The organism is Pseudomonas sp. PL-6, from assembly GCF_054110165.1.
In genome coordinates, this window is the sequence record NZ_CM134189.1 from 1,545,350 (window position 1) to 1,600,545 (window position 55,196).

The 55,196-nt window shown below is 66.6% G+C and carries 51 protein-coding genes (2 of these 51 running past the window's edge); 31 read left to right on the top strand and 20 right to left on the bottom strand.

Going from position 1 to position 55,196, the window contains the following annotated elements; all coding sequences use genetic code 11:
• Positions 1 to 888: the 3' portion of an FHA domain-containing protein gene (locus ACW9UL_RS07130; protein WP_457789764.1), read on the top strand. 18 nt of this gene lie to the left of the window's left edge; the window shows 888 of its 906 coding nt (coding positions 19–906); its start codon lies beyond the left edge, outside the window; it ends in the stop codon at positions 886 to 888.
• A gap of 55 nt (positions 889 to 943) precedes the next feature.
• Here the strand turns inward: ACW9UL_RS07130 and ACW9UL_RS07135 are convergent, their stop codons facing one another.
• The 3 genes from ACW9UL_RS07135 to ACW9UL_RS07145 form a co-directional block, all read right to left on the bottom strand.
• Entirely contained in the window at positions 944 to 1,273 is a 330-nt protein-coding gene (locus ACW9UL_RS07135; RefSeq protein WP_457789766.1) for a DUF2025 family protein, read from the bottom strand.
• Positions 1,274 to 1,371: 98 nt separating this feature from the next.
• Entirely contained in the window at positions 1,372 to 1,776 is a 405-nt protein-coding gene (locus tag ACW9UL_RS07140; RefSeq protein ID WP_397496401.1) for an NUDIX hydrolase, read from the bottom strand.
• A gap of 87 nt (positions 1,777 to 1,863) precedes the next feature.
• Positions 1,864 to 2,565 (bottom strand): YebC/PmpR family DNA-binding transcriptional regulator, encoded by a 702-nt coding sequence (locus ACW9UL_RS07145; protein ID WP_021444105.1) that lies wholly within the window; start codon positions 2,563 to 2,565, stop codon positions 1,864 to 1,866.
• 510 nt (positions 2,566 to 3,075) lie between these two features.
• Here ACW9UL_RS07145 and ACW9UL_RS07150 point away from each other — a divergent pair.
• Positions 3,076 to 3,783: an NADPH-dependent F420 reductase gene (locus tag ACW9UL_RS07150; protein WP_457789768.1), complete on the top strand. Its 708-nt coding sequence runs from the start codon at positions 3,076 to 3,078 to the stop codon at positions 3,781 to 3,783.
• A 72-nt stretch (positions 3,784 to 3,855) separates the two neighbouring features.
• Here ACW9UL_RS07150 and ACW9UL_RS07155 read toward each other — a convergent pair whose 3' ends face one another.
• Positions 3,856 to 4,590: a sulfite exporter TauE/SafE family protein gene (locus ACW9UL_RS07155; RefSeq protein WP_457789770.1), complete on the bottom strand. Its 735-nt coding sequence runs from the start codon at positions 4,588 to 4,590 to the stop codon at positions 3,856 to 3,858.
• Positions 4,591 to 4,767: 177 nt separating this feature from the next.
• On the opposite strand from ACW9UL_RS07155, the gene ACW9UL_RS07160 reads away from it, so the two are divergent.
• A complete protein-coding gene (locus ACW9UL_RS07160; protein WP_457789772.1) occupies positions 4,768 to 5,673 on the top strand; it encodes an EamA family transporter in 906 nt (301 codons plus the stop codon).
• 37 nt (positions 5,674 to 5,710) lie between these two features.
• Here ACW9UL_RS07160 and ACW9UL_RS07165 read toward each other — a convergent pair whose 3' ends face one another.
• Positions 5,711 to 5,992: a peptidylprolyl isomerase gene (locus ACW9UL_RS07165; protein ID WP_021445077.1), complete on the bottom strand. Its 282-nt coding sequence runs from the start codon at positions 5,990 to 5,992 to the stop codon at positions 5,711 to 5,713.
• 164 nt (positions 5,993 to 6,156) lie between these two features.
• Here ACW9UL_RS07165 and ACW9UL_RS07170 point away from each other — a divergent pair, with 164 nt between their 5' ends.
• Positions 6,157 to 6,498 (top strand): hypothetical protein, encoded by a 342-nt coding sequence (locus ACW9UL_RS07170; RefSeq protein ID WP_021445078.1) that lies wholly within the window; start codon positions 6,157 to 6,159, stop codon positions 6,496 to 6,498.
• A 48-nt stretch (positions 6,499 to 6,546) separates the two neighbouring features.
• Here the strand turns inward: ACW9UL_RS07170 and ACW9UL_RS07175 are convergent, their stop codons facing one another.
• Positions 6,547 to 6,912 carry a SpoIIAA family protein gene (locus tag ACW9UL_RS07175; RefSeq protein ID WP_021445079.1) on the bottom strand — a complete coding sequence of 122 codons (366 nt, stop codon included), beginning with the start codon at positions 6,910 to 6,912 and terminating at the stop codon, positions 6,547 to 6,549.
• A gap of 155 nt (positions 6,913 to 7,067) precedes the next feature.
• On the opposite strand from ACW9UL_RS07175, the gene ACW9UL_RS07180 reads away from it, so the two are divergent.
• A complete protein-coding gene (locus ACW9UL_RS07180) occupies positions 7,068 to 7,907 on the top strand; it encodes a CAP domain-containing protein (protein ID WP_457789775.1) in 840 nt (279 codons plus the stop codon).
• Between the two features lie 8 nt (positions 7,908 to 7,915).
• Here ACW9UL_RS07180 and mdaB read toward each other — a convergent pair whose 3' ends face one another.
• Complete coding sequence (gene mdaB, locus ACW9UL_RS07185) at positions 7,916 to 8,503, bottom strand: NADPH:quinone oxidoreductase MdaB (RefSeq protein WP_457789777.1); 588 nt, start codon at positions 8,501 to 8,503, stop codon at positions 7,916 to 7,918.
• A gap of 153 nt (positions 8,504 to 8,656) precedes the next feature.
• On the opposite strand from mdaB, the gene ACW9UL_RS07190 reads away from it, so the two are divergent.
• Entirely contained in the window at positions 8,657 to 8,965 is a 309-nt protein-coding gene (locus tag ACW9UL_RS07190) for a putative quinol monooxygenase (protein ID WP_122107446.1), read from the top strand.
• 122 nt (positions 8,966 to 9,087) lie between these two features.
• Here the strand turns inward: ACW9UL_RS07190 and ACW9UL_RS07195 are convergent, their stop codons facing one another.
• The 3 genes from ACW9UL_RS07195 to ACW9UL_RS07205 all read right to left on the bottom strand — a co-directional run bounded on the left by ACW9UL_RS07195 (position 9,088) and on the right by ACW9UL_RS07205 (position 12,399).
• Positions 9,088 to 11,097 carry a peptidase U32 family protein gene (locus ACW9UL_RS07195; RefSeq protein WP_457789779.1) on the bottom strand — a complete coding sequence of 670 codons (2,010 nt, stop codon included), beginning with the start codon at positions 11,095 to 11,097 and terminating at the stop codon, positions 9,088 to 9,090.
• Positions 11,098 to 11,220: 123 nt separating this feature from the next.
• Positions 11,221 to 11,700, bottom strand: a complete 480-nt coding sequence (gene eco / locus ACW9UL_RS07200) for a serine protease inhibitor ecotin (protein WP_457789781.1) — start codon at positions 11,698 to 11,700, stop codon at positions 11,221 to 11,223.
• Positions 11,701 to 11,997: 297 nt separating this feature from the next.
• Positions 11,998 to 12,399, bottom strand: coding sequence for a hypothetical protein (locus ACW9UL_RS07205; RefSeq protein WP_457789783.1), 402 nt, complete (start codon positions 12,397 to 12,399; stop codon positions 11,998 to 12,000).
• Between the two features lie 291 nt (positions 12,400 to 12,690).
• Here ACW9UL_RS07205 and ACW9UL_RS07210 point away from each other — a divergent pair, with 291 nt between their 5' ends.
• The 4 genes from ACW9UL_RS07210 (at position 12,691) to ACW9UL_RS07225 (ending at position 16,901) form a co-directional block, all read left to right on the top strand.
• Positions 12,691 to 13,350 carry a dioxygenase family protein gene (locus ACW9UL_RS07210; protein ID WP_457789785.1) on the top strand — a complete coding sequence of 220 codons (660 nt, stop codon included), beginning with the start codon at positions 12,691 to 12,693 and terminating at the stop codon, positions 13,348 to 13,350.
• A gap of 51 nt (positions 13,351 to 13,401) precedes the next feature.
• Positions 13,402 to 13,722, top strand: coding sequence for a rhodanese-like domain-containing protein (locus ACW9UL_RS07215; protein WP_457789787.1), 321 nt, complete (start codon positions 13,402 to 13,404; stop codon positions 13,720 to 13,722).
• Positions 13,723 to 13,832: 110 nt separating this feature from the next.
• Entirely contained in the window at positions 13,833 to 14,576 is a 744-nt protein-coding gene (locus tag ACW9UL_RS07220; RefSeq protein ID WP_457789789.1) for a class I SAM-dependent DNA methyltransferase, read from the top strand.
• Between the two features lie 126 nt (positions 14,577 to 14,702).
• The gene (locus ACW9UL_RS07225) at positions 14,703 to 16,901 is read left to right on the top strand and encodes an OsmC domain/YcaO domain-containing protein (protein WP_457789791.1); all 2,199 of its coding nucleotides are present in this window, start codon (positions 14,703 to 14,705) and stop codon (positions 16,899 to 16,901) included.
• Positions 16,902 to 17,027: 126 nt separating this feature from the next.
• On the opposite strand, the gene ACW9UL_RS07230 is transcribed toward ACW9UL_RS07225, so the two are convergent.
• From ACW9UL_RS07230 to ACW9UL_RS07240, 3 genes are all read right to left on the bottom strand, one after another.
• Entirely contained in the window at positions 17,028 to 17,558 is a 531-nt protein-coding gene (locus ACW9UL_RS07230; RefSeq protein WP_457789793.1) for an REP-associated tyrosine transposase, read from the bottom strand.
• A gap of 70 nt (positions 17,559 to 17,628) precedes the next feature.
• Positions 17,629 to 17,928, bottom strand: coding sequence for a hypothetical protein (locus ACW9UL_RS07235; protein ID WP_122107439.1), 300 nt, complete (start codon positions 17,926 to 17,928; stop codon positions 17,629 to 17,631).
• Positions 17,929 to 18,078: 150 nt separating this feature from the next.
• The gene (locus ACW9UL_RS07240; RefSeq protein WP_122107438.1) at positions 18,079 to 18,780 is read right to left on the bottom strand and encodes an FMN-dependent NADH-azoreductase; all 702 of its coding nucleotides are present in this window, start codon (positions 18,778 to 18,780) and stop codon (positions 18,079 to 18,081) included.
• Positions 18,781 to 18,900: 120 nt separating this feature from the next.
• Here ACW9UL_RS07240 and ACW9UL_RS07245 point away from each other — a divergent pair, with 120 nt between their 5' ends.
• Positions 18,901 to 19,800, top strand: a complete 900-nt coding sequence (locus ACW9UL_RS07245) for a LysR substrate-binding domain-containing protein (protein ID WP_122107437.1) — start codon at positions 18,901 to 18,903, stop codon at positions 19,798 to 19,800.
• 1,931 nt (positions 19,801 to 21,731) lie between these two features.
• On the opposite strand, the gene ACW9UL_RS07250 is transcribed toward ACW9UL_RS07245, so the two are convergent.
• From ACW9UL_RS07250 to ACW9UL_RS07260, 3 genes are all read right to left on the bottom strand, one after another.
• On the bottom strand, positions 21,732 to 22,646 hold the full coding sequence (locus ACW9UL_RS07250; protein WP_457789795.1) for a hypothetical protein: 915 nt from the start codon (positions 22,644 to 22,646) through the stop codon (positions 21,732 to 21,734).
• A gap of 121 nt (positions 22,647 to 22,767) precedes the next feature.
• Positions 22,768 to 24,018, bottom strand: coding sequence for a ribonucleotide-diphosphate reductase subunit beta (locus tag ACW9UL_RS07255; protein WP_397496461.1), 1,251 nt, complete (start codon positions 24,016 to 24,018; stop codon positions 22,768 to 22,770).
• Positions 24,019 to 24,496: 478 nt separating this feature from the next.
• Entirely contained in the window at positions 24,497 to 27,403 is a 2,907-nt protein-coding gene (locus ACW9UL_RS07260) for a ribonucleoside-diphosphate reductase subunit alpha (RefSeq protein ID WP_457789797.1), read from the bottom strand.
• 729 nt (positions 27,404 to 28,132) lie between these two features.
• Here ACW9UL_RS07260 and ACW9UL_RS07265 point away from each other — a divergent pair.
• On the top strand, positions 28,133 to 28,858 hold the full coding sequence (locus ACW9UL_RS07265) for a response regulator (protein WP_122107433.1): 726 nt from the start codon (positions 28,133 to 28,135) through the stop codon (positions 28,856 to 28,858).
• A complete protein-coding gene (locus tag ACW9UL_RS07270; RefSeq protein ID WP_457789799.1) occupies positions 28,855 to 30,462 on the top strand; it encodes an ATP-binding protein in 1,608 nt (535 codons plus the stop codon). The genes ACW9UL_RS07265 and ACW9UL_RS07270 overlap by 4 nt, the downstream gene beginning before the upstream one ends.
• Before the next feature lie 97 nt (positions 30,463 to 30,559).
• Here ACW9UL_RS07270 and ACW9UL_RS07275 read toward each other — a convergent pair whose 3' ends face one another.
• Positions 30,560 to 31,267, bottom strand: coding sequence for a 4'-phosphopantetheinyl transferase family protein (locus ACW9UL_RS07275; RefSeq protein ID WP_457789801.1), 708 nt, complete (start codon positions 31,265 to 31,267; stop codon positions 30,560 to 30,562).
• Positions 31,268 to 31,740: 473 nt separating this feature from the next.
• On the opposite strand from ACW9UL_RS07275, the gene ACW9UL_RS07280 reads away from it, so the two are divergent.
• Positions 31,741 to 33,615, top strand: coding sequence for an MFS transporter (locus ACW9UL_RS07280; protein WP_457789803.1), 1,875 nt, complete (start codon positions 31,741 to 31,743; stop codon positions 33,613 to 33,615).
• Between the two features lie 167 nt (positions 33,616 to 33,782).
• On the opposite strand, the gene sugE is transcribed toward ACW9UL_RS07280, so the two are convergent.
• Both sugE and ACW9UL_RS07290 read right to left on the bottom strand, forming a co-directional pair.
• Positions 33,783 to 34,097, bottom strand: a complete 315-nt coding sequence (sugE, locus tag ACW9UL_RS07285; protein WP_021442940.1) for a quaternary ammonium compound efflux SMR transporter SugE — start codon at positions 34,095 to 34,097, stop codon at positions 33,783 to 33,785.
• Positions 34,098 to 34,243: 146 nt separating this feature from the next.
• Positions 34,244 to 35,191 (bottom strand): bile acid:sodium symporter family protein, encoded by a 948-nt coding sequence (locus tag ACW9UL_RS07290; protein WP_457789805.1) that lies wholly within the window; start codon positions 35,189 to 35,191, stop codon positions 34,244 to 34,246.
• 190 nt (positions 35,192 to 35,381) lie between these two features.
• Between ACW9UL_RS07290 and ACW9UL_RS07295 the strand changes: the two genes are divergently transcribed.
• The 11 genes from ACW9UL_RS07295 (at position 35,382) to gpmI (ending at position 48,861) form a co-directional block, all read left to right on the top strand.
• Positions 35,382 to 36,635: an ABC transporter substrate-binding protein gene (locus ACW9UL_RS07295; RefSeq protein ID WP_457789807.1), complete on the top strand. Its 1,254-nt coding sequence runs from the start codon at positions 35,382 to 35,384 to the stop codon at positions 36,633 to 36,635.
• 173 nt (positions 36,636 to 36,808) lie between these two features.
• Positions 36,809 to 37,717 (top strand): carbohydrate ABC transporter permease, encoded by a 909-nt coding sequence (locus ACW9UL_RS07300; RefSeq protein WP_457789809.1) that lies wholly within the window; start codon positions 36,809 to 36,811, stop codon positions 37,715 to 37,717.
• Complete coding sequence (locus ACW9UL_RS07305; RefSeq protein ID WP_457789811.1) at positions 37,710 to 38,579, top strand: carbohydrate ABC transporter permease; 870 nt, start codon at positions 37,710 to 37,712, stop codon at positions 38,577 to 38,579. Before ACW9UL_RS07300 ends, ACW9UL_RS07305 begins: the two co-directional genes overlap by 8 nt.
• Before the next feature lie 10 nt (positions 38,580 to 38,589).
• A complete protein-coding gene (locus ACW9UL_RS07310) occupies positions 38,590 to 39,735 on the top strand; it encodes an ABC transporter ATP-binding protein (protein ID WP_457789813.1) in 1,146 nt (381 codons plus the stop codon).
• Between the two features lie 121 nt (positions 39,736 to 39,856).
• A complete protein-coding gene (locus tag ACW9UL_RS07315; protein WP_457789814.1) occupies positions 39,857 to 41,107 on the top strand; it encodes a maltoporin in 1,251 nt (416 codons plus the stop codon).
• Positions 41,101 to 41,985 (top strand): D-hexose-6-phosphate mutarotase, encoded by an 885-nt coding sequence (locus ACW9UL_RS07320; protein ID WP_457789816.1) that lies wholly within the window; start codon positions 41,101 to 41,103, stop codon positions 41,983 to 41,985. The genes ACW9UL_RS07315 and ACW9UL_RS07320 overlap by 7 nt, the downstream gene beginning before the upstream one ends.
• Positions 41,986 to 42,778: 793 nt before the next feature.
• Positions 42,779 to 44,227, top strand: coding sequence for a pyruvate kinase (gene pyk / locus ACW9UL_RS07325; protein ID WP_296233531.1), 1,449 nt, complete (start codon positions 42,779 to 42,781; stop codon positions 44,225 to 44,227).
• Between the two features lie 8 nt (positions 44,228 to 44,235).
• On the top strand, positions 44,236 to 44,403 hold the full coding sequence (locus ACW9UL_RS07330) for a hypothetical protein (protein ID WP_177432040.1): 168 nt from the start codon (positions 44,236 to 44,238) through the stop codon (positions 44,401 to 44,403).
• Positions 44,396 to 45,703 carry a phosphopyruvate hydratase gene (eno, locus tag ACW9UL_RS07335; RefSeq protein WP_457789819.1) on the top strand — a complete coding sequence of 436 codons (1,308 nt, stop codon included), beginning with the start codon at positions 44,396 to 44,398 and terminating at the stop codon, positions 45,701 to 45,703. Before ACW9UL_RS07330 ends, eno begins: the two co-directional genes overlap by 8 nt.
• Entirely contained in the window at positions 45,700 to 47,325 is a 1,626-nt protein-coding gene (locus ACW9UL_RS07340) for an NADP-dependent glyceraldehyde-3-phosphate dehydrogenase (RefSeq protein WP_457789821.1), read from the top strand. Before eno ends, ACW9UL_RS07340 begins: the two co-directional genes overlap by 4 nt.
• A 9-nt stretch (positions 47,326 to 47,334) precedes the next feature.
• Positions 47,335 to 48,861, top strand: coding sequence for a 2,3-bisphosphoglycerate-independent phosphoglycerate mutase (gene gpmI, locus ACW9UL_RS07345; protein ID WP_457789823.1), 1,527 nt, complete (start codon positions 47,335 to 47,337; stop codon positions 48,859 to 48,861).
• Between the two features lie 43 nt (positions 48,862 to 48,904).
• Here gpmI and ACW9UL_RS07350 read toward each other — a convergent pair whose 3' ends face one another.
• The gene (locus tag ACW9UL_RS07350) at positions 48,905 to 49,765 is read right to left on the bottom strand and encodes a MurR/RpiR family transcriptional regulator (RefSeq protein WP_296233618.1); all 861 of its coding nucleotides are present in this window, start codon (positions 49,763 to 49,765) and stop codon (positions 48,905 to 48,907) included.
• A 182-nt stretch (positions 49,766 to 49,947) separates the two neighbouring features.
• On the opposite strand from ACW9UL_RS07350, the gene zwf reads away from it, so the two are divergent.
• The 6 genes from zwf to ACW9UL_RS07380 all read left to right on the top strand — a co-directional run.
• Entirely contained in the window at positions 49,948 to 51,417 is a 1,470-nt protein-coding gene (gene zwf / locus ACW9UL_RS07355) for a glucose-6-phosphate dehydrogenase (RefSeq protein WP_457789824.1), read from the top strand.
• Positions 51,404 to 52,117, top strand: coding sequence for a 6-phosphogluconolactonase (gene pgl / locus ACW9UL_RS07360; protein WP_457789826.1), 714 nt, complete (start codon positions 51,404 to 51,406; stop codon positions 52,115 to 52,117). Before zwf ends, pgl begins: the two co-directional genes overlap by 14 nt.
• Before the next feature lies 1 nt (position 52,118).
• On the top strand, positions 52,119 to 52,790 hold the full coding sequence (locus ACW9UL_RS07365) for a bifunctional 4-hydroxy-2-oxoglutarate aldolase/2-dehydro-3-deoxy-phosphogluconate aldolase (protein WP_457789828.1): 672 nt from the start codon (positions 52,119 to 52,121) through the stop codon (positions 52,788 to 52,790).
• 115 nt (positions 52,791 to 52,905) lie between these two features.
• Complete coding sequence (locus ACW9UL_RS07370; RefSeq protein WP_457789830.1) at positions 52,906 to 53,769, top strand: aldo/keto reductase; 864 nt, start codon at positions 52,906 to 52,908, stop codon at positions 53,767 to 53,769.
• Positions 53,770 to 53,858: 89 nt separating this feature from the next.
• A complete protein-coding gene (locus tag ACW9UL_RS07375) occupies positions 53,859 to 54,935 on the top strand; it encodes an ArsO family NAD(P)H-dependent flavin-containing monooxygenase (protein WP_457789831.1) in 1,077 nt (358 codons plus the stop codon).
• A gap of 66 nt (positions 54,936 to 55,001) precedes the next feature.
• Positions 55,002 to 55,196 carry the 5' portion of a permease gene (locus ACW9UL_RS07380; RefSeq protein WP_457789833.1) on the top strand. 1,158 nt of this gene lie beyond the right edge of the window, so the window shows 195 of its 1,353 coding nt (coding positions 1–195); the start codon lies at positions 55,002 to 55,004; the stop codon falls past the right edge of the window.

Sequence of the window (55,196 nt, forward strand, 5' to 3'; positions counted from 1 at the left end):
CTGGATAACCGCCAAGCGCCGGTCTGGCTGACCGAAGAACGCCTGACCATCGGCCAGGACAGCCGTAACCAGCTGGTGCTCGGCGATGCCGGGATCGCCAGCTTTCATGCCGAGATTCGCCAGGATCACGGTTACTACTACCTCAGCGATGCCAGCCAGGGCGCGACCTACGTCAACGACCAGCGCATCGGCACGCGCTTTCAGCTGCGCGACGGCGACCGCGTGCGTTTGGGCGGCGTCGAGCTGCTGCTGGTCGACCCGGCGAAGAGCGCGGCGCGTCCCGAGGCCGCCGCGGCGCGCTGGTTCCTCCAGGTGATCCAGGGCGAGCACCAGGGGCGCAAGTTCCATATCCACGGCTCGATGACCTTCGGCCGCTCGAGCAAGTGCGAGCTGTGCTTCGGCGACCCGGAGCTGTCGCGCCGGCACTGCGAGTTCTTCCTCAAGGACGACGTGCTGGAGGTCAAGGACCTGGCTTCGGCCAACGGTGTGACGGTCAACCAGCAGAAGGTCAGAACCGCCGTGCTGCAGCCGGGCGACCAGTTGAAGATGGGCTCGGTGAGCCTCTTGGTGATCGGGCCGAAGGTCAGCCTGAGCGAGACGCCGGACGAGGATGCCACCCAGTTCATGCGCGTGGCCGACCTGCCGCCGGCATTGGCCGCCAAGGCTGCTGGCGGTGCCACGCAGATCGCGCCGGTACCGCAGGTGCCGCGCGCCAGCGCCAAGGCCGCGCCGGCGGCGGCGGCCAATCCGCTGCGCGCCGCTCAGGCCAGGACGGCGCCCGCCACCGCGGCGCCAGCGGCCAGCGCCGGCAGGCTATGGCTGGGTGGCGCCTTGTTGCTGCTGATCGGCGCCGGCCTCGGCGCCGCGTCGATGCAGCTGCTGGGCTGAGCCGGAGGGGTACCCTTGGTATCGGAGATACGCCGCCCGGGGTGGCGCGCGTGCCTCAGGCCGGCGCCAGGCGCCGCCGTTCGGCGCGGATCTCCGGCAGGTCGCTGCGCCGCAGGTAGAGGCGCAGCGCCTCGCCGAGGTTGACCCGCTCGTCGATGCGCTGCTCCTGCAGCCAGGCCAGGCGCTGGCGATCCAGGCGCATCAGGCCGTCTGCCTCGGCGTGCCAGACGTATTCGCAGGTCGGGGTGATGGTCTCGGCCGGCACGTCGAGGCCGAAGCTGTCCTCGGAGAAACGCAGCAGGTACTGGCCGGTCTTGGCGTTGAAACCGACGAAGCCCTGCAGCTGGTCGGCGGACTGGCAGATCTGGGCGGAGCTGATACTCATGGCAAACCTCGGGTTGCTGTGGGTTTGCACGCAAAACTAAGGGTTCTGGTTATCGGCGCAGCCTAGCGCGTGGCCGCGTGGCTGCGCGTTGCCGTGGATCAATAAAGGCGCGCGGCCAGGGCGGGCAGCACCTGCTCGCGCAGCAGCGGCGCCAGCTCGCCGTCGAAGGGCTGGCCGGCGGCGTACCAGCGCAGTTCCTCCAGCTCGGCCGCCGGATGTACGGCGTGGGGCAGGGCGGCGTGGAAGATCTCCGCCTGCAGCCAGGTATCGGCCTCGTTGGCGGCGCTTGCCTGGAATCGGCCGAGCGGGTGCAGCGCCGCGTCGTCCAGCTGCAGTTCCAACTCTTCATGCAGTTCGCGGCGCAGGGCGGCCAGGGCATCCTCGCCGGCTTCGCGCTTGCCGCCGGGCAGCATGAAGAACCGGGTGTTGCGCTTGCGCACCAGCAACAGGCGGCCCCGTTGGTCGAACAGGCAGGCGGCGGCGATGTGCAGGGTGGTGTTCATGGCAGGTGTCGCGAGTGTCGAGCAGGTGAGACCTCTGTCCCCTCGCCCATCAGTGGGTGAGGGGGCAAAGTGCTTTAGCGAGCGGAATCAGCCGGCCAGGCCGACGTAGACATTCTGCACGTCGTCGTGGCCGTCGATGGCTTCGAGGAAGGCTTCGACTTCTTCCAGCTGCTCCGGCGTCAGGCTGCTCACCGGGTTCTTCGGGCGGTAGCCGAGCTTGGCCGAGTTGACGGTGAAGCCCTGCTCCGGCAGCGCCTTGCACACGGCGTCGAGGTCGGTCGGCTCGGTGATGAACAGGGTCGCGCCCTCGTCATCGGGGACGAAGTCCTGGGCGCCGGCTTCGATGGCGGCCAGTTCCGGGTCGGCGCCTTCGTCGGTGCTGGCCTCGATCAGGCCGACGTGGTCGAAGTCCCAGCTGACCGAGCCGGAGGCGCCGAGCTGGCCCTTGCGAAACAGCACGCGGATCTCGGCCACGGTGCGGTTGACGTTGTCGGTCAGGCACTCGACGATCAGCGGCACCTGATGCGGGGCGAAGCCTTCGTAGAGGGTGCGCTCGTAGTTGATCACCTCGCCGGACAGGCCGGCGCCTTTCTTGATCGCGCGCTCCAGGGTGTCCTTGGGCATCGAGGCCTTCTTCGCCTGATGCACGGCCAGGCGCAGCTTGGCGTTGGTGTCCGGGTCGGCGCCGTTACGCGCGGCGATCATGATTTCCTTCACCAGCTTGCCGAAGATCTTGCCTCGGGCATTGGCGGCGGCTTCTTTGGGTTTGGCTTTCCACTGGGCGCCCATCTGGGGTCTCCTGGCCGATAGGTGAGACGGCGTCGCGGCGCGGGGCGGCCGGACGATCGGTTAGGCTGCGGATTCTAGTGCCTTGCGGCGTCGGCGGCACGCGCAATTTCCCGGATGGCGTTGGCGGCGGGGGAAGCGCCGGCGCAGCGGTTCTGCGCCGGCAGGCTGGGGCTCAGGCGTTGGGCGAGTGGCTGCCGAGCAGGGTCTGGCCGTGTTTCTTCTCGCGTTTGGCCATGCGTTTCTCGTGTGCCGTTTTCAGCGGCTTCTTCTTGCCTTCTTTGTGGGAATCCATGCTCTTGCTCATGGTCGTGTCTCCGGGAAGTTGGTCATTGACTGGGTACATGCATTCGGGTCACTACCACCTCCTCGGCCCCTGCAGCCGGCTGTCATGCGTTATCGCCTTTCAAGCATAGCTGGCGGGCAACACCCTGTTGCGAATCGGCGACGGTCGTCGCGTGCGGCTTCTCTATGCTTGGCCTGTGTCGCCGTGACGCGTTCGAGGAGGTCGCCATGTCCCCTTTCCTGCATCGTTTCGCCACCGCGCTGGGCCTGCTGGTGCTGCTGGGCGGCGCCCCGGCGCTGGCGCACGCGGACGCCTTGCGCATCGGCATCATCGGCACCGGCAATATCGGCGGCGCGCTGGCGCGGCTGTGGGTCGAGGCGGGGCACGAGGTGATGATGTCCTCGCGTCATCCCGAGCGTCTGCAGCCGCTGGCCCTGGAGTTGGGCGAGCGCGCCCGGGTTGGCACCCCGCGCGAGGCGGCCGAGTTCGGCCAGGTGATACTGCTGGCGGTGCCCTACGCCGCCACGCCGCAGATCGGCCGCGACCTTGCCGGCGAGCTGGCCGACAAGGTGCTGCTGGATGCCGGCAATCCGCGCCCGGAACGCGACGGGCCGATGGCCGAGGAGGCCCGCGAGCTGGGTGCCGGCCTGGCCTCGCAGCGCTTTCTGCCCGGCGTGCGCCTGGTGCGCGCGTTCAACGCCATTTCCGCCCACAACCTGCGCAGTCAGGCCCATCGCAGCGGCGAGAAACTGGCCATCCCGCTGGCCGGCGATGACGAGGCGGCGCTGGAGGTGGCGGCGCGCCTGGTGACCGATGCCGGTTTCGATCCGGTGATAGTCGGGCCGCTGGCCACGGCCAAGCGCTTCGACTTCGCCAGCGGCATCTCGGCGCGGATGCCGACGGCGCGCGAGTTGCGCGAGATCCTCGGGCTGTAGCTCCTGCGGACCGAATCCCCCGCAGCACTGCCAGCGTCGCGGCTGAGGCCGTTCCTGCAGGGGCGATGAGGGCTACAGATTGCGCCAGATCAGCTGCACGCCGGCCAGCAGGATGCCCAACCGGGCGATGCGGTAGAACCACTGGTGGTTGACCCGCGACTGCAGCCACAGGCCGCTCCACACGCCGAGCGGTACTATGGGCGCGAGCATCAGGCTCAGCAGCAGGTTGTCCCGGCTGAACTGGCCCAGGGCGGCGTAGGGCAGCAGCTTGGCCGCGTTGGTCAGCAGGAAGAACAGGTTGATGGTGGCGACGAAACGCAGCTTGTCCAGCTGTTGCGGCAGTAGGTGCATCATCACCGGCGGCCCGCCGGCATGGGCGACGAAGCTGGTGAAGCCGGCCAGGCTCGACAGCAGGATGCCGCGGCCCTTGTGCAGCGGCCGCGGCGCCTGGTTGCCGGCGAGCAGGCCGAGGGCGACGAAGCTCACTGCGATCACCCCGATCAGCAGGCCGATGCTGCGCTCGTCGAACAGCTCGAAGGTCAGCGCACCGATGACGATGCCGATCAGCGCGCCGGGCAGCATCACCCTGAGGTTGGCCGCGTCCCACTTGCCCCAGTAGGCCTTCAGCCCCACCACGTCGGCCAGGCAGAGGATCGGCAGCATGATCGCCACCGCCTGCTTGGGCGAGGTGGCCAGCGCCAGCAGCGGCACGGCGATGCCGCCCAGGGCGCCGCCGAAGCCGCCCTTGGACAGCCCGGTGAGGAAGATCGCCGGCAGGGCGAACAGGAGGAAGTCGGACAGGCTCATGGCAGCGGCCGCGGCGAAGGAGGGCGCAGGGTAGCAAAGGGCGCGGCGCGGCAGAACGGCCAGCGGCACAGGACGGGCGATCAGCGCACTGTGTGGCGTTTTTCCGCGCTCACTGTGTCTGCCGCGCAGGCTATGTGCTTGCTCTAATGGCCGCTCCCTGACCGCGAGGATTGCCCCATGTCGCCCAAAGATCTGCTGCTGGCGCTGCTGGTGATTGTCGTCTGGGGCCTGAACTTCGTGGTGATCAAGCTCGGCCTGCACGAGATGCCGCCGATGCTGCTCGGCGCGCTGCGTTTCCTGCTCGCGGCCTTTCCCGCGATTCTCTTCGTGCGCCGGCCACAGGTGCCGCTGCGCTGGCTGCTGGCCTACGGCCTGACCATCTCGCTGGGCCAGTTCGCCTGCCTGTTCTACGCCATGCATGTGGGCATGCCGGCCGGGCTGGCCTCGCTGGTGCTGCAATCGCAGGCCTTCTTTACCCTGTTCTTCGCCGCGCTGCTGCTGGGCGAGCGCCTGCGCGCGAGCAACCTGCTGGGCCTGCTGGTGGCAGCCGCCGGGCTGGCGTTGATCGGCCTGCAGGGCGGCCAGGCGATGACCCTGGCAGGCTTCGCCCTGACCATTGGCGCCGCGGCGATGTGGGCGCTGGGCAATATCGTCACGCGCAAGCTGGGCCGGGTGAACCTGGTCGGTCTGGTGGTCTGGGGCAGCCTGGTGCCGCCGCTGCCGTTTCTGGGGCTGTCGCTGTGGCTGGAAGGGCCGGCGGCGATCGAAAGCGCGCTGCGCGGCTTCGGGGTGGAGGCGCTACTGGTGCTGGCCTACCTGGCGTTCGCCGCGACCATTCTCGGCTATGGCCTGTGGAGTCGCCTGCTGTCGCGCTACCCGGCCAGCCAGGTGGCGCCGTTCTCGTTGCTGGTGCCGGTGGTGGGCATCGGTTGCGCGGCGCTGCTGCTGGGCGAACGCCTGGGCGCGCTGCAACTGGTCGGCGCGGCGCTGGTGATGGGCGGGCTGCTGATCAATGTGTGGGGCGGCAAGCTGCTGGATCGGCTGCGCCTGTGGCGGGCGCAGGGGGCGGCGGGGCTGGAGTGACGGCGTCGGCCGGGCGCCGACGCCAGCGCCGCACGGATCAGTCCTGGCGGCTGGTGACTTCCAGCAGGTGGTAGCCGAACTGGGTCTTCACCGGGCCCTGGACCACGCCGACCGGCGCGCTGAACACCACGGTGTCGAATTCCTTGACCATCTGGCCCGGGCCGAAGGAGCCCAGGTCGCCGCCGTTGCGGCCGGACGGGCAGGTGGAGTTGTCCTTCGCCAGCTGGGCGAAGTCGGCGCCGCCTTCGATGGCGGTTTTCAGTTCGTTGCACTTGTCTTCGCTGGCAACCAGGATGTGACGGGCAGTGGCGCGGGCCATGGGAATACCTCCGTTTGATTGAGGGGCAGAGCCTAACCGAATCGACCGGCCAAGCAAACGCCGCTGCCGCCTGTCCTGTGTCTGCAGCCTGTCGACTAAACTGTTGTCCAATGGCCTAGCCGCGGGCGGCGGGCTTGTGGCACCCACTTTCAGGAGGTCCGGATATGAATACCTTGACCATCGAAGGCTGGCGTAAGGGCAACGGTGAGCAGAAATCCACGCCCATCGGCACCTTTCACTTCCGCGTCAGCGAGGCCGATCACCTACGCCTGGAACGCGCCGAGGAAGAGCTGCAGAAGAGCGGCGGCAAGGACATGATGGTCGATGCCGACATGGCGGCGATGGAGCTGGTCACCCCGGCCGAATGCGGCCCGCTGTCCGATTGCCAGTGGCGGGTCTACCTCAGTGGCGAAGACCGTCGCGGCCAGTTCCACCTGGTCGGCCACCGCGCCAGCGACGGCAGCCTGGTCTACAGCAACGCGGTGATGGTCGACCAGCTCGGCTGATGCCGCCGCGGCCCGCGCTGCCGGATCGCCTCCGGCAGCGCGACGCCTTCACTGCTGCAGCCAGGCCTCGGCTTCCGCCTCGCGGATCGAGTCGAATGCCTTGATCGTCAGGCCGGGAATCAGCGCGCCTTCCATTTGGCTGGCGGTACGCAGCCACTGCTGATCGGCCACCACCGCCACGCGGTCGAACTGGCGGATAAAGCGCAGCAGCTGCGGGATGCGCGCCAGCTCGACGCCCACCGCGCCCAGGGTCGGCCACTCGAAGTTGCCGATGCGATAGAGCATGCGCCCGTGCTCGATGCCTTCGGCGGCCTGGGTCAGCTCGTCGAGGGCGGCGCGCATGGCGTCGCTGTCCAGTTTGCCGGCGAAGTCCACATCGAGGCGCTGGTCGCCGTTGCGGGTTACCTTGAACATGGCGGTTCCTCCGTGAGGGATGGGACTATCACCATACGCCCCCTGGCGGCGCAGGGTAATGGGGCGGCCGATAAGCGCGCTGCGCCGCCGGGGGGTAGGCCTGGACGGCGGTAATCGCGCATCATCTGTGCCGTCGGCTTGTTAAGGAGAGTTCCATGCGCTTGTCCCTTTCTGCACTGGTTCTGGCACTGGGCCTGCTCGCCGCGGCGGCGCAGGCGGCCGAGGAGGGGGCGCTGGTCGAGGCGATCAACGCCTATCGCGGCGAGGTGCAGCGCTGCGGCGTGCACGCCTCCGAGCCGTTGCCGCCGCTGGCCAGCGATGCGCGTCTGCTGCTGCCGGCGGCCGGCACCGGTGATCTGCAGCAGGCCTTGAGTGCGGCGGGCTATCCGCTGGTCAACGTGCAGGCCATCAGCCTGTCCGGCCCGCGCGATGCGCAGGCGGCGATGCAGGCGCTGGCGGAAAGTTTCTGCCGGGTGCTGCTCGACCCGCAGTTCGTCGATATCGGCGTCAGCCGCGCCGAGCGCGACTGGCGCATCGTCCTGGCACGCCCGCTGCTCAGCGGCCGCCTGGGCGACTGGCAGGCGGAGGGGCAGAAATTGCTGGAGCAGATCAACGCCGCCCGCGCCCAGGCGCGCCAGTGCGGCGGCCAGAGCTTCGTCGCCGCCGCGCCGCTGGCCTGGAACGCCGAGCTGGGCAGCGCCGCCGAAGCGCACAGCCGGGCCATGGCCAACGGCAACTTCTTCGCCCACCAGGGCCGCGATGGCCGCACCCCCGGCGACCGCGCCGAACTGGCCGGTTATGCCGGCGGCCAGATTGGCGAGAACATCGCCGCGGCGCTGGATACGCCGGCCAAGGTGGTCGAGGGCTGGCTCGCCAGCCCCGGGCACTGCGCCAACCTGATGCACCCGCAGTACCAGGACCTCGGCGCGGCCTACGCCAGCGATCCGCAGAGCGACGCGGGGATCTACTGGACGGCGCTGTTCGGCGGGCGCTGAGCCGGGGCTCAGTGGACGCCGAACACCTCGGCCAGGTGTTGCTGGTAGCGGGCCACGTCGCGCTCGATATCCGGTTGCTTCATCACGTCGGTGCTGAGGAAGGTGGGCAGGGCAGTCATGCCGAGGAACTGGTTGGCCTTGTGGAAGGGGAAGTACACCGCGTCCACGCCCTTGCCTTCGAAGAAGTCGCTGGGGTCGTCGAAGGCCTGCTGCGGGGCGTTCCAGGTCAGCGACAGCAGGTACTGCTTGCCCTGCACCAGGCCGCCGCTGCCGTACTTCTGCGAGGCGTCGGAGCGGGTGCGGCCGTCGTTGGCGTAGAGGCTGCCGTGGCCGGCGGTGAACACCTCGTCGAGGTACTTCTTCACCGTCCAGGGCGCGCCCATCCACCAGCCGGGCATCTGGTAGATCACCACGTCGGCCCAGAGGAATTTCTCCACCTCTTGCGCGATGTCGTAGCCGCCATCGATGAAGGTGGTCTTGATATCGAACCCGGCGCGGTCGAGGAAGGCCGCGGCGGCCTCGTGTAGGGTGGCGTTGTACTGGCCGTTGGAGTGGGCGAACTGCTTGCCGCCGTCGAGCAGAAGGATGTTTTTCATGGCTGTCTCCGCAAAAGAATGGCGGCAGGTTAGCGGCGCACCCGCGCGGGAAACAGAGTGGGTCAGGCAAATGATTGTTGAGTGAAAGGCACGAATGTCCGGATTTATCCTGCGTTAGAGTGCGGCAAACAACGCTTTTGCAGGAGGTCTTGCATGCACGCCTTTATCCTTCACGCCCACACCAGACCCGAGCAGGCCGAGGCCTTCGAGCGCCTGTTCCGCGCCCATGTCGAGCCCAGCCGCGCCGAGCCCGGCTGCATCGAGTACCACATGCTGCGCGACGCGCAGGACCCCACGCTGTTTATCTTCTACGAGGTCTGGGCGTCGCCGGAGGCGTTCGCCGAGCACACGGCGCTGCCGCATATGCGCGCATTCCACGAGAAGCGCATGGACTACCTGCGTCGCGATTTCGAGGTTCGCCAGATCGAGATGCTTAGCCCGGCGGGTGCAGCGCGCGCCTAGTTCGCGATCTGCAGGAGCCAGCTTGCTAGCGATTGTTGTGGTAGCCCGGAGGCAATCCGGGACATACAGGCGCATTCCCCCCGGATTGCATCGGGGTTATCGGGGAACAGGCGAGGCCGGGCTCAGTGGCTATAGCCCGGCTTTTGGCGGATGGTCTTGAGCAGGTCGTCCGGGCTGATCTGGCCGACCACCTGGGTGGCGGCGCTGCCAGGCTGCGGCAGGCCGAGGATGTGCCCCTTCATCTTGCCGACCACGTGCATCTCGCACGGTTTGCAGTCGAACTTCAGGGTCAGCACCTCATCGCCGTGGATCAGCTGCATCGGCGCTACGCGGGTTTTCACGCCGGTGACGCCCTTGGCCTGCTTGGGGCAGAGGTTGAAGGAGAAGCGCAGGCAGTGCTTGGTGATCATCACCGGCACCTCGCCGGGCTCCTCGTGGGCCTCGTAGGCCGCGTCGATCAGCTGCACGCCGTGACGATGGTAGAAGTCGCGGGCCTTCTGGTTGTAGACGTTGTAGAGGAAGCTCAAATGCGCCTCCGGATAGACCGGCGCAGGAATGGCTTCGGCCTTGCGACTGCCGCGTGGATGGGCGGCGACGCGTGCTGCGGTCAGCGCCTCGATGGCCTCGCGGCGCAGCGCCTTGAGTTGCGAGTTGGGCACGAAGAAGGCCTGCGGGGCATCCAGGGTCACGCCCTGGGCATGGTAGATGGTGGTGCCGAGCTGGGTGAGCAGGTCGCGCAGGCCATCGAGCGCCTGTTCCGGCTTGTTGGCCGGGCCGAAGGGGCCGGGCAGGGCGACGTCTACGCTGACGCCTTCTTCGCTGGTGGCAGTGAGCTTGAGTGCATCTTCGCGCAGCTCGGCCTTCCAGCTGACGCCGATACGGCGTTCGGCGCTGGTACGTTGCAGCGCCTGCTGCCAGTTGTGGTCGAGGTTGCGCGACAGCGGGTGATTCGGGCGCAGGCGGAAAAGCCCCTCGGGCATCTCGTTGGGCTCGACGCGGTAGCGGTAGCGCTTCTCGCCTTCCTCCTCGAACTCGCCTTTTAGTTCGGCGATATTGGCGCGAAAACCCACCACCTCGCGCTTGACCAGCACGTTGAGGCCGTCGCCGTTGGACAGTGGCTCATGGGTGACGGCGATCAGGTCGCGCTTGCCCACCTTCTCGACATGACCAACGGAGAGCCCGGTGAAGGTCGGCGAGTCGAAGGCGCCGATGTCCACCTTGCGCTCGGTGACGAAATAGTCGGTGCTGCCGCGGTGGAAGGTCTTGTCCGGATCGGGCAGGAAGAAGTGCGCGGTGCGGCCGCTGGAGGCGCGGGCCAGGTCCGGGCGATCCTCGAGGATGGCGTCGAGTTCCTTGCGGTAATGGGCGGTGATGTTCTTCACGTAGCCCATGTCCTTGTAGCGCCCCTCGATCTTGAACGAGCGCACGCCGGCCTCGACCAGGGCGCGCAGGTTGGCGCTCTGATTGTTGTCCTTCATCGACAGCAGGTGCTTCTCGTAGGCGATCACCCCGCCTTTTTCATCCTTGAGGGTGTAGGGCAGGCGGCAGGCCTGCGAGCAGTCGCCACGGTTGGCGCTGCGCCCGGTCTGCGCGTGGGAGATGTTGCACTGGCCGGAGAAGGCCACGCACAGCGCGCCGTGGATGAAGAACTCGATGGCCGCGTCGGTGGCCTCGGCAATAGTGCGGATTTCCTGCAGGTTCAGCTCGCGCGCCAGCACCAGCTGGGAGAAGCCGGCCTGATCGAGGAACTTGGCCCGCTCCAGGGTGCGGATATCGGTCTGGGTGCTGGCATGCAGCTCGATGGGCGGAATATCCAGCTCCATCACCCCCATGTCCTGCACGATCAGTGCATCCACGCCGGCGTCGTAGAGCTGGTGGATCAGCTTGCGCGCCGGCTCCAGCTCGTCGTCGTGGAGGATGGTGTTGATCGTGGTGAACACCCGCGCGTGGTAGCGGCGGGCGAACTCCACCAGCCCGGCGATATCGCTCACTTCGTTGCAGGCATTGTGCCGCGCGCCGAAGCTCGGGCCGCCGATATAGACGGCGTCGGCGCCATGCAGAATGGCCTCGCGGGCGATGGCCACATCGCGGGCAGGGCTGAGCAGTTCCAGGTGGTGTTTGGGCAGGGACATGGCGTTTTCTTTTATCCGGCGGCACGGGCAAGGCGCGCATTGTAGCCGCCTGCCGGGCGCAGGGCACGCCGAGCTGCCGGGTGGTGGAGCCCGCCGTGGCGACGGGCTCTGAAACCTGGGGCCTTACTGGCGCGGAGCGGGGCTGGTGGCGGCTGCGGCCGACCAGACGCGGTTGCGCACCTCAACATCTGCCGGGGCGTAGATCACCAGCGGCAGCTTGCTGTTGTAGCGCACCAGCATGGGCTCGCCACCGACCTGGACGAAGGCCGGCTTGCGGCTGCCGTCGGGGCAGGCCATCAGGGTGCTGACCGCCGGGCCGACCTGGCCCAGCTGGTAGTAGTTGTAGCCCCAGCCTTCGACCGTCTTCTCCTGCCACTGGCCGCCGAGGCGCTGCTGGTTGCAGTCCACCTCCAGGGTCTTGCCGGCGATCAGTTCCACCTTGTGCTCGGCCTCGTTGGCCTGCGCCGGCAGCTCGATGACATGGCGGGCGTAGCCGTCGGCGGCGGCCGGGTAGGGCTTGAGTGCCTCGGGCGTGGCGGCGCAGGCGGCCAGCGGCAGGGCGCAGGCGAGGAGGGCGATCAGCGGCAGTGGGTTCGCGTTCATAAGAGTCCTTGCTTCACAGGCCTTGTGGGCCGTCCGTTGAGGGAAAACCGCCGGGGCGGCGGCGCAGCACAGACCCTTCTGGATAGGCGAAGTTCCGGAGCTTGGCAAGACGGCTGGTCAATCGCACAGGGTTTTCCGCCGCGCAGTGCAATGGGCGCCTCGTGCGGCCTGGCGCGCCTCGTGAGCGTGGCCGCCGGCCGGCGGCGGATAAAAAAAGACCGGCTGATTGGGCCGGTCTTTTTCTGGCTGCAGTGGCGTTGTCGTCATGCGCGGGTCTCGATCATTAGGGGCGCTGGATCAGGCCGCGCGGCTTTGGATCAGGCGATCCGAGCCACCCTCGGCGACGCGGTTCTCGATCAGGCGGTCCGAGCCACCTTCGGCGACGCGGTTCTCGATCAGGCGATCCGAGCCACCCTCGGCGACGCGGTTCTCGATCAGGCGATCCGAGCCACCCTCGGCGACGCGGTTCTCGATCAGGCGGTCCGAGCCACCTTCGGCGATGCGGCTTTCGATCAGGCGGTCCGAGCCACCCTCGGCGATGCGGTTCTCGATCAGACGGTCCGAGCCACCCTCGGCGATGCGGCTTTCGATCAGGCGATCGGCACCGCCCTCGGCGACAACAGGTTGGGCGGAAGAAGCGGCGAATACGTTGGCTGCCAGTACGGAGAAAGCGAAGCTGAGGATGAGTTGGCTTTTCATGGTGGTGTGCTCCGGGGTGGTTGCTGCTTGGGTATGGAGCAGATGGTACGCAGGTGAATTTTTAAGAGAACTTCATTGACCTGATGGTAACTATCGATGCCGGCAATGGTCGGTGACACATCCCTGGCGCCGGCCTGCCAAGGCATCCTCGGCCCCGTCGCCGGCGGGCCTCGCCTGGACAAGCGGCGCTCGGTGCCAGCGTCACGCCCCGGACGGCGAGCTAGACTGACTGCATTCGGGCTCGGGCTGCCGTGCTCGGCATGCCGGGGCGCTCCCGGCCAGGAGGCGGCGGTGGATAAACGGCAAAGGCCTGGCGCCGGCCTTACACGGCGTCACTTTCTCTATGGCGGCGCCGTGCTCGGCGGTGGCCTGCTGGCCGCGCCGGCCCTGGCGCAGCAGCTCTGTCGGCCCACGGCCGGCGATATCCTCGGCCCCTATTACCGCTTCGGCGCGCCATTTCTGGCGCAGCTGGCCGGGCCGGAAGAGGCGGGCGAGCGGCTGGTGGTCAGCGGCACGGTGCTCAGCGCGGACTGCCGCACGCCGATCGCCAACGCCCTGGTCGAAGTCTGGCAGGCCAACGGCGCCGGCCTGTACGACACCCAGACCCCGGGCAACTACACCGACAAGGGCCGCTTTCACCTGCGCGGCATGCTCTACACCGACGCCCAGGGCCGCTACCGCATCGAGACGGTGATGCCCGGGCGCTACCCGGTGCCGCCGAACCTGCCGGGGCTGGAGCAGTACGGCGGGATCACCCGGCCGGCGCACATCCACTTCCGGGTGATGGAGGCGCTGCACGTGCCGGTGACCCTGCAACTGTACTTCGCCGGCGACCCCCATATCGCCGAGGACCCCTGGGCCAGCCAGCACCCGGACAACGTCATCGCCCTGGAGGCGGATGGCCAGGGCCGGCGCGGGACGTTCGATATCGTGCTGGCCAGGGGGTTCTAGACCGCGCAGCGCCGCAGGCGGTGCACCTGTCAGCCAACTCGGAGGTGTGGCATGGGCCGGATCAGCAGTTGCGAATTGCTCGAGTGGCAAGCGGCGGGGCGCAGTTTCACCCTGCTGGATGTGCGCCGCGAGGCGGCACGGCTGGCGGATGCGGCCGCCATCCCCGATGCGCACTGGCATGCGCCCGAGACGCTGCTCGCCTGGAAGGATTCGGTGCCGCGGGATAGGCCGGTGGTGCTCTATTGCGCCCATGGCCGCGAAATCAGCCAGGGCATCGCCGCCACCCTCGAAGCGATGGGGCTCGATGCCCGCTACCTGATCGACGGCTTCGCCGGCTGGCGCGATGCCGGTCGGCCCACCGCGGCCCTGTAGCGCTCGGGCTTGCAGCCAGCGCTACCGCTCGCCGCCCTGCCGGTGCTTCCGGTGGCCGGCTTGGGCTATGATGCGCGCCCTCGAATCACCCGGTCCAACCCCAGGTCAGCATGTCCGGCAACGCCCTCTATACCGACCTGTCGGGTTACTACGATCTGCTCTGCGCCGATATCGACTACCAGGCGCAGAGCCACTGCGTGCATCGCCTGCAGCAGCTGTTCGGCAACGGCGGCACGCGTCACCTCGACCTGGCCTGCGGCACCGGCCCGCACGTGCGGCATTTTCTCGATGCCGGCTATGCGAGCGGCGGCCTCGACATCAATCAGCCGATGCTCGATAGAGCCGCCCTGCGCTGCCCGGAGGCACGCTTTGCCCGGCAGGACATGTGCGGCTTCAGCGCGGACGAGCCGCTGGACCTGATCACCTGCTTTCTCTACTCCATCCACTACAGCGCCAGCATCGAGCGGCTGCAGGCCTGCATCGCCAGCGTGCATGGCGCCCTGGCCGTCGGCGGGCTGTTCTGCTTCAACGCGGTGGACAAGCACAAGATCGACAACGCCTCGTTCGTCTGCCACAGCGCCGAGCATGCCGACGGCCAACTGCGCTTCGGCTCCGGCTGGCACTACCAGGGCGAGGGCGAGCGGCAGACGCTGAGGTTGCGTATCGAACGAACGGTGGCCGACGCGACCCAGGTCTGGCACGACGAACACCCCATGGTGGCGGTGAGCTTCGCCGAGCTGCAGACGCTGCTGGCGCCGTACTTTGAGGTGCAGGTGCTGGAGCACGACTACCAGAAGCTGCTGCCCTGGGACGGCGCCTCCGGCAATGCGCTGTTCGCCTGCGTCAAGCGCTGAGGCCGCGCAGCGTTTTCCACCGGCGTGCCCACTGCGCCGATCCCCGCGCGGCGGCAAGACGAGACTTCCCGCGCAAAAGCCGGATAATGGCGGCCATTTCGTCTCGCTGCTGTCTGGTACCCCCGCATGGAAATCAAGGTCAACTTTCTCGACAACCTCCGTCTCGAAGCCAAGTTCGATGACTTCACGGTGATTGCCGACCAGCCCATCCGCTACAAGGGCGATGGCTCGGCGCCGGGGCCGTTCGACTATTTCCTGGCCTCCTCGGCGCTGTGCGCGGCCTATTTCGTCAAGCTGTACTGCCAGACCCGTGACATCCCCACCGACAATATCCGCCTGTCGCAGAACAACATCGTCGACCCGGAAAACCGCTACCAGCAGATCTTCAAGATCCAGGTCGAGCTGCCGGCGGACATCTCCGAGAAGGATCGCCTAGGCATCCTGCGTTCCATCGACCGCTGCACGGTGAAGAAGGTGGTGCAGGCCGGCCCCGAGTTCGTCATCGAGGAGGTGGCCAACCTGGACGCCGATGCCCAGGCCCTGCTGATGCCGGCGCTGACCGCAGGCCCGGGCACGCGCATCCTCGGCAAGGACCTGCCGCTGGAGCAGACCATCGCCAATATGTCGGGCATCCTCGCCGAACTGGGGATGAAGATCGAGATCGCCTCCTGGCGCAACATCGTCCCCAACGTCTGGTCGCTGCATATCCGCGACGCCCAGTCGCCGCTGTGCTTCACCAACGGCAAGGGCGCCAGCAAGGAGAGCGCGCTGGCCTCGGCGCTGGGCGAGTTCATCGAGCGGCTGAACTGCAACTTCTTCTACAACGACCAGTTCTGGGGCGAGGAAATCGCCAATGCGCCCTTCGTGCACTACCCCAACGAGCGCTGGTTCAAGCCGGGGCCGAAGGACGCGCTGCCGGAAGAGATCCTCGACGCGCATTGCCTGGCCATCTACAACCCGGACGGCGAGCTGCGCGGCTCGCACCTGTACGACACCAACTCCGGCAACAAGGCGCGCGGCATCTGCTCGCTGCCCTTCGTGCGCCAGTCCGACGGCGAGACGGTGTACTTCCCCAGCAACCTGATCGAGAACCTGTACCTCAGTAACGGCATGAGCGCCGGCAACACCCTGGTCGAGGCGCAGGTGCAGTGCCTGTCGGAAATCTTCGAGCGCGCGGTCAAGCGCGAGATTCTGGAGAACGAGCTGGCCCTGCCGGACGTGCCGCAGGAGGTGCTGGCCAAGTACCCGGCCATCCTCGCCGGTATCCAGGGGCTGGAGGAGCAGGGCTTTCCCGTGCTGGTCAAGGACGCCTCGCTCGGCGGCGAATTCCCGGTGATGTGCGTGACCCTGATGAACCCGCGCACCGGCGGCGTGTTCGCCTCCTTCGGCGCGCACCCGAGCTTCGAGGTGGCGCTGGAGCGCAGCCTCACCGAACTGCTCCAGGGCCGCAGCTTCGAGGGCCTCAACGACCTGCCGCAGCCGACCTTCGAGAGCCAGGCGCTGACCGAGCCGAACAACTTCGTCGAGCACTTCATCGACTCCAGCGGCGTGGTGTCCTGGCGCTTCTTCAGCGCCAGGGCCGACTACGAGTTCGTCGAGTGGGATTTCTCCGGCCACGGCGAGGACTCCAACGCCCAGGAGGCCGCGACCCTGTTCGGCATCCTCGAAGACATGGGCAAGGAGGTGTACATGGCGGTGTACGACGACCTCGGCGCCAACGCCTGCCGCATCCTGGTGCCGGGCTACTCGGAAATCTACCCGGTCGAGGACCTGATCTGGGACAACACCAACAAGGCGCTGCTGTTCCGCTCCGACATCCTCAACCTGCACAGCTTGAGCGACATGCGCCTGAGGAGCCTGCTCAAGAGCCTGGAGCAGTGCGAGGTCGACGACTACACCGACATCACCACCCTGATCGGCGTCGAGTTCGACGACAACACGGTATGGGGTCAGCTGACCATCCTCGAGCTCAAGCTGCTGATCTACCTGGCGCTGAACAAGTTCGACGAGGCCAAGGAGCTGACCGAGGCCTTCCTCCAGTACAACGACAACACGGTCGAGCGCGGCCTGTTCTACCAGGCGCTCAACGTGGTGCTGGAAGTGCAGCTGGACGACGAGCTGGACATGGCCGACTTTGAGCCCAACTTCCGCCGCATGTTCGGTAACGAGCGGATGGACGCGGCCATCGGTTCGGTCAATGGCAGCGTGCGGTTTTATGGCCTGACCCCGACCAGCCTGCAGCTCGAAGGCCTCGACAAGCACCTGCGCCTGATCGACAGCTACAAGAAGCTGCACGCGGCGCGGGCCAGGGCGGCGGGTCTGTAGCGCCGGGTAGGGTGGATGACGCTCTTTTCATCCACCAACCGGGGGCCAAGCTTATCCGGGGCGTTCACTAGAAAGGCTCGCCCAACGCAGGGTGGAAAACCGCGCGGCGTTTTCCACCACAGCCCTTCATTCCCCAAAGCCCTGGTCCTCAGGCGAGGGGCCTACGCACCAGTCCCTGTCGTAAATCCCCATTGCCACCGCCCGGTGAAAGCTCGAATAGGGCCAGTCCGCCAGGCGCTCGACGTGGCCGTGTTTCAGCGGGTTGTAGTGGATGTAATCGAAGTGGCGCTGGTAGTCCCGTTCGTCCCGGATCAGATGTTCCCAATAGCGCCGCTGCCAGATGCCTCGTTCCCCGCGTCTGCGCTGCGTCGCAGTGGTGGGTTCGGTGGCCGGCAAGCGTTTGGCGAAGGCGAACTTGATCACCTTCCAGCGCAGGGCAAAGTCGGCATCGTCGGGTGGCAGCGTCCACAGGCAGTGCATATGCTCGGGCAGCACCACCCAGGCGTCGATATGGAAGGGATGACGTGCCCGAGTAGCGCGCACCGTCTCGCGCAACAGGTCGATTTCGCGAATCAGCAGATCGCTGCTGCGATCGCGCAGGTTGACGGTGAAGAAGTAGGTGGCGCCGGGAGCGAGGGCGCGGCGGTAGTCGGGCATGGCGGCTCATCCTTGAGCGGTGGGATGCTTGAACCATGGTGGACAAGCTTCGCGTTGTCCACCCTGCGAACTACTTGACGCTGTCCAGGCGTTTGTCGGTGAACACGCAGACCACCCCGGCGCGGTTGTGCATCACCTCGTGGTTGAAGTCGCAGTAAGCGGCAGCAACGCTGAGCGCCGCTTGCTCGCTGATCAGCTGGTCGTTGTCCGGGCGGAACCAGGCCATCTGCCCGGCCTTGCAGCGCTCGGCCTGCGGATCGGTGTTGTAGATGCACAGCTTGTTGGTGACATCTTCCTGTTCCTTGTCGAAGCAGGCCGTCAGGGAAAGAGCGGCAGCGCTGAGCAGGCAGAGGCGGGTGAGGGTATGCATGTGGGGCTTCTCCGCAGTGATTAGGTCGTGCGGCTTAGGGGAGCAAAGGTGCAGAAGGTTCCCTAGGCCGATTGCGCCGAGTGTGCGGGTGAGAATCCCGTCGTTGTTCGAGCCGGCGCCGAGTGTTGCCCGGCGCCGTTGTCTGGAGTCTCAAGCCGGTTCCGCGACCCGCTCAGTCTGCAACTCCCGCTGCAGTTCCACCACCAGCGCATCGACCCGACTCAGCGCCTGCGCCACCGAGGTGGCCAGCAGCTCGCCGCCCACTTCCTGGCCCTCGATGGCGATCTGGTGCACGCGGGTGATGCCGATAAAGCCGAGGGCGGTGATCAGGCTCGACTCCAGGTGGTTCATGTGCGCCATCGCACCGCCGGCGTCGAAGCCGACCCCGCCGCGGGCGCTGAGGATCACGGCGTGCCGCGGCCGGTCGGACAGCAGCGGTACATAGGGATCGAGCGGCTTGCTGGCGTCGAAGGCCACGGTTCTGTCGGTGCGCACTATCTGGTCGATCCAGGCCTTGAGCGCGGCCGGCATGCTGAAGTTGTACAGCGGCGCGCCGATCACCAGCACGTCCGCAGCGATCAGCTCGTCGATCAGCCGGTCGCTCTCCGCCAGGGTGTCGCGCATCCACGGCTCGCGCTGCGGCTCCGCGGTGAAGGCGGCGGCGATCCAGTCGTGGTCGATGAAAGGTGGCGGGTTCTGGCCGATGTCGCGGTAGGTGAGGCTGTCCTGTGGGCGGCGGGCCCGCCACTGGCCGACGAAGTGCTGGCTGAGGTGGCGGCTGTGCGAGCCGTGCAGGTCCTTGCCGGCGAGGCCGGGGCGGGCGCTGGCGTCCAGGTGCAGGATATGGGGCATGTCGCATCTCCTTTACGAAGTTGAACTCATCTGTGTTTCGCAGCAGACTCAGGCTAAGTTGCAGCCTGTATGGGCGACAAACGACGATTATTTTCCGTTATGGATGAGAGAGATTCATGTATGGCGCAGCGCTGGTTACCTTCGCTATCGGCCCTGCGGGCCTTCGAGGCGGCCGCGCGCCACGAGAGCGCCAAGCGCGCCGCCGAAGAGCTCTCGGTGACCGCCACGGCGATCAGCCACCAGATCCGCGCACTGGAGGAATCGCTCGGCGTCGCGCTGTTTCTGCGCAAGCCCAGGCAGCTCGAACTGACCGCCCAGGGCCGCGAGCTGCGGCAGACACTGGAAACCGCCTTCGACAGCATCAGCGCCACGGTCGAACGGCTCAGCGCGGTGCCCAGTCGCCAGGCCATCACCCTCAGCACCACGCCCGCGGTAGCGATGCGTTGGCTGCTGTCCTGGGTCTGCCTGCTGCGCGAGGCCCACCCGACCATCGACCTGCGCATCCACGCCTCGCACGAGCCGGTGGCGCTGGATGGCGTCACCGCGGACATCGCCATCCGCTACGGCGACGGCCGCTGGCCGGGGCTGGTGGCGGAGAAGCTGTTCGACAACAGCTTCATCCCCACCTGCAGCCCGCTGCTCGGCCTGCACGATGCCGCCGAGCTGCCCAGGCATTCGCTGATCCACTTTCGCAACCAGGCCGCGGTTTCCTCGCCGCTGGACTGGGCCCTGTGGCAGAAGCAGGCCCAGGTGCCGGGGCTGGACGTCAACGCCGGGCTGGTCTTCTCCGACGAGACCCACGCCGTCTCGGCCGCCATCGGCGCCCAGGGCGTGGCGCTGATGAGCCGTCAGCTGATCGAGGACGAGCTGAGGGAAGGGCGCCTGGTGCAGCCCTTCGGCCCGGAAATTGAGGGCAAGCCGTTCTTTCTGGTGTACCCGGAAAGCCGCAGGAACGATCCGACCATACGGGCGGTGAGGGATTGGGTGATGGCGGTGCCGGGTGGGTTGTGTACCTTGTAGGCTGCTGAGTTAGGGACGCTCCGAAATAGTCGTCATTGCCGCGCAGGCGGGACAGCGGCTTTATCGCTGAACAGCGCTTGCGCTGGCCCGAAGGGGAATAATCCAGAACTTCCGGAGTACCTGGGCTCCCGCCTTCGCGGGAGTGACGGTATATCGCCTTTCCAGAACTTCCCTAGAGGTGACTTTGGTAGTGCAAGGGGGGATGACGCTTTTTCATCCGCCATCTGGGGGATGGCTATCCCTTTACGCCTTTCGCCGTATCCCCGCGTTCGGGCGTCTGGATCGTAGCGTGGATGACGCTTTTTTCATCCACCATCAGCGGTTATCCGGGCTACTCGCTCCCGGTGTACATACGCCACTTCTTTATCGTCTGGACTAACGGTTCCGCCCTTACGGCGGGTTACTTCTGGCAGACGCCCCAGAAGTAACCAAGAGGTCTTGCCCCTTGCATCCGGCCCGACTTCGTCGGGTTCCCTCGCTCCATCGCTGCTCCAGAGGCCCGCCGCGAAGGGCCATCCCTGGCCCATCGCGGCTCTCGCGGCATCCATGCCGCTCAACCCCTTACACAACGATTCCACTCGGCCTCCTGATGGGGCGTTTGGTGTCGTCTGCGAGATCGTGGATGGAACAGCAAAAGCCGAATGCGACAGTTATTGCCGGAGGTGGTTTGGTTATCACGGTGGACAAGCTTCGCGTTGTCCACCCTACAGGACCGCAACCCCGCGTTCGGGCGTCCAGACCGTAGGGTGGATGACGCTTTTTTCATCCACCATCAGCGGTTATCTGGGCTACTCGCTCCCGGTGTACATACGCCGCTTCTTTATTGTCTGGACTAACGGTTCCGCCCTTACGGCGGGTCACTTTTGGCATCGCCCGGATGGCCGGCCCCGCCAAAAGTAACCAAAAGGTCTAGCCCCGCCATTCGGGTCTGGCTGCGCCAGACTTGACTCGCTTTGCTCGCCCTGCGGGCCAGCCTGCGGCTGTTACTCCGCTGCGCTCCGTTTCCTCGCTCCATCGTTACTCCGGGGTCGGCGTACAAGGGCCGTCCCTGGCCCTTTACGCCTTTCGCCGCATCCATGCGGCTCACCCCCTGCACAACGATTCCGCTCGGCCTCCTGAAGGGGCGCTTGGCGTCGTCTGCGAGATTGCGGATGGAACAGCAAAAGCCGAATGCGACAGTTATTGCCGGAGGTGGTTTGGTTATCACGGTGGACAAGCTTCGCGTTGTCCACCCTACAGGACCGCAACCCCGCGTTCGGGCGTCCAGACCGTAGGGTGGATGACGATTTTTTCATCCACCATCAGCGGTTATCCGGGCTACTCGCTCCCGGCGTACATACGCCGCTTCTTTATCGTCTGGACTAACGGTTCCGCCCTTACGGCGGGTCACTTTTGGCATCGCCCCAAAAGTAACCAAAAGGTCTAGCCCCGCCATTCGGGTCTGGCTGCGCCAGACTTCCCTCGCTCCATCGTTACTCCGGGGTCGGCGTACAAGGGCCGTCCCTGGCCCTTTACGCCTTTCGCCGCATCCATGCGGCTCACCCCCTGCACAACGATTCCGCTCGGCCTCCTGAAGGGGCGCTTGGCGTCGTCTGCGAGATTGTGGATGGAACAGCAAAAGCCGAATGCGACAGTTATTGCCGGAGGTGGTTTGGTTATCACGGTGGACAAGCTTCGCGTTGTCCACCCTACAGGACCGCCGTCCTGCGTTCGAGAGCCCAGATCGTAGGGTGGATGACGCTTTTTTCATCCACCATCAGCAGTTATCCGGGCTACTCGCTTTCTCTTTCGCGCGAGCAAAGAGAAAGTGACTCGCCGTAAGGGCGAAACCAGTAGTAGAGGGCGACTTGGAAAATAAATCTGTCCCCATTTTGCATCCGATTTATGCTCAGTGGGCGAAGAATGCGTTCCTATGCGGAGCTTTGGAACGATCAAGTAATATTTTGATTGCTGATAAGTGGGATAAACTTGTTAATTGTTTCTATGTGTTCGTGTTTTTTTGTAAATCTTAAGAATGTTGCGCCCCTTATTATTGCATGAGTGTGTGGCGATTCGGTTATAAGGACTTGGTTGGAGGATTCGTAAAATATTCCAGATGTTTCGGCAGGGAATTTGATGCTTCGCTCATCTATTTTTCTTGCGAAAGAGTGTATGTGTGATTCATGGATTGTTTTTGCAGTTTGGATATCTTTCGCGGTTAGTAGTTGGTCGCTTGATATTAAAATTGGCGTTATGTTTGCTGCAATGAAGCCGAAATTTTTCTTGGATATCGTGCTTTTGCTTCTTTTTGAGATTTGATCTCTTGCTTCTTTTAGGCGCTTTTCGATCTGCTTTTCAGATTTTATTCTTTTGCATTCAATAAATATAACCCTGTGGTCAATGATTGCGACTAAGTCTGCTAGCTGGTTTAGATCGACTTCGAAACCTGCTCGAATAAAGCGGCCAGCTATAGAGAGCTCAAAGGCGAAATCTCTTGATGGGTCGTTTGCGCTGTTTTCTATAAATGGCTTTCCGCTGGTGATTTTCTTTAGTTTTGAGATAAATGACTCTGCGTCAATTTCCTTGAGTGATGTGTGGATTCTTATTATTTCGGATATTTCTCCTAGGGTTTTTTGAAGTTCGAGGAACTTTGTTATTCCTCTCTTCTCGTCATCTTCCTTTAGTAGCTCCTCGATTGTTTTAGGTAATCCCGCTAAGGAGTTATTGTAAAAGTCTAGTCTAGTGTTTTTTGTTGGGATGCCTAGAGATTGAATCCATTCTAGAGCCTCTTTGTAATTTGATTCGAGCTCTTCTGATTCTTTTGGGTATGCAGTGGTTAAGTAGTTGGTATATCGATATTCCTTCATTTTTTGTTCCTAATAAAAAAGCCCCACACTAGGCGGGGCTTTTAGTTTCTCTCGCTACCCCGAACATCCGTACTCAGGTAAAGCGCTTTCTTAATCTATCCTAACGGTCTCGACCCAGGAATCAATCCCAGCTCAACGCCCCACCAGTCTGATACTCGATCACGCGGGTCTCGAAGAAGTTCTTCTCCTTCTTCAGGTCCATGATCTCGCTCATCCACGGGAAGGGGTTGGTGGTGCCTGGGTATTCTTCCTTCAGGCCGATCTGGGTCAGGCGGCGGTTGGCGATGAACTTGAGGTAGTCCTCCATCATCGCGGCGTTCATGCCCAGTACGCCGCGCGGCATGGTGTCGCGGGCGTATTCGATCTCGAGCTGGGTGCCCTGCAGGATCATCTGGGTCGCTTCGTCCTTCATCTGCGCGTCCCACAGATGCGGGTTCTCGATCTTGATCTGGTTGATCACGTCGATGCCGAAGTTCAGGTGCATGGACTCGTCGCGCAGGATGTACTGGAACTGCTCGGCGACGCCGGTCATCTTGTTGCGGCGGCCCATGGAGAGGATCTGGGTGAAGCCGCAGTAGAAGAAGATGCCTTCCAGCACGCAGTAGTAGGCGATCAGGTTGCGCAGCAGTTCCTTGTCGGTCTCCACGGTGCCGGTGTTGAACTGCGGGTCGGAGATGGCGCGGGTGTACTTCAGGCCCCAGCTGGCCTTCTTCGCCACGCTCGGGATCTCGTGGTACATGTTGAAGATCTCGCCTTCGTCCATGCCGAGCGATTCGATGCAGTACTGGTAGGCGTGGGTGTGGATCGCCTCTTCGAAGGCCTGGCGCAGGATGTACTGGCGGCATTCGGGGTTGGTGATCAGGCGGTACACGGCCAGGGCCAGGTTGTTGGCCACCAGGGAGTCGGCGGTGGAGAAGAAGCCGAGGTTGCGCATGACGATGCGGCGCTCGTCCTCGGTGAGGCCGTCGGCGCTCTTCCACAGGGCGATGTCGGCGTTCATGTTGACCTCTTGCGGCATCCAGTGGTTGGCGCAGCCGTCGAGGTATTTCTGCCAGGCCCAGTCGTACTTGAAGGGCACCAGCTGGTTGAGGTCGGCGCGGGCGTTGATCATGCGCTTCTGGTCGACCTGCACGCGGGCGGCGGAGCCTTCCAGTTCGTCCAGGCCTTCCTGGATGTCGAGCTGGTCGAGCGCGGCCTTGGCGCGGGCGACCGCGGCGCTGTCGTCGGCGGCGACGGCGCGGGCTTCGTGGGCGGCGGCGTCGCCGGCCTGGTCGAGCTTGTCGAGGCTCATGTCCGCGACCTGCGGGTTGTGCTTGCTTGCGGCGGCTGCTTCGGCGCCGTCTTCCTTGTCGAATTCATCCCAGCTCAGCATGGCTTGGCTCCTGCGTGAGGGCCGGTGAAAGGCCGGCCTGTATGGATATACAGATGTTTTGATTATGTTCCGTTGCGTACAGCGCGCAAGGGCAAAACGGGTACCGCTGGTCAGGGCGGCGGCGGGTGGCCTGCCGCTCTGGCCGGTGCCCCTCGACCCGGTGGGGAGGAGGGGCGGGAATGCTTGGGGAGGGGCTGTTCTGGTTGCTGTAGCAGCGGGTCGTTCCGCGAGATGCGCGGCTGAAGCCGCTCCTACAGGGCGCAATAGAACAGCTTTTTCCCTCTCCCTAACCCTCTCCTGCAAGCGGGAGAGGTGTGTTGCTTTGGATCTGTGCTTTGGGCTCGACGGTCGAGCGCGTAGCTGAGCGAGTGAGCGCTAGGCGCCTGGTAGGTCGGAGCCCCTGAGCGTACGACTGTACGTGATGGGGCCGACCTGCCAGGCAACGACGCGGGCGCCGCTCAGATCCGCGCGTCTGCCATCACTGACAAGCTTCGCAGTCTGGCTCGTCGATGGCGCACGCCTTGGGTACCGGGGCCGGCGCCGGGGCGGCTTGCTCCGGGGCCTTGGCCGGTGCGGCGCTAAGGCCGCTGTCGCCACCGCTGGACACCGCGTTGAGCTTGCCGGTGTTGATGGTGGACTTCTCGGTGCTGGTGGCGGCCAGGGCACGGAGGTAGTAGGTGGTCTTCAGGCCACGGTACCAGGCCATGCGGTAGGTCACGTCCAGCTTCTTGCCGCTGGCGCCGGCGATGTACAGGTTCAGCGACTGGGCCTGGTCGATCCACTTCTGGCGGCGGCTGGCGGCGTCGACGATCCACTTGGTCTCCACTTCGAAGGCGGTGGCGTAGAGGTCCTTGAGGTCCTGCGGGATGCGCTCGATCTGCTGCACGGAGCCGTCGTAGTACTTCAGGTCGTTGACCATGACGCTGTCCCACAGGCCGCGGTTCTTCAGGTCGCGCACCAGGTAGGGGTTGATCACGGTGAACTCGCCGGAGAGGTTCGACTTCACGTAGAGGTTCTGGTAGGTCGGCTCGATCGACTGCGACACGCCGGTGATGTTGGCGATGGTCGCGGTCGGCGCGATGGCCATGATGTTGGAGTTGCGGATGCCTTTCTGCACGCGCTCGCGCACCGGCGCCCAGTCCAACGACTCGGTCAGGTCGACGTCGATGTACTTCTGGCCGCGGGCCTCGATCAGGATCTGCTGCGAGTCGAGCGGCAGGATGCCCTTGCTCCACAGCGAACCCTCGAAGGTGGAGTAGGCGCCGCGCTCGTCGGCCAGGTCGCAGGAGGCCTGGATGGCGTAGTAGCTGACCGCTTCCATGGACTTGTCGGCGAACTCGACGGCGGCATCGGAGCCGTAGGGGATGTGCTGCAGGTACAGCGCGTCCTGGAAGCCCATGATGCCCAGGCCGACCGGGCGGTGCTTGAAGTTGGAGTTCTGCGCCTGCGGCACGCTGTAGTAGTTGATGTCGATGACGTTATCGAGCATGCGTACAGCGGTCTTGACGGTCTTCTCCAGCTTGGCGGTGTCCAGCTTGCCGTCGACGATGTGGTTGACCAGGTTCACCGAACCCAGGTTGCACACGGCGATCTCGTCCTTGTTGGTGTTCAGGGTGATCTCGGTGCACAGGTTGGAGCTGTGCACCACGCCCACGTGCTGCTGCGGGCTGCGCAGGTTGCACGGATCCTTGAAGGTCAGCCAGGGGTGGCCGGTCTCGAACAGCATCGAGAGCATCTTGCGCCACAGGTCCTTGGCGGCGATGGTCTTGAACAGCTTGATCTTGCCGTACTCGCAGAGGGCTTCGTAGTACTCGTAGCGCTCCTCGAAGGCCTTGCCGGTGAGGTCGTGCAGGTCCGGCACTTCGCTCGGGCTGAACAGGGTCCAGGGGCCGTCGTCGAACACGCGCTTCATGAACAGGTCGGGAATCCAGTTGGCGGTGTTCATGTCGTGGGTGCGGCGGCGGTCGTCGCCGGTGTTCTTGCGCAGCTCGAGGAATTCCTCGATGTCCATGTGCCAGGTTTCCAGGTAGGCGCACACCGCGCCCTTGCGCTTGCCGCCCTGGTTGACCGCCACGGCGGTGTCGTTGACCACCTTGAGGAAGGGCACGACGCCCTGGGATTTGCCGTTGGTGCCCTTGATGTAGGAGCCCAGCGCGCGTACCGGGGTCCAGTCGTTGCCCAGGCCGCCGGCGAATTTGCTCAGCATGGCGTTGTCGTGGATGGCGCTGTAGATGCCCGACAGGTCGTCCGGCACGGTGGTCAGGTAGCAGGACGACAGTTGCGGACGCAGGGTGCCGGCGTTGAACAGGGTCGGGGTGGACGCCATGTAGTCGAACGAGGACAGCAGATTGTAGAACTCGATGGCGCGGTCTTCGCGGTTCTTCGGCTCTTCGATGGCCAGGCCCATGGCCACGCGCATAAAGAAGATCTGCGGCAGTTCGAAACGCACGCCGTCCTTGTGGATGAAGTAGCGGTCGTACAGGGTCTGCAGGCCCAGGTAGGTGAACTGCTGGTCGCGCTCGTGGTTGATCGCAGCGCCCAGCTTGGCCAGGTCGTAGCCCTTGAGCTTGGCGTCGATCAGCTCGAACTCCACGCCCTTTTCCACGTAGGCGGGCAGCGCCTTGGCGTACAGCTCGGCCATTTCGTGGTGGGTGGCGCTGGCGGCCACGCCGAGGAAGCTCAGGCCTTCGGCGCGGATGTTGTCCATCAGCAGGCGGGCGGTGACGTAGCTGTAGTTCGGTTCGCGCTCGACCAGGGTACGGGCGGTCATCACCAGGGCGGTGTTGACGTCCTTCTCATTGACCCCGTCGTAGAGGTTCTTCAGGGTTTCGCGCTCGATCAGCGCGCCGTCGACTTCGGCCAGGCCTTCGCAGGCTTCGCTGATGATGGTCTGCAGGCGGCCCATGTCCAGCGGCTGCAGGCTGCCGTCGGCGGCGGTGATGCGGATGCTCGGGTGCGGCTGGGCGATTTCGCCGGCGCTGGCGTTCTTGCGCTTGGCGGCCTGGGCTTCGCGGTAGATCACGTAGTCGCGGGCGACCTTCTGCTCGCCGGCGCGCATCAGGGCCAGTTCGACCTGGTCCTGGATCTCTTCGATATGGATGGTGCCGCCGGACGGCATGCGGCGCTTGAAGGTGGCGGTGACCTGCTCGGTCAGGCGCGCGACGGTGTCATGGATACGCGACGAGGCGGCGGCGGTGCCGCCTTCCACTGCGAGGAACGCCTTGGTGATGGCCACGGTGATCTTGTCGTCGGTGTAGGGGACGACGGTGCCGTTACGCTTGATCACGCGCAGCTGGCCGGGCGCGGTGGCGGCCAGATCCGGGGTGGAATCGGCGCCCTGCGGCACGCTGGCCGGCGAGTTCTCGCGAGAAGTGTCGGTATGCATGGGGATCTCCGTGTTCTGTCATTTGTTTGTTGGACGCCACAGCAGTAGATGCCGTGCCATGTCCACCGTTCATTCCATTTCAACAACTGCACCGCATGCGGCACGGGGCCGGAGGCGGGCGACTTGCAAAGCGGTCAGGATGGGCACGATTTGGAGTGCCGTCCTGGCGCAAAAGTCTCGGTGGGGCAGTGCTGCACCCCGCCTACTAGATATAGTGGTCGGCTTGCGGCGTTGGCCGCGGCCTGACCGGCACGCAGAGGCACCGGGGTGCGGCTCTGCGGCTGCGCCCCGGCACCGCCGGGACGCGCGTATAAACAGCTGGTCGACACACCGGGACAAGCCTGGGAAAAGGGCTTGCGCGAGTCGTTCTTCTTGTGTTCGGTGGCCCGTGTTAACCCAACATCTGGTGGGTGCTGAGCGATGGGGATACAAGATAGTGCGCTGTTTGCGGCAATGCAAGGAGGCTGGGCAAGAACATCCTGTGGATAACTTGTGGGTGTTTTGTGGGTGAATCGCGCGGTATCCGGGCGAGCCCCCATGCTGCCTGGCTCTGACCGTTCGTCGTTGCCGGCGAGGGCGTCTCGCGGGTTTTGCGAGGGTGCCGAAGGGGTCGCAGGTTAACACTACATCTAGTGTTATTGCAGCTTGATGGCATGAGCTGTGCAGTGCCTGGGCGGTTGTTACAATGCCGGCATTTTCCGGTCGCGGCAGTCGAGAGAGGATGAGGGCGTGGAGCAAGAAGCGTGGCAGATCCTGATTGTCGAGGACGACCAGCGCCTGGCGCAGTTGACCCGTGAATACCTCGAAGGCAACGGCCTGCGCGTGGCCATCGAGGCCGACGGCGCCCTGGCGGCGGCGCGGATCCTGGCCGAGCAGCCGGACCTGGTGATCCTCGACCTGATGCTGCCCGGCGAGGACGGCCTGAGCATCTGCCGCAAGGTGCGCGCCGGCTACCCGGGGCCGATCCTGATGCTCACCGCGCGCACCGACGACATGGACCAGGTGCTGGGCCTGGAGATGGGCGCCGACGACTACGTGTGCAAGCCGGTGCGCCCGCGCGTGCTGCTGGCGCGCATCCGCGCCCTGCTGCGGCGTCGCGAGGGCGTCGAGGCCGAGCGCGACGAGGGCGAGCCGCGGCGCTTGCAGTTCGGCCCGCTGGCCATCGACAACGCCATGCGCGAGGCCTGGCTGGGCGAGCAGGGCATCGAGCTGACCAGCGCCGAGTTCGACCTGCTCTGGCTGCTGGCGGTCAACGCCGGACGCATCCTCTCGCGCGAGGAAATCTTCACCGCCCTGCGCGGCATCGAGTACGACGGCCAGGACCGCTCCATCGACGTGCGCATCTCGCGCATCCGGCCGAAGATCGGCGACGACCCGATGCACCCGCGGCTGATCAAGACGGTACGCAGCAAGGGCTACCTGTTCGTCGCCGAGGCGGCGCAGGCCATGGCATGAACTCCATCTTCCTGCGCATCTACGGCGGCATGCTGGCCGCCCTGGTGCTGGTGGCGCTGCTCGGCGTCGGCACCCTGCACCTGGTCAACGAGGTGCGCGCCGACCAGTACCGCGAGGGCCTGGCGCGCGGCACCTTCCGCCTGATGGCGGACAACCTGGCGCCGATGAACGAGGTGGAGCGCAAGCGCGCGCTGGCGGTGTGGTCGCGCCTGCTCGGCATCCCGCTCAGCCTGCAGAGCCTGGATCAGGCGCAGCTCGACAGCAGCGCGCGCAACCGCCTGCAGCGCGGGCAGATCCTGGTGCAGCAGACCGGGCCGCACTCGGCCAAGGTCCACGGCCTGCTCAGCGAGCACGAGCCGCTGCTGCTGACCGGCGAGATCCAGCAGATCAGCGAGCAGCTGGCGCGCGCCACCAACTACCTGCTGATCGACGAGCTGATCCGCCACCCGGTGGATGAGCAGCCCAGGCGTCTGGCCGAGCTGAAGGCGGCCAAGCAGTTCGGCTTCGACCTGCGCCTGGTGCGCCTGCAGGACGCCGGCCTCGACCTCGACCAGCGTCGCCGCATCGACGAGGGCGACACGGTGATGGCCCTCGGCAAGGGCGGCGACTCCATCCATGTGTTCTCCGGCATAGTCGATACGCCCTGGGTGCTGGAGATCGGCCCGCTGTACCAGATGAACCCCTACCCGCCGCAGCTGCTGGTGCTGATCGGCGCCCTCGGCCTGAGCCTGATCGGCCTGATCGTCTACCTCCTGGTGCGCTCGCTGGAGCAGCGCCTGCGCGGCCTGGAAGGCGCCGCCACGCGCATCGCCAGCGGCCGCCTGGACGCCCGCGTGCCGGCCCGCGGCGCCGACTCGGTGGGGCGCCTGGCGAGCAGTTTCAACGCCATGGCCGAGCACCTGCAGAGCTCGCTGAGCATCCAGCGCGAGCTGGTGCGCGCGGTGTCCCACGAGCTGCGCACGCCGGTGGCGCGCCTGCGCTTCGGCCTGGAGATGATCGCCGATGCGGGCAGCGAGACGGCGCGGCGCAAGTACATGGATGGCATGGACAGCGATATCCAGGACCTCGACAAGCTGGTCGACGAGATGCTCACCTACGCGCGCCTGGAACAGGGCTCGCCGGCGCTGAACTTCCAGCAGGTCGAACTGCAGGCGCTGATCGACCAGGTGATCGAGGAGCTGGCGCCGCTGCGCGCCAGCGTGCGGGTCGAGCGCGGGGCGACCCTCAGCGTGCAGGAAGACGGCACCTGCTGGGTCGAAGCCGAGCCGCGCTACCTGCACCGGGCGCTGCAGAACCTGGTGAGCAACGCCATGCGCTACGCCGAGTCGCGCGTGCTGATCAGCTGCCAGGTGGGCCACAAGCGCTGCCGCATCGACGTCGAGGACGACGGCCCGGGCGTGCCGGAGGAGGCCTGGGAACGGCTGTTCAGCCCCTTCCTGCGCCTGGACGACAGCCGCACCCGCGCCTCCGGCGGGCATGGCCTGGGGCTGTCCATCGTGCGACGGATCATCTACTGGCACGGCGGCCGCGCGCAGATCGGTTGCAGCGCCAGCCTCGGCGGCGCGCGTTTCAGCCTGGTGTGGCCGCGGCGTCAGGGCGAGTAGGGCGGCGGCCGGCGCTGGGCCTGTTGCGCAGGGCGCACCCTACGGACGGCGGGCGGCTTGTAGGGCGTCGCGGGGCCGCCCAGGCCGCGCGCACCGCTTATAAGGCAGGTACGGCCACCAGGCTCAAGACCTTGCCCTCGAACAGCACGAACTGGCCGTCCAGCTCGGCGCCGGCGCGCCAGTCGGGGCTGAGGTCGAGCAGCAGGCGCAGGCGCGCGCCGTCCTGATCCAGGTCGAGCACTTCGGCATCCTGGAAATAGAAGCGGGTCAGGGTCAGCGGGTAGAGCGCCTTGAACAGGCTTTCCTTGAGCGAGAAGCTCAGGCCGATGCGCTGGGCGCGGGCCGCGTCGTCCAGACCGTCGAGGCGCTCCAGCTCTGCTGGGGTGAGGATCTCGCCCTGCAGGCGCAGGGCGCGCTCGACGGGCAGCAATTGCTCCACGTCCAGGCCGATGGCGCGCCACTGCCGGGCATGGCCGGCCAGCGCCGCGGCCCAGCCGTCGCCGTGGGTGATGGAGCCGGTTACGCCGCCCGGCCACTGCGGCGCGCGGTCGGCGCCGACGGCCGGCACGCAGGCCACCCCGGTCAGCCGTCGCAGCGCCTCGCGGGCGCACAGGCGGCCGGCCAGGTATTCGCTCTGGCGCTTGGCCACGCCGCGCACCGGGGCGATATCGCAGCGGGCGAAGTCGTCCGCGGCCAGTCGCGCCGGGTCGAAGCGGGTGCTGATCAGCCGCGTGCCGGGCAGCGGGCGAGGCAGCGGGTCGTGGTCGTCGAGGGGGCTGCAGCAGGCGGGGTGGTAGGCGTTCATGGCGCGATTGTGCCGCGGCGCGGACCGCCCAGTCATCCGCCGTTTACATTTCTTTGCAGGCAGGTAACAAAGCTAAACGGACGCTGCCCGGGGCTTTTGTCAGACTGGCCAGGCATTCCCCAGGGAGTGCAGGTGAGGTTGTAGTCAGTGCCTGGCACTGACGTTTTCTCCGAGTTCGAGAACGGTAGCCCGATTGGGCTGCCGTTTTTTTTGGGCGCTGCGTAGGGTGGATCACGCTTCACCGATCCACCGCTCTGGTGGATGTAAAAAGCGACATCCACCCTACGGCACGTGGCGTGGGAGGCGCTTTAGCGGCGAGCGTTCCATAGCTGCCGTCGCGGCTAAAGCCCCTCCCACCTATGTCATGTGGTCGTACGGTCGCCAAGTCGTTCGCATCTGCCCTGTGGCTTTCGCCGGGGCAATTGCAGTCAAATGCCTGTGCGGGCAATCCGGCCCCGCGAGGACCATGGACGATGACCCAACAATCGCAATTCGCCCTGCTCGGCAAGAAGCGCTTCTTGCCGTTCTTCCTGACCCAACTGCTTGGCGCCTTCAACGACAACATCTTCAAGCAGTCGCTGATTCTCGCCATCCTGTTCAAGCTCAACACCGGCGCCGACCGCGATCTGCTGGTCAACCTCTGCGCGCTGCTGTTCATCCTGCCGTTCTTCCTGTTCTCCGCCCTCGGCGGCCAGTTCGGCGAGAAGTTCGCCAAGGACGCCCTGATCCGCAAGATCAAGCTGGCCGAGGTGTTCATCATGCTCGCCGGCGCCGCCGGGGTGCTGCTCGACAGCCTGCCCTTGATGCTCACCGTGCTGTTCGCCATGGGCACCCAGTCGGCGCTGTTCGGCCCGGTGAAGTATTCGATCCTGCCGCAGCACCTGAAGGAAGAGGAGCTGGTGGGCGGCAACGCCCTGGTGGAGATGGGCACCTTCCTGGCCATTCTCGCCGGCACCATCGGCGCCGGGGTGATGATGGCCAGCAGCAGCTACGCGGCCATAGTCGCCGGTTCGGTGGTCGGCGTGGCGCTGCTCGGCTACCTGGCCAGCCTCGGCATCCCGCGCGCGGCGGCGGCGATGCCCAGCTTGCCGCTGGACTGGAACATCCTGCGCCAGTCCTGGCTGATCATGAAGCTCGGCCTCGGCCAGCGCCCGGCGGTGTCGCGCTCGCTGGTGGGCAACTCCTGGTTCTGGTTCCTCGGCGCCATCTACCTGACGCAGATTCCGGCCTACGCCAAGCAGTGGCTGCACGGCGACGAGAGCGTGGTGACGCTGATCCTCACCGTGTTCTCGCTCGGCATCGGCCTGGGCTCGATGCTCTGCGAGCGCATGAGTGGGCACAAGGTGGAGATCGGCCTGGTGCCGTTCGGCTCCATCGGCCTGACCCTGTTCGGCATGCTGCTGTGGTGGTTCTCCGGCGGTTTTCCCCAGGGCGCCGCGCCGCACGACTGGCTGGCGCTGCTGGGCCATGGCCAGGCCTGGTGGATTCTCGGCTGCATTCTCGGTATCGGCCTGTTCGGCGGCTTCTATATCGTGCCGCTGTACGCGCTGATCCAGTCGCGCACCGCCGAGCACGAGCGGGCACGGGTGATCGCCGCCAACAACATCCTCAACGCGCTGTTCATGGTGGCCTCGGCCATAGTCGCGATCCTTTTTCTCAGCGTCGCCGGGCTGTCGATTCCGCAGCTGTTTCTGGTGGTGTCGCTGATGAACGTGGCGGTTAACAGCTACATCTTCAAGATCGTCCCCGAGTTCAGCATGCGCTTCCTCATCTGGCTGCTGGGCCATTCGATGTACCGGGTCGAGCACAAGGGGCTCGACGCCATCCCCGACGAAGGCCCGGCGTTGCTGGTGTGCAACCACGTGTCCTTCGTCGATGCGCTGCTGATCGGCGGCGCGGTACGGCGGCCGGTGCGCTTCGTCATGTACTACAAGATCTACGACCTGCCGCTGCTCAACTTCATCTTCCGCACCGCCGGCACCGTGCCCATCGCCGGGCGCAACGAGGACCTGCTGATCTACGACGCGGCGTTCAAGAAGATCGCCGAGTACCTGCGCAATGGCGAGCTGGTGTGCATCTTCCCCGAGGGCAAGCTGACCGGCGATGGCGAACTCAACGAGTTCAAGGCCGGCATCGAGCGCATCCTCGAGGAGAACCCGGTGCCGGTGATTCCCATGGCGTTGCGCGGGCTGTGGGGCAGCTTCTTCAGCCGCGACCCGCGCAAGGGCCCGTTCAAGCGCCTGTGGTCGCGGGTGTGCCTGGTAGCCGGCGCGCCGCTGGCGCCGGAGCTGGCGCGGCGCGAGGCGTTGCAGGCACAGGTGGCGGAGTTGCGTGGCGATTGGCGGTAGCGAACGCTCGTGTGGGAGGGGCTTTCGGCTCGGGCATCCTGCTTCGCAATCCACAGGGATGTGGTGAATGCCGCAGCCCGTAGGGAACGGGCGCGGCGCTACCTCCTGCATCCATGCAGTCGCAGCCGCGATTCGCCGCCAAAGCGCCTCTCACGGAGCGGGCGTCCTCAATGGCTCAGCTTGAGCCCGACCAGGCCGCAGAGAATCAGCGCCACGCTGGCCAGGCGCAGTAGCGCCATCGATTCGCCGAACAGGACGATGCCGGCGATCACCGTGCCCACTGCGCCGACACCGGTCCAGATGGCGTAGGCGGTGCCCAGCGGCAATTCCTTCATGGCCAGGCCGAGCAGGCCGAGGCTGATGACGATGGCGGCGACGGTGAGCAGGCTGGGCAGGGGACGGGTGAAGCCGTCGGTGTATTTCAGGCCGACGGCCCAGCCGACTTCGAATAGGCCGGCGAGCAGCAGAATGATCCAGGACATGATGACCTCCAGTGGGGACTGAAGGGGCCGTCCCCGGGGTGGTTCATCGCCGTTGCGGCAATGCGGAGGTCGTCCTCGCGTCGTGCAGTATTCTGCACATCTTCGAGGCCGGGGCAAGCTGCCCCGGATCAACGGAAGTTTTTGATTCAGCTGGCGCTTTTATCGGAATCCTGACTCATCCGACGATAAACCGTGGCCAGCAGCGGGCCGGACAGGTTGTGCCAGACGCTGAACAGCGCGCTGGGCACCGCCGCCAGCGGGCTGAAGTGGGCGCTGGCCAGCGCCGCGCCGAGGCCGGAGTTCTGCATGCCGACCTCGATCGACAGGGTCTTGCGCTGCGCCAGCGGCATGCCGAACAGGCGCCCGGCCAGGTAGCCGAGACCCAGGCCGATGCCGTTGTGCAGCATCACCACCGCCATGATCAGCAGGCCGGATTCGGCGATCTTGCCCTGGCTGGCGGCCACCACCGCGGCGACGATGGCGACGATGCACACCACCGAGATCAGCGGCAGCACCTCCACCGCGGTCTTCACCCGCTCGCCGAGCAGGCGCTGGGCGATCAGGCCGAGGACGATGGGCAGCAGCACCATCTTGAGGATCGAGACGAACATGGCGCCGAACGACACCGGCAGCCATTCCGAGGCCAGCAGCCAGATCAGCGCCGGGGTGACGAGCGGGGCGAGCAGGGTGGTCACCGCGGTGATCGACACCGACAGCGCCAGGTCGCCGCGGGCGAACCAGGTGATGACGTTGGAGGCGGTGCCGCCGGGGCAGCAGCCGACCAGGATCACCCCGACGGCGATTTCCGCCGGCAGGCCGAAGGTCTGGCACAGCACCCAGGCCACCGCCGGCATGATGCTGAACTGCGCCAGTACGCCGAGCAGTACCGCCAGCGGGCGCCGCGCCACTTCCCTGAAGTCCGCACCCTTGAGCGTCAGGCCCATGCCGAACATGATCAGCCCGAGCAGCGGTACTATCCACGCCGTCACCGGCAGGAACCAGCTCGGCTGGAAGAACGCCAGCACGGCGAACAGCAGCACCCAGAGGGCGAAACTGTTGCCGATAAAGCGGCTGAGGGCGATCAGTGTATGCATGGAAGTGCTCCCCGGCAGTGGTGCAAAGCCGGCAAGCCTACCAGCCCGCGGGGCGGCCCGCTTATGTAACCATTCGGTGACCTTTCTTCATCCCTTCGTTACCCGCCGTGGCCAAGGCCGTGGTTAGACTCGATTCCAGCGCAAGCACCACGACTTGCCCGCGAATAACAACAACAAGGTGTCTCTTCCCATGAAAGCGATCTCTCGCCTGACCACCGCCATTTCCCTCGCTGCCCTGTTGCCCCTGTCCGCCTCCGCCGGCGAAGTCGAAGTGCTGCACTGGTGGACCTCCGGCGGCGAAAAGCGCGCCGCCGATACCCTGCAGAAACTGGTCGAAGCCCAGGGCCACAGCTGGAAGGACTTCGCCGTGGCCGGCGGCGGTGGCGAAGCGGCCATGACCGTGCTGAAGACCCGCGCGGTGTCCGGCAACCCGCCCGCCGCCGCACAGATCAAGGGCCCGGACATCCAGGAGTGGGGCGAGCTGGGCCTGCTCGCCGATCTCAACGGCGTCGCCACCGAGCAGAACTGGGACGGCCTGCTGCCGCCGCAGGTGGTCGAGGTGATGAAGTACCAGGGCGACTACGTGGCGGTGCCGGTCAATGTGCACCGGGTCAACTGGCTGTGGATCAACCCACAAGTGTTCGAGAAGGCTGGCGCCACGCCGCCGACCACCCTCGACGAATTCTTCGCCGCCGCCGACCAGCTCAAGGCGGCCGGCTTTATCGCCATCGCCCACGGCGGCCAGCCTTGGCAGGACGGCACCGTGTTCGAAGACCTGGCCTTCAGCATTCTCGGCGCCGAGGGCTTTCGCCAGGCCTTCGTCGACCAGGACCGCGCCACCCTGACCGGGGCCAAGATGGTCGAGGTGTTCGCCGCCCTGCAGAAGCTGCGCGGCTACATCGACGCCGATGCCGCCGGGCGCGACTGGAACAGCGCCACCGGCCTGGTGATCGACGGCAAGGCCGGCATGCAGATCATGGGCGACTGGGCCAAGAGCGAATGGACCGCCGCCGGCAAGGTCGCCGGCAAGGACTACCAGTGCCTGGCCTTCCCCGGCACCCAGGGCAGCTTCGCCTTCAACATCGACTCGCTGGCCATGTTCAAGCTGAGCGACGCCGACAACCGCAAGGCCCAGGAAGACCTGGCGCGCACGGTGATGGGCACCGAGTTCCAGGAGTTCTTCAACCAGAACAAGGGCTCGATCCCGGTGCGCATGGACCAGGACATGAGCAGCTTCGACGCCTGCGCGCAGAAGTCCATGGCCGACTTCAAGGAAGCCGCCGGCGGCGGCGGTCTGCAGCCGAGCCTGGCCCACGGCATGGCCGCCTCCAGCTACGTGCAGGGCGCGGTGTTCGACGTGGTGACCAACTTCTTCAACGACCCCAAGGCCGACCCGAAACGTGCCGCCCAGCAGCTGGCGGCGGCGATCCAGGCGGTGCAGTGAGCGCTCGGGCCGCCTGGGCGGCCCTTCCCCCAGGGCGGGTGTAACCCGCCGGTTTCAAGCCTGTGATCCCAGGCGCATGCCCTCAGGCCTGCGCCACGGGATCGGCCGCGCCGCGTTTCCCTCTCTCAGGGGCAATGGGGCCGACCGCGCAACCTGCAACAACGGAGTGACCCATGAGTTCAAACGCAGTCTTCGCCAAAGCCTCACCGCTGGATGCCCTGCAGCGCTGGCTGCCCAAGCTGGTGCTGGCGCCGAGCATGCTCATCGTGCTGGTGGGCTTCTACGGCTATATCGGCTGGACCTTCCTGCTGTCGTTCACCAACTCGCGCTTCATGCCCAGCTACAACTTCGTCGGGCTGCAGCAATACGCGCGGTTGTGGGACAACGACCGCTGGTGGGTGGCGAGCCAGAACCTGCTGCTGTTCGGCGGTCTGTTCATCGCCATCAGCCTGGCCATCGGCGTGCTGCTGGCGGTGCTGCTGGATCAGCGCATCCGCCGCGAAGGCTTTATCCGCACCATCTTTCTCTACCCCATGGCGCTGTCGATGATCGTCACCGGCACCGCCTGGAAGTGGCTGCTCAACCCCGGCCTGGGCCTGGACAAACTGTTGCGCGACTGGGGCTGGGAAGGCTTTCGCTTCGACTGGCTGGTGGACCCGGATCGCGTCGTCTACTGCCTGGTGATGGCTGCCGTGTGGCAGTCCTCGGGCTTCGTCATGGCGCTGTTTCTCGCCGGGTTGCGTGGGGTGGATCAGTCGATCATCCGCGCCGCCCAGGTCGATGGCGCCAGCCTGCCGAGCATCTACCTGCGCATCGTGCTGCCGAGCCTGGGCCCGGTGTTCTTCAGCGCGCTGATGATCCTCGCCCATATCGCCATCAAGAGCTTCGACCTGGTCGCCTCGATGACCGCCGGTGGCCCCGGCTACGCCTCCGACCTGCCGGCGATGTTCATGTATGCCCACACCTTCACCCGCGGCCAGATGGGCCTCGGTGCCGCCAGCGCGATGCTGATGCTCGGCGCGGTGCTGGCGATCCTGGTGCCCTACCTGTATTCCGAACTGCGAGGCAAACGCCATGACTAGTCATGCCATTAACACGCAAGTCGCGCCGCGCCGGATAAGGGCTGTGAGCTTAAGCCGCCTGGCCATCCACGCCACCCTGATCCTGGCCTGCGCGGTATACCTGGTGCCGCTGCTGGTGATGCTGCTGACCAGCTTCAAGACCCCGGACGACATCCGCAGCGGCAACCTGCTGTCGATTCCGGACGTGTTCACCCTGATCGGCTGGGTCAAGGCCTGGGACGGCGTCGGCGGCTACTTCTGGAACTCGGTGAAGATCACCATCCCGGCGGTGCTGATCTCCACCCTGCTCGGCGCGCTGAACGGCTACGTGCTGGCCATGTGGCGCTTTCGCGGCTCGCAGCTGTTCTTCGGCCTGCTGCTGTTCGGCTGCTTCCTGCCGTTCCAGGTGATCCTGCTGCCGGCGTCCTTCACCCTCGGCCAGCTCGGCCTGGCCAACACCACCGAAGGCCTGGTGCTGGTGCACGTGGTCTACGGCCTGGCCTTCACCACGCTGTTCTTCCGCAACTTCTACGTGAGCATTCCCGAGGCGCTGGTGCGCGCCGCGCGCCTCGACGGCGCGGGGTTCTTCACCATCTTCGCGCGCATCCTGCTGCCGATGTCGGTGCCGACCATCATGGTCTGCCTGATCTGGCAGTTCACCCAGATCTGGAACGACTTCCTGTTCGGTGTGGTGTTCGCCAGCGGCGACACCCAGCCGATCACCGTGGCGCTGAACAACCTGGTCAACACCAGCACCGGGGCCAAGGAATACAACGTCGACATGGCCGCGGCGATGATCGCCGGGCTGCCCACCCTGCTGGTCTACATCCTGGCCGGTAAGTACTTCCTGCGCGGCCTGACGGCCGGCGCCGTCAAAGGTTGAGGTAATAACCATGGCTACCCTCGAACTGCGCAACGTCAACAAGTCCTACGGCAGCGGCCTGGCGGACACCCTGAAGAACATCGAACTGGCCATCGACTCCGGCGAGTTCCTGATCCTGGTCGGCCCCTCCGGCTGCGGCAAATCCACCCTGATGAACTGCATCGCCGGCCTGGAGAACATCAGCGGCGGGGCGATCCTGGTGGACGGCGCCGACATCAGCGGCATGAGCCCGAAGGATCGCGACATCGCCATGGTGTTCCAGTCCTACGCGCTGTACCCGACCATGACGGTGAAGGACAACATCGCCTTCGGCCTGAAGATTCGCAAGCTGCCGCCGGCCGAGATCGACGCCGAGGTGGCGCGCGTGGCCAAGCTGCTGCAGATCGAGCATCTGCTGGGCCGCAAGCCCGGCCAGCTCTCCGGCGGCCAGCAGCAGCGCGTGGCCATGGGCCGGGCGCTGGCGCGGCGGCCGAAGATCTACCTGTTCGACGAACCGCTGTCGAACCTCGACGCCAAGCTGCGGGTGGAGATGCGCACCGAGATCAAGCTGATGCACCAGCGCCTGAAGACCACCACGGTGTACGTCACCCACGACCAGATCGAAGCCATGACCCTGGGCGACAAGGTGGCGGTGATGAAGGACGGCATCATCCAGCAGTTCGGCACCCCGCAGGAGATCTACAACGACCCGGCCAACCAGTTCGTCGCCAGTTTCATCGGTTCGCCGCCGATGAACTTCATCCCGCTGCGCCTGCAGCTGCGCGACGGCCAGTGTTTCGCCGTGCTTGAATCCGGGCAGGCGCGCTGCGAGCTGGCCCTGGGCGCGGCGGCGGAGCTGGAAGGGCGCGAGCTGATCCTCGGCGTGCGCCCCGAGCAGATCCAGCTGGCCGGCGCCGGCTCGACGCTGCCGAGCCTGCGCGCCGAGGTCGAGGTGGTCGAGCCGACCGGCCCGGACACCCTGGTATTCGTCAGCCTCAACCAGACCAAGGTGTGTTGCCGCCTGGCGCCGGACGCCGCGCCGCAGGCCGGCGCCAGCCTCGATCTGCAGTTCGATCCGGCCCGCGTGCTGCTGTTCGACGCCGGCAGCGGCGAGCGCCTGCGTCCGGGAAAGCGTCAGGCCGCTGAGGGCAAGGTGGCGCAGTTGAAGAGAGGTTGAGCCACGCCGCGGTATCGGCGCGCCTTATCCCGTAGGGTGCGCACCCAGGCAATGGAAAAAGCCGACGCTGCGGCGGCTATTCCGCAGCATCCGTAAAAAATAAAAACAATCAGGAGCAACGATGAAGACCACACAGCAAGCTGCCTTCCACTCGCTCGGCCTGGGCGGCCCCGCGACACCCTTTCTACTGGCCTTGGCATTGGCCGCGCCACAGGTGCAGGCCCTGGAGTTCAGCGGCTATATGCGCAGCGGCGCCGGCGGCTCGGAGAACGGCGGCACCCAGTCCTGCTTCCAGCTGCCCGGCGCGCAGTCCAAGTACCGCCTCGGCAACGAGTGCGAGCAGTACATCGAGCTGGACCTGCGCCAGGACCTGCTGACCCTCGACGACGGCTCGGTGCTGAGCGTCGAGGGCATGGCCCAGCTGTACAACCAGTACGGCCACACCCCGGAGTTCACCGGCGAGCATGGCTTCGCGCGGATGAACCAGATGTACGCCGAATGGAGCAAGGTGCCGGCGCTGAACGGCGGTTCGCTGTGGGCCGGACGCCGCTTCTACAAGCGTAACGACATCCATATCAGCGACTTCTACTACTGGAACCAGAGCGCCACCGGCGCCGGCATCGAGGACTTCGAGTACGGCGGGCTGAAGTACAGCTACGCCTTCTCGCGCAAGGACAGCTATTTTCAGGAGCCCTACATCAACCGCCACGACTTCAACGTCGGCGGCTTCAAGGTCAACCCGGGCGGCGAACTGGAGTTCGGCGTCAGCTATATCGACAAGCCCGACAGCACCGGCGCCAACAGCGGCTGGGCGGTCACCGCGCAGCACAAGCAGAGCGATTTCCTCGGCGGCACCAACACCTTCGCCCTGCAGTACGGCCGCGGCCCCGGCACCGGCCTGGGCTATACCGGCGACGTCACCCTGGATCGCGACAACAAGAGCTGGCGCCTGGTGGAGTTCTTCGACTGGCAGTCCACGCCGCGTCTCGGCGGCCAGGTGCAGTTCGTCTACCAGAAGGACACCCGGCCCGACGGCGACGACCAGGACTGGCTGTCGGTGGGCGGGCGCACCAGCTACGCCTTCACCGAGCAGTTCAAGCTGGTCGGTGAGCTGGGCCACGATCAGGTCGATGCCACAGATGGCACGCGCAAGCTGACCAAGTTCACCATCGCCCCCACCTGGTCGCCGGCCGGCCCCGGTTTCTGGGCGCGCCCGGAGTTTCGCCTGTACTACACCTACGCCAGCTGGAACCGCGCGGCGCAGCAGGCGGCCAGCCAGTTGGCGGCCGGCTCGGCGCTGTCCGACAGCGGCGCCTTCGACACCGCGCGCCATGGCTACAACTTCGGCGTGCAGGTAGAGCACTGGTGGTAAGCGCCTCGCGCCCGCTCGGGGCCGCCGAACTGCATCCCCTGGCCGGGCTGTTCGCCGAGCCCGGCCAGGCGCGTCAGCGCTGGACGGTGCGCCAGGGGCGCGAGCTGCTGTTGCTGGAACACCGCCTGTTCCAGGCGGCGTTCAGCCGTCAGGGCGCGCAGCTGCTGCATTTCCAGCCGCGCGCTCAGCGGCCCTGGCTGTGGTGCGCCGGGCACTGGCCGCAGGGTGCGGCGATTCGCGGCGGCGTGCCGATCTGCTGGCCCTGGTTCGGTCGCCATCCCAGCGAGAGCGGCTGGCCGTCGCATGGCTGGGCCCGGTTGAGCGAGGACTGGCAGCTGCAGGCCTGCGACTGGAGCGAGCAGGGCGTGCGCCTGCTCTGGCAGCTCGAGCTGTGCGACTGGACGCTGCGTCTCGAGGCCGAGCTGGGCGAGACCCTGGCGCTGCGCCTGGTGACCCGCCATCAGGACAGCGAGCCGTGCCGGCTCAGCCATGCGCTGCATGCCTACTGGCGCATCAGCGACGTCTCGCGGGTGACGCTGCTCGGCCTGGATGGCGCCAGCGGCCATGACCTGCTGGCGCGCGCCGACTGCCGCCAGCACGGCGAGCTGCGCATCGAGGACGGCTGCCACCGCATCTTCCGCCACACCGGCGTGCTGCAGCTGCAGGATCTGCCCTGGCAGCGGCGCCTGGCCATCGACACCCGCGGCGGCGCCAACAGCGTGGTCTGGCACCCGGGCAGTCGCCCGCTGACCGATGTCGGCTGGAACGAGAGCCTGGGCTTTCTCTGCGTCGAGGCCGCCAGCTGCGGGCCAGACAGCCTCTGCCTGCGGCCGGGGGAGGAGGGAGTGTTGAGCTTGCGCGCGGGGTTGGCCGGCTAGCGACCGCCTAGCTGGCTAGCGGCGGTGCGCGCGTATGCAAAAGGTTTATCGCCGAAGCTCGTATAGGTGTCGCGGGGCCGCCTGGGGTGTGCGCACCAGGCACTCGATTATCGGCGCGGCGCCGCGAACCGGTGCGTCATGCGCACCGGCCCATCACTGCCGAATCGTTGGATCGGCTCCTCATCCGCCGGATAGCGGCTGGCGGTCAGGCTTTCCTTGAACTGGCGCAGGCGGGTGCCGCCCGGCGGTCCCACCGTGAGCGGCACATTGTGCGTGTCGCGTCGCTGGTTCGTTCGCGGCAAGGCGTCTGACGACCGCAGCGCCGCCGGCTCTTCGCGCCCCCCGACGCTCGGGTCGATAGCGCCCCCCAGAGGACGCCCGCTACCGGCTGACGGCGCCTGTGATCTGCCGTTCGCGGGTTGCCGGCAAAGGCGCGACTGAGGTCATGGCAGCGTCGCGCTCGCGCAGCGCGCGCTGGGGCGCCGCCATTTCACCCTTTGCCGGTGCCGCCGACGATGGGGGCGAGTGGATGTTTATGTTGTTTTTATTACTACATTTTTTCTTGATTGCTCTGAATTTTAGGAGTATCAATTGAAAATATTCTTAAGTTAACCACTTTTCTGTCCGCTGCAGCTTGCCTGGGGTTCGATCTGGCGGGTGGCGCGCGGGCTCGGCGGGTGGTGGTCATGCGGGGCTGGCGGGCACTTGTGTCGGCTGCCGCGCGAACGGCTTGTGCCTAGGCCGATTCCGGTCCCTGTCCTGTATGCAAGCAGGTCTTTATGAGGGTTGAACTGTGCAACGAAGAACGAAAATAGTGGCCACCCTGGGCCCGGCCACCGAGAGCCCCGAGGCGATCGAGGGGCTGGTGCTGGCCGGTGTCGACGTGGTGCGCCTGAACTTCTCCCACGGTAGCGCCGCCGAGCACATCGCCCGGGCCGCCCTGGTGCGCGAGATGGCGCGCAAGCACGGGCGCTTCGTCGCCGTGCTGGGCGATCTGCAAGGGCCGAAGATCCGCATCGCCCGCTTTGCCGCCGGCAAGGTGCGGTTGTCCAAGGGCCAGGTCTTCGCCCTCGATGCAGCACTGGACAAGCAGTCCGGCGACGAGCAGGCGGTGGGGATCGACTACGAGGCGCTGATCGGCGACAGCCGCCCCGGCGACATCCTGCTGCTGGACGACGGCCGCATCGAGCTGGAGGTCAAGCGCGTCGAGGCCAGCCGGCTGCTCTGCGAGGTGCTGGTCGGCGGGCCGCTGTCGAACAACAAGGGCATCAACCGCAAGGGCGGCGGTCTGTCGGCGGCGGCACTGACCGACAAGGACCGCGAGGACATCCTCACCGCCGCCGAGATGCAGGTCGACTACCTGGCGGTGTCCTTCCCGCGAGACGCCGCCGATATCCAGCTGGCGCGCCGGCTGCTGCGCGAGGCGGGCGGCGAGGCCGGGATGATCGCCAAGATCGAACGCGCCGAGACGGTCGCCGAGCTGCAGGTGCTGGATGCGATCATCGAAGCCTCCGACGGGGTGATGGTGGCGCGCGGCGACCTCGGCGTGGAGATCGGCGATGCCGAGCTGGTAGCGGTGCAGAAGCTGATCATCGAGCGCGCCCGCAGCCTCAATCGGGTGGTGATCACTGCGACGCAGATGATGGAGTCGATGATCAGCCAGCCGCTGCCGACCCGTGCCGAGGTGTTCGACGTCGCCAACGCCGTGCTCGACGGCACCGATGCGGTAATGCTCTCGGCCGAGACCGCGGCCGGTGCCTATCCGATCGAGACGGTCGAGGCCATGCGCCGGGTCATAGTCGGGGCGGAGCGGCACCCGCTGGCGCATCGCTCGCGCCATCGCATGGATGAGGTCTTCCACAAGATCGACGAGTCGATCGCCATGGCGGCCATGTACGCGGCCAACCACCTGCACGGGGTCAAGGCGATCATCTGCATGACCGAGAGCGGCGACACGCCGCGGCTGATGTCGCGGATCCGCTCGCACCTGCCGATCTACGCCTTCTCGCGCAATCCGCGCACCCAGAACCGGGTCGCCTTGTTCCGCGGGGTGCAGACCATCCCGTTCGACAGCGAGCGCCTGCCGCTGGCCGAGATCAACGCCCGCGCGGTCGACGAGCTGCTGCGCCGCGGCGTGGTGGCCGACGGCGATCATGTGCTGATTTCGCGCGGCGACCATGCCAATGCCCAGGGTGGCACCAACTGCCTGCGGGTGATCCGCGTCGGCGACGACGTTTGCTAGGAGTTCCCATGAATACGCCCCTTCAGTCCGGTGGCCCTGTGCCCGCCGGCGAATTCGAGTGGCCGCGCGACTTCGATTTTCGCGAAGCCTATGCCGAGCAGCGCGAGCTGCTCGCCGCTGCGCCCGTCGAGCCAACCCCTGCAACCCTTTCCCCGGAGAGCGAAGGCAATGACTGACACCCGCATCCAGCAAGTGACCGCTCGCGAGATCCTCGACTCGCGCGGCAATCCGACCGTCGAAGCCGTGGTGACCCTGGCCGGCGGCGCGGTCGGCATCGCCAGCGTGCCGTCCGGTGCCTCCACTGGCAGTCGCGAGGCGCTGGAGCTGCGCGACGGCGGCGCGCGCTACCTGGGCAAGGGCGTGCAGCGCGCGGTGGCCAACGTCGACGGCGCGATCCGCGAGCGCGTGCTCGGCCTGGATGCGCTGAACCAGCGCGAGCTGGACGCGGCGATGATCGCCCTGGACGGCAGCGAGAGCAAAAGCGCGCTGGGCGCCAATGCCATCCTCGCGGTGTCGCTGGCCGCTGCCAAGGCCGCTGCCGCGGCGCTCGGCATGTCGCTGTACGAGCACCTGGCGGCGCTGTACGGCCAGCCGGGGCGGTTCAGCCTGCCGGTGCCGATGATGAACATCATCAATGGCGGCGAGCATGCCGACAACAACGTCGACATCCAGGAGTTCATGATCCAGCCGATCGGCGCCGGCTCCTTCGCCGAGGCGCTGCGCATGGGGGCGGAGGTCTTCCATACGCTCAAGCAGGTGCTCGGCGAGCGCGGCCTGAGCACCGCGGTGGGCGACGAAGGCGGCTTCGCGCCCTCGCTGGCGTCCAACGAGGAGGCGCTGGTGGTGATCGCCGAGGCGGTGCGCCGCGCCGGCTATGAACTGGGCAAGGACATCAGTCTGGCGCTGGACTGCGCCGCCTCGGAGTTCTACCGCGACGGTCGCTACGTGCTGGCCGGCGAGGGCAAGAGCTTCGACTCCGCCGGCTTCGCCGACTACCTGGCCGGGCTGTGCCAGCGCTACCCGATCGCCTCGATCGAGGACGGCATGGACGAGAGCGATTGGGATGGCTGGGCCTACCTGACCGAGAGGCTGGGCAAACGCGTGCAACTGGTCGGCGACGACCTGTTCGTCACCAACAGCCGGATTCTCAAGGAGGGCATCGATCGCGGCATCGGCAACTCGATCCTGATCAAGTTCAACCAGATCGGCAGTCTCAGCGAGACCCTCGATGCCATCCGCATGGCCCAGGATGCCGGGTACACCGCGGTGATCTCGCACCGCTCCGGCGAGACCGAGGACACCACCATCGCCGACCTGGCGGTGGCCACCTGCGCCGGGCAGATCAAGACCGGTTCGCTGTGTCGTACCGACCGGGTCGGCAAATACAACCAGCTGCTGCGCATCGAGCAGGCGCTGCAAGGCCGTGCCGCCTATTGCGGCGCTTCGATCTTCCCCCCAGAGGAGCTGACGCCATGAGCGCTGCCAACCGTCTCGATCGCCTGTTTCCGGCCCTGGCCGAGATCCCCGAGCAATACCGCCCCGGCGCGCCCATCGAGCAGCGCGACTACCTGGTCGATGGCCAGCTGCGCACCTGGGAGGGGTCGCTGGCACCGGTGCGCAGCCCGGTGTTCCTGGCCACCGCACAGGGCGACGAGCAGGTGATCCTCGGCAGCACGCCGCGGCTCGACGCCGAGGCGGCGCTGGCCGCCCTGGACGCCGCGGTGCGTGCCTACGCCAACGGTCAGGGTGCCTGGCCCAACCTGCGCGTGGCCGAGCGCATCCAGCACGTCGAGGCGTTCCTGGCGCGCATGCGCGAGCAGCGCGAGGCGGTGGTCAAGCTGCTGATGTGGGAAATCGGCAAGAACCTCAAGGACTCGCAGAAGGAGTTCGACCGCACCTGCGACTACATCGTCGACACCATCGAGGCGCTCAAGGCGCTGGACCGTCGCTCCAGCCGCTTCGAGCTGGAGCAGGACACGCTCGGCCAGATCCGCCGGGTGCCGCTGGGCGTGACCCTGTGCATGGGGCCCTACAACTACCCGCTGAACGAGACCTTCACCACCCTGATCCCGGCACTGATCATGGGCAACACCGTGGTGTTCAAGCCGGCCAAGTTCGGCGTGCTGCTGATCCGCCCGCTGCTCGAGGCGTTCCGCGACAGCTTCCCGGCCGGGGTGATCAACGTCATCTACGGCAGCGGCCGCGAGACCGTCAGCGCGCTGATGGCCAGCGGCAAGGTCGACGTGTTCGCCTTCATCGGTACGCACAAGGGCGCCAGCGACCTGAAGAAGCTGCACCCGCGCCCGCACCGCCTGCGCGCGGCGCTGGGCCTGGACGCGAAGAATCCGGGCATCGTGCTGCCCGAGGTCGACCTGGATAACGCCGTGAGCGAGGCGCTGACCGGGGCGCTGTCGTTCAATGGGCAGCGCTGCACGGCGTTGAAGATCCTCTTCGTGCATGAGGATGTGGTCGACAGCTTTCTCGACAAGTTCAGCGCCGGGCTGGCCGCGCTCAAGCCGGGCATGCCCTGGGAACCCGGGGTCGCCCTGACGCCGCTGCCCGAGCCGGGCAAATGCGATTACCTGCAGACCCTGCTGGCCGATGCCGTGGCCAAGGGTGCGCGGGTGGTCAATGCCTACGGCGGCGAGTCGCGCCAGTCGTTCTTCTACCCGGCCGTGCTCTACCCGGTGAGTCCGGCCATGCGCATCTATCAGGAGGAGCAGTTCGGCCCGCTGGTGCCGGTGGTGCCCTACCGCGACCTGCAGACGGTGATCGACTACGTGCTCGACTCCGACTACGGCCAGCAGCTGAGCATCTTCGGCAGCGACTCGGCCCAGGTCGGCCGGCTGGTCGATGCCTTCGCCAACCAGGTCGGCCGGATCAATATCAACGCCCAGTGCCAGCGCGGCCCGGACAGCTTCCCGTTCAACGGTCGCAAGAACTCGGCCGAAGGCACCCTGTCGGTGCACGACGCGCTGCGCGTGTTCTCCATCCGTACCCTGGTGGCGACCAAGTTCCAGGACGGCAACAAGGCGCTGGTCAGCGAGATCATCCGCAACCGCGAATCGAGCTTCCTGACCACCGATTACATCTTCTGAGAGGCGCCGATGACCACCCGAACCCTGATCATTCTCGACGGCATCGGCCTGCGCCGGGAGGTCGAGGGCAATGCCCTGGCCGCGGCGCGTACGCCGACCCTGGACGCACTGTTCGCTCACTATCCGCACGGCCGCATCGCCACCTCGGGCCTGGCGGTCGGTCTGCCCGAGGGGCAGATGGGCAATTCCGAGGTCGGCCATATGAACCTCGGCGCCGGGCGCGTGGTGTACCAGAGCCTCACGCGGATCAACCGGGCCATCGCCGATGGCGAGTTCGCCGCCAATCCGGCGCTGGTCGAGCTGCTCGACGGCGCGCGGCGCCGCGGTGGTGCGGTGCACCTGCTCGGCCTGCTGTCGCCGGGCGGGGTGCACAGCCACGCCGAGCAGATCATCGCCGCTTGCCGGGTGCTGGCCGAGCGCGGCATCGAGCGCTTCTACGTGCATGCCTTCCTCGATGGCCGCGACACCCCGCCGCAGAGCGCCGGGCCCTTCATCGCGCAGCTGCAGGCCGAGCTGGATGCGCTGGGCAAGGGGCGCATCGCCTCGTTGATCGGTCGTTACTACGCGATGGATCGCGACAATCGCTGGGAGCGGATCGCGGCGGCCCACCGGCTGATCGTCGAGGGGCGCGGCGAGTTCCGGGCGGCCACGGCCGAGGCCGGGCTGCAGCAGGCCTATGGCCGCGGTGAGTCGGACGAGTTCGTCCAGGCTACCGGCATCGGCGAGGCGGTCGCGCTGGCGGAGGAGGATGCGCTGATCTTCATGAATTTCCGGCCCGACCGGGCGCGGCAGCTGTGCCAGGCGCTGGTCGATCCGGCCTTCGACGGCTTCGCCCGCGCGCGCCTGGTCGACAAGCGCCGGCTGCTGACCCTGACCCGCTATTCGCAGCAGCTGGACGGGCCCTGCGCCTTCCCGCCGCAAAGCCTGCGTAACAGTCTGGGCGAATACCTGGCCGGGCTCGGCAAGACCCAGCTGCGCATCGCCGAGACGGAGAAATACGCCCACGTCACCTTCTTCTTCAACGGCGGGCGCGAGCAGCCATTCGCCGGTGAGGAGCGCATCCTGATCCCGTCGCCGGACGTCGCCTCCTACGACCTGCGGCCGCAGATGAGCGCGCCCGAGTTGACCGCGCGCCTGGTCGAGGTGATCCGGGATCGGCGCTTCGATCTGATCGTATGCAACTACGCCAACGGCGACATGGTCGGCCATACCGGTAGCTTCGATGCGGCGGTGCGCGCCGTGGAGGCGCTGGACGCCTGCCTGGGCGAGGTGGTCGAGGCGACCCTGGCAGCCGGTGGCGAGTGCCTGATCACCGCCGATCACGGCAACGTCGAGCAGATGTGCGACGCCGAGTCGGGTCAGGCGCATACCGCGCATACCCTCAATCCGGTGCCGCTGATCCTGGTCAGCGGACGGGCCGGGCAGTTCGCCCTCGGGGATGGCCGGCTGTGCGACATCGCGCCGACCCTGCTGGACTTGATGGGGTTGGCGCTGCCGGCGGAAATGGAAGGGCGGTCGCTGTTGCTGAAGGATTGATGGTCGCTGGGGCGTGCCTGCCGCCGAAAGGCGGATGATCGCCCTAGATCGGCTCCTCGTCCGCCGGGTAGCGGCTGGCGGTCAGGCTTTCCTTGATCTTGCGCAGGTGTGGCTGGAAATCCACGCCGCGGCGCAGGGTCACCCCGGTGGCGAGCACGTCGAGCACGGTGAGCTGAATGATGCGCGAGGTCATCGGCATGTAGATGTCGGTGTCCTCCGGCAGCGGAATGTCCAGGCTCAGGGTGCTGGCCTTGGCCAGCGGCGAGCCGGCGGCGGTCAGGCCGAGCACCGAGGCGCCGTTCTCCCGCGCCAGGCGTGCCACCTCCACCAGTTCGCGGGTGCGCCCGGTGTAGGAAATGATCACGAACAGATCGCCGGTGTGCGCCACCGAGGCGATCATGCGCTGCATCAGCACGTCGGAATGCGCCGACACCGCCAGGTTGAAGCGGAAGAACTTGTGCTGCGCGTCCAGCGCCACCGAGGCCGAGGCGCCGAGGCCGAAGAAGTGGATCTGCCGCGCCTGGATCAACAGGTCGACGGCGCGGCTGACCAGCTGCGCATCGAGGCTCTGGCAGGCGGTATCTAGCGAGGCGATGGTGCTGCCGAAGATCTTCCGCGTGTAGGCCTCGGGGCCGTCGTCGGCGGCCACCGCGCGGCTGACGTAGGCGGCGCCGCTGGCCAGGCTCTGCGCCAGCTGCATCTTCAGCTCGGGGTAGCCGTTGGCGCCGAACGAGCGGCAGAAGCGGTTGACCGTCGGCTCGCTGACCCCGGCGGCCTGGGCCAGTGCCGCGATGCTGAAGCGGGTGGCCTGCTGCGGATCGTGCAGGATCACCTCGGCGACCTTGCGCTCGGCCTTGTTCAGGTCGTCGAGGCGGCTCTGGATCTGTTCCAGCAGATTGCGCACGCGGTCCATGGGAAGTCCTCAGATGGGCGGTAAAGAAGGCTGGCCTATCCTACTGGTGACACCCGCTCGTCACCACCTCTGCGTAGGTTTTGGAAAAATGTTGTTGTTATTACAACATTTGCTCTTGATAAAACCGCTGCTACCCGGTATTTCTAGTGCATCTTGATAAAAGAACGAACATCATGGCCGCGATAAAGCTTGAATCCTGCACCTTTGCCCTGTTCGGCGCCCTCGGCGATCTGGCTCTGCGCAAGCTGTTTCCTGCGCTTTACCAGCTCGATCGCGCCGGTTTGCTGCACGACGACACCCGCATCCTCGCCCTGGCCCGCGAAGCCGGTGAGCCGCAGCGCCACCTGGCCGCCATCGACCAGGCGCTGCGCCTGCACGTGCCGGCCAAGGAGCTGGAGGAGGGCGCGCTGGCGCGTTTCCAGGCGCGCCTGCACTACCTGACCATGGATTTTCTTCAGGCCGAGGACTACCTGGCCCTGGCCGAGCTGGCCGGCGCACAGGACCAGCTGGTCGCCTACTTCGCCACCCCGGCATCGGTGTATGGCGGCATCTGCGCCAACCTGGCCGCCGTCGGGCTGGCCGAGGGCACGCGGGTGGTGCTGGAGAAACCGATCGGCCACGACCTGGCATCCTCGCGTGCGGTCAACGACGCGGTGGCGCGGGTGTTCCCGGAGAACCGCGTCTATCGCATCGACCATTACTTGGGCAAGGAGACGGTGCAGAACCTGATTGCCCTGCGTTTTGCCAACAGCCTGTTCGAAACCCAGTGGAACCAGAACCACATCTCCCACGTGGAAATCACCGTGGCCGAGAAGGTCGGTATCGAGGGCCGCTGGGGCTACTTCGATCAGGCCGGGCAACTGCGCGACATGATCCAGAACCACCTGCTGCAGCTGCTTTGCCTGATCGCCATGGACCCGCCCAGCGACCTGTCCGCCGACAGCATTCGCGATGAGAAGGTCAAGGTGCTCAAGGCGCTGGAGCCGATCAGCGTCGAGCAGCTCGGCCAGCGCGTGGTGCGTGGCCAGTACGTCGCTGGCAGCAGCGATGGACGGCCGGTACCGGGCTATCTGGAGGAAGAGAACTCCAATACCCAGAGCGACACCGAAACCTTCGTCGCCCTGCGTGCCGACATCCGCAACTGGCGCTGGGCCGGCGTGCCCTTCTACCTGCGCACCGGCAAGCGCATGCCGCAGAAGCTGTCGCAGATCGTCATCCACTTCAAGGCGCCGCCGCACTACATCTTCGCCCCTGAGCAGCGCCAGCTGATCGGCAACAAGCTGATCATCCGCCTGCAGCCGGACGAGGGCATCGCCCTGCAGGTGCTGACCAAGGATCAGGGCCTGGATAAGGGCATGCAGCTGCGCAGCGGCCCGCTGCAGCTGAGCTTCTCCGATACCTACCGCAGCGCGCGGATTCCCGATGCCTACGAACGTCTGCTGCTGGAAGTGATGCGCGGCAGCCAGAACCTGTTCGTGCGCAAGGACGAAATCGAATACGCCTGGCAGTGGTGCGACCAGCTGATCGCCGGCTGGAAGCAGCTCGGCGAGGCGCCGAAACCCTATACCGCCGGTAGCTGGGGCCCGATGGCCTCGGTGGCACTGATCACTCGTGACGGGAGGAGCTGGTATGGCGATCTCTGACCTTGAACTGCCCACGGGTGTGGTTGCCCGTAGCGATGTCAGCGCAGAGGCGCATGCCGATGCCCTGGCCCTGCGCGTGGCCGACGCCCTGCGCCAGGCCATCGACAGCCGCGGCAGCGCCACCCTGGTGGTGTCCGGCGGGCGCAGCCCGGTGGCCTTCTTCGAGGCCCTGGCGCAGCAGGCGCTGCCCTGGGCGCAGGTGCTGGTGAGCCTGGCCGACGAGCGCTGGGTGCCGGTCAACCACGCCAGCAGCAACGAGGCGCTGGTGCGTCGTCATCTGCTGCGTGGCGCGGCCTCCGAGGCGAAGTTCCTCGGCCTGTACCGGGTTGCCGGCAGCCTGGAGCAGGCGGCGGAGCTGGCCGATGCGGCCTTTGCCGAATTGCCGCCGATCGACGTGCTGGTACTGGGCATGGGCGACGACGGCCACACCGCCTCGCTGTTCCCGGACAGTCCCAATCTCGACCAGGCGCTGCGCGCCGACTGCCCGCGCCGGGTGCTGCCGATGCAGGCGCCGAGCCAGCCGGCGCAGCGCCTGACCCTGACCCTGCCGCTGCTGGCCGGTGCGCGCCTGCCGCTGCTGGCGATCCAGGGCCAGGCCAAGCTGGCCACCCTGGCCGAGGCGCTGGCGCCCGGCGAGGTGGCGAGCATGCCGATCCGCGCCTTCCTGCATTCCCCTCTCGAAATCTATTGGTGCCCCTGACATGACCAGCCCCAACGAACGCCAGCGCGCGCGCATGGCCGAACACACCGCCGAGATCGATCGTATCTGCGCCCAGGCGCGGATCATGCCGGTGATCACCATCGCCCGCGAGGCGGACATCCTGCCGCTGGCCGACGCCCTGGCCGCCGGCGGCCTGCGCGTGCTGGAGGTGACCCTGCGTTCCGAGCACGGCCTGGAGGCGATCCGCCGCCTGCGCGCCGAGCGCCCGGAGCTGTGCGTCGGCGCCGGCACCGTGCTCGACGAGCAGATGCTGGGCGCCGCCATCGATGCCGGCGCGCAGTTCATCGTCACCCCGGGCAGCACCCGCGAATTGCTGTTGGCTGCCCTGGACAGCCCGGTGCCGCTGCTGCCGGGGGTGAGCAGCGCCTCCGAGCTGATGGTCGGCTACGCCCTCGGCTATCGCCGCTTCAAGCTGTTCCCGGCCGAGGTGTGCGGCGGCGTCGCCGCGCTCAAGGCGCTGGCCGGGCCGTTCGGCGGCGTGCGTTTCTGCCCCACCGGCGGCATCACGCCGGACAACCTGCAGCGCTATATGGCCCAGCCCAACGTGATGTGCGTCGGCGGCACCTGGATGTTCCAGCGTGAGTGGGTCGAGCAGGGCGATTGGTCGCGCATCCAGCAGTGCAGTGCCGAGGCGTTGCAGTTGTTGGGCTGAAATCTCTGATCGGCCTAGTGGTGCGCGCAGCGCACCCTACGATTCGTCACCATTGCGTAGGGTGTCGCGGGGCCGCCCAGGTCGTGCGCACCACCGATTACCTGGAATCCCTCGTATGACCGCATTTCCGCTCCGGCAACCGCTGCTGCTGGGCATGATGCGCCTGCTCGAATGCGCCGAGCTGGACACGCCGCAGGCGCTGCTCGGCTTTATCGAGCGCTGCGTTGAGCGCGGCCTCAACGGCTTCGACCACGCCGATATCTACGGCCTGGGCGAATGCGAGGTGCGCTTCGGCGCGGCGCTGCGTCTGCGTCCGCAGTTGCGCGCGCAGCTGCAGCTGATCGGCAAGGCCGATATCGTGCCGGCGGCGCAGGACGTTTCGCGCTGGCGGGTCAAGCACTACGACAGCAGCGCCGGCTACCTGACCCGGGCAGTGGAGGCCTCGCTGCAGCGCCTGGGCGTCGAGCAGCTGCACGGCTTTTTGCTGCATCGCCCCGATCCGCTGCTGCAGGTCGAGGAGGTGGCGCGGGCACTGCAGGCGTTGGTCGAGGCCGGCAAGGTCGGCTGGATCGGGCTGTCCAATGCCGAGCCGCTGCACTGGCAGGTGCTGGGGCGCGAGTTGCCGCTGCGCTGCAACCAGATCGAGCTGTCGCTGGCCGCCCAGCAGGCCGCCTGGGATGGTCGCCTGCAGGCGCTGCAGACCGATGGGTTGCAGGTGCTGGCCTGGTCGCCGCTGGCCGGCGGCCGCTTCGCCCCGGCGCTGCAGCAGGCGCTGGAGGCGGTTGCCGCGGCGCTGCAGGCGACGCCGATGCAAGTCGCCCTGGCCTGGCTGCGCCGCCTGCCGGGACGGCCGCTGCCGATCTTGGGCAGCCTGCGCGAGGCGCGGATCGAGGAGGCCCTGGCCGGCGCCGAGCTGCAGCTGGACGCACCGACCTGGTTCCATCTGGCCGAGGCGGCGCGCGGCGTCAGGGCGCCCTGACGCCAGACATATCCGCAGTTGCCGCAGATCATGACCCGGCCGCCGCGAGTCGCCTATGCTGTCGGCTCCTTCAGTTCGGGAAGCCGGGCATGCCCTCCATCCCCACAGTCGATGTGCTGATCGTCGGCGGCGGCCAGGCCGCCCTGTCGGTCGCCTATTTCCTGCGGCGCACGCCGCTGTCGTTCCTGATCCTCGACGCCGAGCAGGGGCCGGGTGGCGCCTGGCGCCATGGCTGGGATTCGCTGCGGCTGTTCTCGCCGGCCACCTGGAGCTCCATCGCCGGCTGGATGATGCCGCCGGTGGCCGATACCTATCCCGGCCGCGACCACGTGCTGAGCTACCTGGCCCAGTACGAGCAGCGCTACCGGTTGCCGGTGCTGCGCCCTGTATGGGTTGAGGCGCTCGAGCGCGACGGTGACCGGCTGCTGGCGCGCGCCGCCGATGGCCGGCAGTGGCGGGCGCGGGCGGTGGTCAGTGCCACCGGCACCTGGCGTGCCCCCTATGTCCCCGAATATCCCGGCGCCGAGCTGTTCGCCGGGCGTCAGCTGCATTCGGCGGATTATGTCGAGCCACAGGCCTTCGCCGGCCAGCGGGTGCTGGTGGTGGGCGGCGGCAACTCCGGGGCGCAGATCCTCGCCGAGCTGTCGAAGGTGGCCGAGACTACCTGGGTGACGCCTAACGAGCCGCTGTTCTTGCCCGACGAGGTCGACGGCCGGGTGCTGTTCGAGCGTGCCACCGAGCGCTGGAAGGCGCAGCAGCAGGGGCGGGTGGTCGAGCAGCCGGTAGGCGGCCTGGGCGACGTGGTGATGGTGCCGCCGGTGCGCGAGGCGCGCGAGCGCGGCGTGCTGCACGCGGTGCGGCCCTTCGTGCGGTTCACCGAGCACGGCGTGGTCTGGGCCGACGGCAGCGAGTCGGCGGTGGATGCGGTGATCTGGTGCACCGGTTTTCGCCCGGCGCTCGGCCACCTCGCCCCGCTCGGCGTGCTCAACCAGGAGGGCAAGGTGGATGTCGTCGGTACCCGTGCGCGGCAGGAGCCGGCGCTGTGGCTGGTGGGCTATGGCGAATGGACCGGCGCGGCCTCGGCGACGCTGATCGGCGTCGCCCGTACCGCGCGCAGCACGGTAGAGGAGATCCTCGCCTGCCTGGCGCCCGAAGCGGAGCGTTGATCCCGGTCATCCGGACCTGGCTCGTAGCGGACTAAGCTGAAAACACTCCGTCCGCGAGGCTGCGCCATGACGCCCAACCCTCCCGCACCATCCGGCCTGGGCCAGCACCTGCTGGCCTTCTGGCGCGCGCAGCCCGGCGAGGCACGCCTGCTGCTGGGCATGTGCGGGCTGTTTCTGCTGATCTTCTTCCTGCCGGTGGGCCAGCCGCGTTTCGACAATGCGGTGCTCGAGGGGCTGAGCCTGGTGCGCTGGTACGCCCGC

Excerpts from the sequence above, each read along its gene's own strand:
- ACW9UL_RS07155 (WP_457789770.1), bottom strand. The coding sequence starts at position 4,590 with ATGAGCCTGTCCGACTTCCTCCTGTTCGCCCTGCCGGCGATCTTCCTC.
- ACW9UL_RS07290 (WP_457789805.1), bottom strand. The coding sequence starts at position 35,191 with ATGCATACACTGATCGCCCTCAGCCGCTTTATCGGCAACAGTTTCGCC.
- ACW9UL_RS07240 (WP_122107438.1), bottom strand. The coding sequence starts at position 18,780 with ATGCCCCATATCCTGCACCTGGACGCCAGCGCCCGCCCCGGCCTCGCC.
- eno (WP_457789819.1), top strand. The coding sequence starts at position 44,396 with ATGACTGACACCCGCATCCAGCAAGTGACCGCTCGCGAGATCCTCGAC.
- ACW9UL_RS07180 (WP_457789775.1), top strand. The coding sequence starts at position 7,068 with ATGCGCTTGTCCCTTTCTGCACTGGTTCTGGCACTGGGCCTGCTCGCC.
- ACW9UL_RS07135 (WP_457789766.1), bottom strand. The coding sequence starts at position 1,273 with ATGAGTATCAGCTCCGCCCAGATCTGCCAGTCCGCCGACCAGCTGCAG.
- ACW9UL_RS07305 (WP_457789811.1), top strand. The coding sequence starts at position 37,710 with ATGACTAGTCATGCCATTAACACGCAAGTCGCGCCGCGCCGGATAAGG.
- ACW9UL_RS07145 (WP_021444105.1), bottom strand. The coding sequence starts at position 2,565 with ATGGGCGCCCAGTGGAAAGCCAAACCCAAAGAAGCCGCCGCCAATGCC.
- ACW9UL_RS07215 (WP_457789787.1), top strand. The coding sequence starts at position 13,402 with ATGGGCCGGATCAGCAGTTGCGAATTGCTCGAGTGGCAAGCGGCGGGG.
- ACW9UL_RS07190 (WP_122107446.1), top strand. The coding sequence starts at position 8,657 with ATGCACGCCTTTATCCTTCACGCCCACACCAGACCCGAGCAGGCCGAG.
- ACW9UL_RS07280 (WP_457789803.1), top strand. The coding sequence starts at position 31,741 with ATGACCCAACAATCGCAATTCGCCCTGCTCGGCAAGAAGCGCTTCTTG.
- ACW9UL_RS07160 (WP_457789772.1), top strand. The coding sequence starts at position 4,768 with ATGTCGCCCAAAGATCTGCTGCTGGCGCTGCTGGTGATTGTCGTCTGG.
- ACW9UL_RS07365 (WP_457789828.1), top strand. The coding sequence starts at position 52,119 with ATGACCAGCCCCAACGAACGCCAGCGCGCGCGCATGGCCGAACACACC.
- ACW9UL_RS07235 (WP_122107439.1), bottom strand. The coding sequence starts at position 17,928 with ATGCATACCCTCACCCGCCTCTGCCTGCTCAGCGCTGCCGCTCTTTCC.
- ACW9UL_RS07275 (WP_457789801.1), bottom strand. The coding sequence starts at position 31,267 with ATGAACGCCTACCACCCCGCCTGCTGCAGCCCCCTCGACGACCACGAC.
- ACW9UL_RS07175 (WP_021445079.1), bottom strand. The coding sequence starts at position 6,912 with ATGTTCAAGGTAACCCGCAACGGCGACCAGCGCCTCGATGTGGACTTC.
- ACW9UL_RS07220 (WP_457789789.1), top strand. The coding sequence starts at position 13,833 with ATGTCCGGCAACGCCCTCTATACCGACCTGTCGGGTTACTACGATCTG.
- ACW9UL_RS07270 (WP_457789799.1), top strand. The coding sequence starts at position 28,855 with ATGAACTCCATCTTCCTGCGCATCTACGGCGGCATGCTGGCCGCCCTG.
- ACW9UL_RS07295 (WP_457789807.1), top strand. The coding sequence starts at position 35,382 with ATGAAAGCGATCTCTCGCCTGACCACCGCCATTTCCCTCGCTGCCCTG.
- ACW9UL_RS07260 (WP_457789797.1), bottom strand. The coding sequence starts at position 27,403 with ATGCATACCGACACTTCTCGCGAGAACTCGCCGGCCAGCGTGCCGCAG.
- mdaB (WP_457789777.1), bottom strand. The coding sequence starts at position 8,503 with ATGAAAAACATCCTTCTGCTCGACGGCGGCAAGCAGTTCGCCCACTCC.
- ACW9UL_RS07255 (WP_397496461.1), bottom strand. The coding sequence starts at position 24,018 with ATGCTGAGCTGGGATGAATTCGACAAGGAAGACGGCGCCGAAGCAGCC.
- ACW9UL_RS07205 (WP_457789783.1), bottom strand. The coding sequence starts at position 12,399 with ATGAAAAGCCAACTCATCCTCAGCTTCGCTTTCTCCGTACTGGCAGCC.
- ACW9UL_RS07245 (WP_122107437.1), top strand. The coding sequence starts at position 18,901 with ATGGCGCAGCGCTGGTTACCTTCGCTATCGGCCCTGCGGGCCTTCGAG.
- eco (WP_457789781.1), bottom strand. The coding sequence starts at position 11,700 with ATGAACGCGAACCCACTGCCGCTGATCGCCCTCCTCGCCTGCGCCCTG.
- ACW9UL_RS07370 (WP_457789830.1), top strand. The coding sequence starts at position 52,906 with ATGACCGCATTTCCGCTCCGGCAACCGCTGCTGCTGGGCATGATGCGC.
- ACW9UL_RS07170 (WP_021445078.1), top strand. The coding sequence starts at position 6,157 with ATGAATACCTTGACCATCGAAGGCTGGCGTAAGGGCAACGGTGAGCAG.
- ACW9UL_RS07340 (WP_457789821.1), top strand. The coding sequence starts at position 45,700 with ATGAGCGCTGCCAACCGTCTCGATCGCCTGTTTCCGGCCCTGGCCGAG.
- zwf (WP_457789824.1), top strand. The coding sequence starts at position 49,948 with ATGGCCGCGATAAAGCTTGAATCCTGCACCTTTGCCCTGTTCGGCGCC.
- ACW9UL_RS07315 (WP_457789814.1), top strand. The coding sequence starts at position 39,857 with ATGAAGACCACACAGCAAGCTGCCTTCCACTCGCTCGGCCTGGGCGGC.
- gpmI (WP_457789823.1), top strand. The coding sequence starts at position 47,335 with ATGACCACCCGAACCCTGATCATTCTCGACGGCATCGGCCTGCGCCGG.
- ACW9UL_RS07310 (WP_457789813.1), top strand. The coding sequence starts at position 38,590 with ATGGCTACCCTCGAACTGCGCAACGTCAACAAGTCCTACGGCAGCGGC.
- ACW9UL_RS07150 (WP_457789768.1), top strand. The coding sequence starts at position 3,076 with ATGTCCCCTTTCCTGCATCGTTTCGCCACCGCGCTGGGCCTGCTGGTG.
- pgl (WP_457789826.1), top strand. The coding sequence starts at position 51,404 with ATGGCGATCTCTGACCTTGAACTGCCCACGGGTGTGGTTGCCCGTAGC.
- ACW9UL_RS07250 (WP_457789795.1), bottom strand. The coding sequence starts at position 22,646 with ATGAAGGAATATCGATATACCAACTACTTAACCACTGCATACCCAAAA.
- ACW9UL_RS07330 (WP_177432040.1), top strand. The coding sequence starts at position 44,236 with ATGAATACGCCCCTTCAGTCCGGTGGCCCTGTGCCCGCCGGCGAATTC.
- ACW9UL_RS07140 (WP_397496401.1), bottom strand. The coding sequence starts at position 1,776 with ATGAACACCACCCTGCACATCGCCGCCGCCTGCCTGTTCGACCAACGG.
- ACW9UL_RS07225 (WP_457789791.1), top strand. The coding sequence starts at position 14,703 with ATGGAAATCAAGGTCAACTTTCTCGACAACCTCCGTCTCGAAGCCAAG.
- ACW9UL_RS07195 (WP_457789779.1), bottom strand. The coding sequence starts at position 11,097 with ATGTCCCTGCCCAAACACCACCTGGAACTGCTCAGCCCTGCCCGCGAT.
- ACW9UL_RS07300 (WP_457789809.1), top strand. The coding sequence starts at position 36,809 with ATGAGTTCAAACGCAGTCTTCGCCAAAGCCTCACCGCTGGATGCCCTG.
- ACW9UL_RS07375 (WP_457789831.1), top strand. The coding sequence starts at position 53,859 with ATGCCCTCCATCCCCACAGTCGATGTGCTGATCGTCGGCGGCGGCCAG.
- sugE (WP_021442940.1), bottom strand. The coding sequence starts at position 34,097 with ATGTCCTGGATCATTCTGCTGCTCGCCGGCCTATTCGAAGTCGGCTGG.
- ACW9UL_RS07230 (WP_457789793.1), bottom strand. The coding sequence starts at position 17,558 with ATGCCCGACTACCGCCGCGCCCTCGCTCCCGGCGCCACCTACTTCTTC.
- ACW9UL_RS07165 (WP_021445077.1), bottom strand. The coding sequence starts at position 5,992 with ATGGCCCGCGCCACTGCCCGTCACATCCTGGTTGCCAGCGAAGACAAG.